We start from the raw sequence: 55964 nt of genomic DNA on the forward strand, positions 1-55964 counted from the left end.
GGCGTTTATTGACCCAGCCACATAAAGTAACTTGTTGCTCTGCGAGTTCTGCGTTTACTTGTCCACAATAATGCGTGCGCATGTACTTTTCCTACTACCGACGAATTCGTTAAAAGTGAAGCGCTACATTATAGCTAACTAGGGCTGAATGTCATCCGTCGGTGCTGGCTAAACGCACATCATTTTTGCCAGCGGCTTTGGCGGCATACATGGCTTTATCGGCGGAACGCAGCAACGTGTCTACATCGTTGCCATGGGTGGGGTACATTGCGACACCAATAGACACACTGACTTCCAGCTGCTGCTTTTTTACTTTGTAAGGCTTGGCCAACTGCACAACTAACTTGCGAGCAACGGCAAGAGCCGAACCGACAGCAATGGCTGTCGGCAAAATAACCACGAACTCATCGCCACCGTGGCGGCAAACAGTATCGGAGCGACGCAGTAGGTTTTTCATACGTTGAGCCGCCTGTATGAGTAACTCGTCGCCATAATTGTGGCCAAAATCGTCATTAATTAGCTTAAAGCCGTCAAGGTCTAAAAACAGCACCGCAAATGGCTTTTGTGTTCTTTCGCTCTGACGTAGCGACTGCTCGAGGCGATCCTGCATTAAATTTCTATTCGGCAACCTCGTCAGCTCGTCATGGGTGGCAATATGACGAATACGACGCTCAGCTGCTTTACGGGCTTTTATTTCTTTACGAAGACGACTGTTCCATATACCAAAGCTAAGAATAACCAAGAGTACAACAGAGCCTATTTTCATTCCCAACTCAAGCAACTCTTCGTCACTCCAACCCTGTTCTAATTCGTACCCATACCATTTGCGCTTTAAGGCATCACGCTGCTGTGGAGTTAGCGAATTAATACCTCGGTTTAGTAAAGTCACCAACGGCTGCCAGTCATCACGCACCGCAAGATATAAGGCGTTCCCCTGAGTCGAATCCAGCACCGACAGCTTCGACCCAGGTAATGGATATTCCTGAAGTTCATCAACTAAAATAGGTAAGCTATCGACATAAGAATCCACCATACGGTTACGCAATCGGTCAATACCTTCATCAATATCGGACACACTGACCACTTCGATTCGTCCCGTATCAACCAGCTGGGACTCAATGCTGTATCCTTTAACAACGGCAACCCGCTGACCGTGTAATGCGCCCATTCTCACGCTACTACCCGAACGCATATCTGAATCCAGCGTCAGCACTGCCCAGGGCATCGACCAGTAACTTTGGGTGAAATCCATGCTTTGGTTACGCTCAACAGAATAGGAAACACTGGTCAGCACATCAATATCTTTATTGGCTATAGCCTCTAAGCATTCCTGCCACTGTCCACACGCTGTCCAAACCAATTCAACATTCATTGATGCGGTAAATTGCTTCAGTAAGTCAACGTCGAGCCCGGCGGCACCATTTTCGGTTTGATAAATAAGCGGTTGCAACTGGTTTGGTACACCAACCCGAATGGTTGGGTGTTGCTCTAACCACGTATCAGGCGCATAGGCATAGGTGGGCGCAGGCATTAGTGTCCCAAGCGACATAGCCAGGCTCATCACGGAACAAAAATACAGTGTTTTATGCCAAATACGGGTCAACAACAGTTTCCTCCAACTAAGACGGCGATATATTAATCAAAACGCGGCTGTCCGTCAGCTCTAATTATCGGTAAAATACACAATATGTTTACTTTATTTATCAAGTTGCCCTATGAGCCAACACGACACTATTTTTTCTAAACCTCTGCCGAGTGTGTCTGACTTTTGCTTTGACCAGCAAGTTGTTGAAGTGTTTCCCGATATGATTAATCGGTCAGTTCCCGGCTATTCAAGTATTTTACAGACCTTGCCGCAGTTGGTTCGCCGTTACGCGCAAAACAATACCCATCTGTACGACTTGGGCTGTTCACTGGGTGCAGCCACACTGGCTATGCGAAAGGGCTGTGAACACCTGGACAACTGTAACATGATTGCGGTTGATAATTCCGAACCAATGATTGAGCGCGCCGGTTTGCATTTAGGTGGCTTTAAAAGTCAGGTTCCCGTTGAGCTGCGCTGCGAAGACATTAACGAAACGCGCATTGAAAACGCATCGGTAGTGGTGTTGAACTTTACCTTGCAGTTTGTCCCACCAGAAAAACGCGAGACCATGATACAACACATTTATGATGGCATGACTGACGGTGGTGTTTTGCTCATCGCGGAGAAGTTCCGCCATACCGACGACACCATGAACGATGTGCTGATTGATTTGCACCACGACTTTAAGCGAGCCAATGGTTACAGCGAGCTGGAAATTAGCCAAAAGCGAGCGGCTATCGAAAATGTCATGAAAGTTGATACTCTGGAAGCGCATGAGCAGCGTTTTCAAAAGGTCGGCTTTGAGCATCACACGGTATGGTTTCAATGTTTCAACTTCGCGGCCATGCTAGCGGTTAAATAAAGGATTACCAATAACCAATGATTGACTTTAGCAACGATCTAAAAGCGCTTATCAGTAGCCCTCACAAGCAGTGGCTGGATACACTGGCACCGCAGCTAACCGCCTTTAATAATAACCCCCACGGCAATTTAAAACGCTGGCAACGCGTGGTTGAACAGCTGCCCCGGCTCAACACGGAAAAGGGGCACTTAAGCGACACAGTAACGGTTGGATCTCCGGAAGAAGCCTCAGATTCCGATCGAGCCCGCATAACAGGGCTATTGCAGCAATTGCAGCCCTGGCGCAAAGGCCCTTTTGATCTGTTTGGTGTCTTCATTGATACCGAGTGGCGTTCGGACTGGAAATGGCAGCGGGTACAACCGCATATCGATGACTTAAGCGGTAAGCAAGTGTTAGATGTTGGCTGCGGCAGTGGCTACCACCTATGGCGTATGTTGGAGGCGGGTGCTGAGCAAGTTTGGGGAATTGACCCGGGCGAGTTGTTTTTAATGCAGTTTCAGGCGATTCGTAACATGATGCCGGCAAAATACCAGAAAAAAGCGCATTTTTTCCCAGTCGGGATTGAACATATGCCAGAGCTTAAAAGCTTCGATACGGTATTCAGCATGGGCGTTTTGTATCATCGCCGCTCGCCATTGGCCTTTTTGCAAGAGCTTAAATCGTTGCTAAAACCCGGTGGTCAGCTCGTGTTAGAAACCATAGTTGTCGAGGGCGACGAAACCACCGTGATGTTACCCGGCGAACGATATGCACAAATGCGCAACGTTTGGTTTTTACCCAGTGCAAAAGCCTTGGCGGTTTGGCTTGAGCGGTTGGGCTTTAAAGATATTTCCGTTGTTGACCACAACACAACGTCACTTGAAGAACAACGTCGTACGGAGTGGATGACCGGTGAGTCTTTAGCAGACTTTTTAGATGCGGAGAACCCAGACTTAACTGTGGAAGGTTATAAAGCGCCTATTCGGGCCGTATTAACGGCCCGTGCTTAGCGTTTTACTGCCATTTAAGCGCCTTTTAGCGACTTAATGTATTGTTTCATGTCGCTGCCCAACTCCGGGTGGCGCATGGCATGCTCAATGAAGGCTTGCGCATAACCAAGTTTATTACCACAGTCATGGCTTTTGCCTTTCATGTAATAAGCATTCACCGACTGCTTTTCAAGCAACATTGCCATTGCGTCCGTTAGCTGTATTTCATTACCTGCACCCACTGGCGTTTTCTCTAATAAAGGCCACAAGTCTGCAGAGAATACATAACGGCCCACTACGGCAAGATCCGATGGTGCTTCTTCTTTAGACGGCTTTTCAACCAGTTGAGTAATGGGCGCTTGCTCACCCGGCTTTAATTCCTCGCCACCAATGTCCGCAATACCATATTTGCTGACGTCTTCGTGAGGTACTTTCTCAACCATCACCTGCGAGTGACCGGTTTCATCAAAGTTTTTCACCATTTCCGCTAAGTTATCGCGGTTTAAACTACAGCTGGCTTCGTCCACTAATACATCTGGCAATACTACGGCGAATGGCTCGTTGCCAACGAGTGGCTGTGCACATAACACGGCGTGACCTAAACCTTTTGCCTGGCCCTGGCGCACATGCATAATGGTGGTGTTTTTCGGACAAATCGCCTGAACTTCGGCTAACAATTGTCGTTTAACGCGCTGTTCGAGCGTGGTTTCCAGCTCAAAACTGGTATCAAAATGGTTCTCAATCGAGTTCTTACTCGAATGTGTGACCAAAATCACATCGGTAAGGCCTGCTGCCGCACACTCTTCGACAATATATTGAATAAGGGGTCTGTCGACCAGTGGTAACATTTCCTTTGGAATGGCTTTGGTTGCCGGTAACATCCGGGTTCCGAGACCGGCGACCGGTATTACAACTTTTCTGACCATAGCAGCTGTCCTTACAATTAATTCATTCGAAAAAGAGGGCAAGTTTATAACCGTTAAGCATGTTATAATGCAAGCCATTCAGTAAAATTCAATGAAACAAATTATGGCGTTATATTTTTCTTCTCGCAGTATCCCACAACTTAAGGCATACAGTTTCACTGAGCGTGCAATGATTCTATCAATCGCTCAGGAGAAAATGCCAGTTCCACGCCGCTTAATTTGCAATTTAGCGAAACTGGTGCCTATCTGTGTCATCTTTTTTTTAGTTGTAGAAGTTGAAGGATGGTGGAAGTTGTTAGCGCTATTGGTGGCCGGTATCGGTTACCCATTATTCACACAGCCCATTAATATCAATATGTCGATGCCTTATATTGATAAAGCCGTTAAGCAGTTTGAGGCTCAGCGCTCACAATAAGCTCTTTGCCATAGCAGCGGCAATGCAAGCGATGCAGCGACTCTAAATGATGCGTGCGATAATTTGCGTGCTTCCAAATACCCAAGGCTAAGTCTGGCTTGGCACTGGGCGATGGCTCTAATTTGTCGCCAGCCTGCGCCCATTGCCAATGACCGGTTTCTGTATCAAGTACACCTACCATGATATCGAAAGCGGTTCTTACCTGAGAGTGGCAGAGTTCAATATTCAGGTGCTCTAACAGCATTCCCGGCTGCACCAAAGTATTGTCCATACCTGATAAGTACTGCCGTATGACCGGGTCTACCAAAGTTTTCAGTACCAACAGCGGTACCAGGTTTTGCTCGGTTGCATTTTGCGCCGCCGCCATAACCACCAGCGCTTTGCCATTTCCTAACGACCGATAATCGACCCAGGCAGGTGTTGTGTCTGCCGGATGAGTTGCACACTCAAAGTTATACGCACCAACTCTCAACGGGCTTTTAGGCAGTAACTCTTCGGTTAGCTTCCCGGCTATCATGTCGTCCTGATAAATGACATCAATGTGCGCATCAAGCTCCCAAATGTCGTGCAAATAGGAAGTTTCGAGTTCATGTCGCTCCAGACAATGTCCGATGGCACTGTCCAACACATCAAGACTTTGTAATGGTTTAACAAGGTAATCCCAGGCACCAAGGCGCACTGCTTCACGAATGTCTGACATTTTCTCAGATGCGGAGATAACTATAATAGGCAAGTGGGCACAAACTTTTAGAAGTCTTTCTATGACTTCCAGACCATTAATGTCCGGTAAGTTTAAGTCACAAAGTACAACATCAGGACACTGTTGCTCGCAAAGGGCAACCCCTTGTTGCCCGGCACCAGCGCAGCACACGTCATAACCATGCTGGCAGAGATACTCTTTCAGCATGGACTGGAATACTAAGTCGTCTTCAATAACCGCAACGTGCGCTTTCGACATGGTTCAATTCTCTTTGCTCACCATGTCTTAAGCATTGTTCAGGAATAGAGATCCGTCAACGTGACTCGTCGTCAAAATCCTCAAAGTCACCGTCGAACTCATCATCAAATTCTTCGAAGTCACCGAAATCATCTTCCGGTAAGGGCGGATTACCATCGTATACCTGATCTTTCCAACGCTGATAATAAACGTCTTTCACAAAAGAATATGGGTCAAGTGAGTTTTCCAGTACCTGCTCCTGGTCACGCAAACGTATGCGCATTTCGAGACCTTTCACCGTGTAGCGAAGCACATCAACCGGCCAGGTCAGTGACGGGTATGGGAAATATTGCCCATCAGCGTAGTCACCACCGCGATCAACAATAACGGTCGGGCCTAGTAATGGGAGCATAACGTACGGTCCCTCAGGTACCCCCCAAACGGCCAGCGTCTGACCAAAGCTTTCTTCTTTTTTCTCAAGCCCTATCGGTGTTGCCACGTCAAACAGACCGACCAGCCCTACTGTAGAATTAATTAAAAAGCGCCCCAGTGATATGCCCGCATCACCCAGTTTCCACTGCAGGATGTTATTCACAAAAGACGACGGCTCTTCTAAGTTCTCAACGGCGTTATACAGTGACGTGCGGATAGGCTGAGGTACGTCATCATAAACATTTGCTGCCGGTTGAATAACCACTTCGTCAACATCGCGGTTAAACTCCCACATGCCGCGGTTAAAATCCTCAAATGGGTCACGAGGGTCGGCATAAGGATCTTCCGGAGTGGAAGAGCACCCAACTAACAATACTGAGAAAAGTAACAATCCGTATTTTTTCATTCTTGAATCCGTGTTGATAAAGTCACTGTCGCTGTTTGACTCGCCTTAGCTTTAATAGTCACTGTCGACGCTTCCAGATCACCCGACTCGGCTTCAATATTCTCATCTTGTGAAACACGAGCACGAACTGTCCATTCATCTAAATCAGACAATTTATGGTCCGGTAACATGGCGTTGTCGTTTGATAAGGTATAGGTCACAGGAAAGCCTTTGACCGGCTCGCGAACCACAGCCGCCGGCATAGGCGTGTCGTTCCCGGTGACATAGACAAACAGCGTTGCGTTTTCAGGGAGAAACTCGCGAACGGCAGAATCAATATTCACCTTAACGGTTAATGTAATTCCTGCACTTGCTTGCTGTTGCTTCGCGTCTGCTAACGCATTCTGAACAGCCACGTAACGCTCTGAGCCGGGCGATAATTGTTCCTGCAGCAGCTCCCAGGCTTGAATCGCCTGCTCCCAATCCTGTTGTTCATACGCCACGAAGCCCAGTAGCGACAATGCTTCTATATTCGCGGGATTCAACTTTAAGGCGCGTGCCAGTAAGTTAGCTGCTTTCGCTTTATTTTGTGCTGAACCGGACATAAGTAAGAAGCGACTATAACTCACCAGCGTGTTGAGTCGTTCAGGCTCTAAATCCAATGACTTTTGAAACGCCTCGTCCGCTTCATCCGGAGCGCCAATATCCACCATTAGACCAGCATATATCCACCAGGCAATAGCATCATCCGGATCGCTCATCAGCTTCTGACGAAGACCCAACGCGAACAGGTTAAGTTCTTCAGGTTCAGCTGCCTGAGCTTGTTCACTTAAAAGCTTTTTGCCCAGTTCAGGCAAGCGTTCGCGTGCCTCTGACGCTTGTTCCTGTAACTGCCAACTACCAAAACTCCAATACAAAACAACCGATATAACAACGACAATGGCAGCGGGCAAAACAACCGGCGCGGGACGCCAATCGACACTTTCTTCAATGTCTTTACTGTCATTCACAAAGGTTTTATCGAGTTCCTGTTTGGAATAGTCGAACTCTTCGTCAGATAAGCCGTGCAAAGAACGCTCTTCTTCTAGCTCAGCTAAACGTTGCTCGTACCAGCGCCTGTTCTCATCCTGTCTTTTTTGAATACGACGCTGCTTCCCTGTCGCCAATAAAACAAAAACGACAGCAACTAACAGCATCAATAACATTACGATGATTAAACTAGTCATTGTCGTTATTCCTTAACCGTTCTAATTGAGCACGTTCTTCTGGGGTCAGGGCGGCTTGCTCTTTTTTCTGGCGAGTTAACACAACCGCAACGCCAATACCGATAATTACAATAACCAAAGGCCCAAACCAAAGCACCGCTGTTGCGGCCGTAAAGGGGGGCTCATAATGCACAAAGTTACCGTAACGCTCGACCATAAAGTCGATAATTTCCTGCTTGGACTTACCTGCCTTCAGCATTTCATAACTTTTATCCCGCATGTCTTCAGCCAGCGGCGCATTAGAGTCAGCAATGTTTTGGTTCTGACACTTCGGACAGCGCAACTCCTTAATTAACTGTTGGTAGATTTCTCGCTGTTGTTCACTGTCAAATGAACGCGATAGGGCATCTTGCGCGCTTGCACTAAAAACAAGAACGCTTAACAGAGTCACCAAAAGGAGTAGTCGGCTCATTGCGCCTCCTGCTTCAGCTGTTCATAAATGGGTTTCAATGTGCTCTGCCAATTACGCGCATTCACATCGCCAACATGGCGATATCGAATAACGCCCTCCTCATCAATAAAGTAGGTTTCGGGAGCGCCATAAACACCAAACTCAAAAGCCACATTCCCTTCTGGGTCAAACAAATTAATGGTGTACGGGTCGCCTAACGTGTTCAGCCAGTTTACCGCTTTCTCACGCGAGTCGTCTTTATAGTTTAAGCCGACAATGGGTATGCCTTCTGACGCCAGCTGATTCAAAAACTCATGCTCTGCACGACACGTCGGGCACCAGGTTGCCCATACATTCAACAACATCGGCTTACCTTTTAGCACAGATTCGTCATAAGCTATGCGAGTGTCGTAAAGGTCGACGCTTTCAAACGCGGGTACCGGCTCGTTAATTAGCGCCGAATCGAGTTTTGTCGGGTCACTCCCCAAGCCCTTTAACAAAAAGGCGGCTAGTGCGATAAATAAAATGAGCGGTGCAAATAATACAACCCAGCGAAGGTTCTTATTCATATAAACCTCCATTCTTACGTTGTCGGTAGCGTTTATCGGCCATCGCAAACACACCACCTACAGCCATGATAATGGCACCCAACCATATCCAGCGCACAAAGGGCTTGACGTAAAAGCGTATTGCCCAGGCTCCATTTTCTAGCGGCTCACCCATAGCAATGTAGATATCTCTTAACAGGCTGGCATCGAGCCCCACCTCTGTCATACTGGTTCGCTGAACGCGGTAAAAACGCTTTTCACTGGTGACTTCGGTGACAAGATCACCATTTTTAGTCACCGTAAACTCTCCGGAGTCAGCGTCGTAGTTCGGCCCCTCTCGGTGGTCTAAGGAATCAAAGCTGACGTTGTAGCCGATAATTTCAACCGACTCTCCCGGCGCCAGAGCAATGTCACGCTCTTGTTCATAATGCGACACTAACGTAATACCAATTAAAGTCACGGCGAAACCAATGTGACCTAGTACCATGCCCCAATGACTCCCCGATAACCGAGTTATGCCGTACAGACCCTGCTTACGTTGCCTGACCGTTTGCTGTACCTCGGTCAACGTGGCAAGGCCGACCCAGAATGCTAGAAATAGTCCAATAACGACCATGGCCGGTAGCTCATCAGCCCATATTTTCGGGAGTGTGTAAGCAAGGACAATGGCAAGGCTAAGCGCCAACGCAATCGGTTTTAATAGCGGCTTAAGTGCCTGTCGACGCCAGCGCAACAGAGGCCCCAGCCCTACCATCAGAGCAAATGGAATGACAAGCCAGCTGTAGACACCATTGAAAAATGGTTCACCAACCGAAATGCTACCCAAACCGATTTCTTTATGAATCAAAGGCAGCATAGTCCCCAAAAAGACAACTGCCATTGCCGCCATCAATAATACGTTGTTACCCAGCAACATGACTTCGCGGGAGAACAGCTCATACCGGCTGTAGCTCTGCATTTGTCCCGCTCGCATGCCGTATAGAATTAGAGAGCCGCCAATAACCAAGGCTAATAGCACCAGAATAAACAAACCGCGGGTTGGATCAGACGCAAAAGCGTGCACTGACACCAAAACGCCGGAGCGAACCAGGAAAGTTCCCAAAAGGCTCAAACTAAAGGCGGCTATTGCCAGTAATACCGTCCATGACTTAAAACTGCCTCGCTTTTCGGTCACAGCCAATGAATGCAACAAAGCGGTGCCGACAAGCCATGGCATAAAGCTGGCGTTTTCAACCGGGTCCCAGAACCACCAACCGCCCCAGCCGAGTTCGTAGTAAGCCCACCAGCTGCCAATGGCAATTCCCAGAGTCAGGAATATCCATGCCGCCAATGTCCAGGGCCGAGACCAACGCGCCCAGGCCGCATCAAGCTTACCCGATATAAGCGCCGCAATGGCAAACGCAAAGGCCACAGAGAAACCGACATATCCCATATACAATAACGGAGGATGAATGATCATGCCCGGGTCTTGTAACAGCGGATTTAAGTCACGTCCATCGACAGGAATCAGCGGTAAGGCGCGATCAAACGGATTCGACACCGTTAGCATAAACAAGTAGAAGCCAATGCTGATTAAGCCAAGAATCGCTAACACCCTCGCCACCATTGGCAAAGGCATAGAACGCGAAAACAGTGCTACCGCCGCAATCCAGCCGGCCTGCATCAGCATCCAGAGGAGAAATGACCCCTCGTGTGAGCCCCATACCGCCGTTACCCGATAAGCAACCGGCAAGTCTGAGTTGGAGTTAGCTGCCACATAAGCAATACTGAAGTCATTGCTGACAAAGCCCCACACTAATAATCCAAACGCCACAGCGGTAAAGAAAAATTGTCCTAGAGCAAAAGGTCTTGCCAGTGACATCATGCCACCATGGCCTTTTATTGCCCCCCACAGCGGGTAAAACGCCAGCAAACAAGAGAATGCCAGCGCGATAGCAATCGCGAGATGGCCTGCTTCCGCTATCATTGCTCACCATCCTCGTAAGGTTTATTTGGGTTTACGTGCTTAATGCCTTTCATTTTTTCAGCCAGCTCTGGTGGCATATACTCTTCGTCGTGCTTTGCTAATACTTCGGACGCTTTTAAAACCGTCGGTTCAACCAGCTCACCTTGCGCAACAATACCCTGCCCTTCGCGAAATAAGTCCGGCAGAATACCTTGATAAAGCACTGTGATCTCAGGGCCTGTATCAGTAATATTAAACGACACTTCCAGGGTTTTCGGGTCGCGCTCAACCGAGCCTTCAACGACCATTCCGCCCACTCGCATGCGTTGCCCGACTTGCGGTTTTTGTTTGCCGTCATCGGCACCTTCAACGATTTCACTCGGCGTATAAAACAAATCAATACTTTGGCTTAGCGCGTATAGCATCAGTCCGGTCGCTATAGACACCCCGAGCACTAAAATCAGCACCCAGGTTAATCGTTGTTTACGTCTTGGATTCATACATCTCTCCTACTGCGACACAGACCGTTGGCGCTTGGCCAAACGCTGCTGACGATTCTGCAATTGCTGGCTCTTTTTCTTCAGGGATTGACGAGCCATAGCGGTTTCCAGTGCGACCAACGCAATAACGACAAAGCTCAAGAAAAAGGACAGCCAAACATACAAGCCGTAGCCACCCATGGTAATAAAGTCCTGAAAACTGTCGAATGCCATCAGTTTTTCTCCAGTTCATTCTGCGCCCAGGGGCGGCCTAATTCGTGTCGTAGTATCTCATTTTTTAACCGCATCATCACCAGTGAAATGGTTAAAAACAGAAAGCCCGCCAGGCATATTAATAACGGAATAAGCATACTGGTCGCTATCGAAGGTCTCTCAAACTTGGTAATGGTCGCTCCCTGGTGCAAGGTGTTCCACCACTCGACGGAGTAATGAATAATAGGCAGGTTAATCACCCCCACAAGTGAGAGTATGGCTGCAGCTTTCGCGCCAGTTCTGACGTCATCAAACGCAAAGTACAGTGCCATAACGCCAATGTATAAAAACAGCAGAATCAGTTCGGAAGTGAGGCGTGCATCCCACACCCACCAAGTGCCCCACATTGGCTTACCCCAAATGGCTCCGGTTAATAATGCGACAATCGTCAACGCAGCGCCAACTGGAGCTATTGCCGGAATTGCCCACTCCGCTGTTTTAATTTGCCATATCAGTGCTATACCACCCATTATCGCCATACCTGAGTAGGCGCCCATCGAAAATATAGCCGCTGGCACATGCAAAAATATAATTCGATAACTGTCACCTTGTTGGTAGTCAGACGGCGCAAAAGCTAGCCCCCAAACCACACCAACAGCCAAAGAGATAAAGGTTAATGCTGCAAACCAGGGCAGTAACTTATCCACCAGTCGGTAGGTCGCTTCAGGCTTTGCATAAGGGTGTAACCATCGCCACATATTAATTCACACTCATTTTTATGCCCGCTGCTATCGCCAGCGGAGACAATGTTATGGTTAAAACAGAAATAGCCGCCAGAATAGCCAACTGGCCGTGGACTGCAAGCCCCATAGAGGCATTTTCAACAGCGGCGGTGGCAAAAATCAAAAGCGGGATAAATAACGGAATAAGGATAAGGCTAATTAGCGAACTGCCTCTTTGCACCTGCAGTGTCAGTGCCGCACCAATTGCTCCAAGCGCGCTCAGCGCTGGCGTGCCTAGCAGCAGGCTGAGCGCTAGCGCCCACCAACCTTGCAATGGCAAACTTAACAACAGCGCCAGCAGGGGTGACAAAATAACGAGAGGTAATCCGGTTAACAACCAGTGTGCCATCACTTTTGCGGTTGCCGTAAACGCTAGCGGCTGTGGCAATAAACACAACTGCTCCAGTGTGCCGTCCTGAAAGTCATCTTTAAATAATCGTTCTAAGCCAAGCAAGCTGGCCAACAGTGCCGCCACCCAAATAATTCCCGGCGCAATACGCGCAAGAATATCAGGCCCAGGCCCGACACCAAGAGGGAACAACGTCACCACCATTAATAAAAAAAGCAGCGGGTTTAAGGCGTCACTGCGTCGACGTGCGGCAATGCGCAAGTCACGCTTGAGTATCGCAAACCAAACTTGCCGCATGGACGGGTTAATCATAAGCCACCTCATTGTCCATTTGCGAAGTTAGGCTTAAATCAATCAGTTTGGGAGACAAGTTCGACAACGTCAGTGACTGATGTGACGTAAAGATAATACAGCCGCCGTCATTCAAGTGCTCTGCAAAGCGCTTTTGCAGTAACCCAACGCCTTGCACATCTAAAGAAGTGAACGGCTCGTCCAGAATCCATAACGTTGCGTTATTCGCCCATAACCGGGTTAAAGCAACCCGGCGTTGCTGCCCCGCCGACAACCGACCAGTAAGCTCGTCTTCCAGAGCAAGCAGCCCCAGCTTTTCCAGTAAGTCCCAGCCATCAGTATTGGGGTTAGCTGTGAGTTGCTGTTGCCAATAGAAGTTTTCCAGTGCGGTCAGCTCGCCTTTTACAGCAGCTTTATGACCAATAAACAGCAATTGCTGACAGTAATCCTGCCAAGCGTCGCGCAAATCAGAGTCGTTAAACTGGATGCGGCCCTCTGTGGGCTCTAAAAGCCCGGCTAGCATTCTCAATAACGTCGACTTGCCCGCGCCATTCGGACCAGTTACCTGCCATAACTCACCAGGGTGTAACTGGAAGCTCAGCTCATCAAACAATACTCGACCACCACGCGTTGAGCTAAGCTGCTCGGCATGCAACAGTGGCACTTTAGCGGTAGTTTCTTGTGTCATGAGGATTTTACTACTGAGCCCTTACTGGTAAGCTGACGCAAATGCCACCGAGTCTACCATAAAATTTGAGTAAAGCGCATGGCTGATATCACGCAACTGTTACAACAAATGCTGAACGCTCCAGAGCGCTCTATGGCTCGTATTGATAAGCAAAACATCGCAACACTTGCACGCATTTTAACAGGCGCGAATACTGCAGGTAGCAATTCAGCTTCAACCGCCAGCAAGCCAACCTTGCAAATACCCGCGTCTATACTCACGCCTCAAACCGGGAATAAAGCCCAGCAAACTTCGCCGCCGCAGATACAAGGCGCGAGCTGGCAATGGCCGAACCCGCCAAAGGCACTGTTAACGCAACTGCCCGCTAAACTGGCAAGCAGCACACAATTGCAATTACAAATATCCATGCCGCAGGGGAACAAGCCGGTTGTACAAATCATCATTAGCCAACAGACACCCACTGAGCCAGCGCAGCCGGGACAACAGAAGCAAGTCACGCAAGCACCTCCAGGCAATACAGTAAACACACAAATTGGCAAAGTTGAAATACCGATTACCCAGCTGCCGCCCAAGCTTGTTAAAGCGTTGGTCGATAGTCCGCAGGCTTCGCAAATACTTAAAATAAATCAAAGTGCCAGAGCACCACAGCCGGCAGACAAGGCGCCGCTCAACGTAGCCCATCCAATTCAGCTTTCGCGTGGTATCGCCATTAAACAGGCGCATCAGTTGAGTCCGCAGCAGTTTCAGCAAGCGCTACAAACACTGATCACTCAAATAAAAGCACAACTTTCTACGCAACCTTCCGTGCCCCCCAGTAATGCGGCAAACGCGTCATTAAAGATTCCTGAATTGTCTGCGCTTATTGCCAAAATAAACACCAGTGTCAATACAGCGACAACGTCAGGCGCTAGTGCAACCAATACGGCGTCTACGACTCAAACAGCACAAGCGGCACAGACCGCCGCAACCTTAACAGCGGCTTTGCGCTCACCCTCTAATGCCATTGAACAGCTCATAAAAATCGTGTTGCAACAACAGCCCTCTGGCGAATCCATGCAGCGCCCGGAAGCGTTACAGCGTTGGATTAACGACTGGTTTGCGGCGCGTCCGGTCAGTGTGCAGTCAAGCCAGCAAATGGGGTCACTTGGTCAAATGCTAATGACGCTGCTGGGGCTGAGCTTACAACAGAACAATCAGCAACAAAGCACCGCACAAACAAGTTTGCAATCTTTGCCGAAGCAATTCACTCAAGCATTGATCCAGCAGGTGTTAAACCCGTCCCCTGACGTTGCAGGCGATGTGCGGGAGCGCATTAATCAACTGTTGCTGCAATTGCCACAGCAGCAATTGCAACGACTGTTACAGTTATTCACTGGCGTACTAAACTCTGCCCAAAGCGCTCAGGCCCGGCTACAAGACTCACCGATGCAGCAGCCTGAGTATTTCATTTTGCTGCCGACTGACCCACAAAAGGCTGGACAAAACGAGTTGCTTATTCGCCCGGAGCGAGAGCCCAATACGCCGGAGCAGGAGGGGCGCACGTTATGGCTTTTTACCTTGCGCTTTGAGTTAGAAGCGACAGGCGCTTTACTGGTTAAAGGCCGGTATCATCCGCAGGGCTCGTCAGTCGACTTTTATGCCGAGTCACCTTCAGCGCAAAGAACTATCGAGAAACACCTGGAGCAACTGGAAAAGCGACTGTCCGATTTAGAGGTTAACAGTGTGAAATTTCGCGTTCAGCAAGGACGAATTCCGGAAACCTTGGCGACACAACAAAGCGGCATTATTCGGGTGAAAGTATGACGGACAAAAAAGAGAAGCAAGCCATTGGGCTGTCGTACGACGGCTTTAACGCGCCCAAAGTTATCGCTCGCGGGTTTGACGAGTTAGCTGAAGAAATTATTGCCGTCGCCAAAGAGCATGGCGTGTTAGTTCATGAAGATCCGCTCTTGTCAGACTCACTTGCCAAACTCAATGTTGGTGATGAAATTCCGCGCGAGCTTTACATTATTATTGCCGAAATTATTGCTTTTGCTTATTTGTTGGACGGTAAGTTTCCGCGACAATGGGAGGAAGGTTAACCTTTACGCTGGTGCAAGGATACCAACAATTCTGCTTCTGCCTGAGGTAGCTCACACTCTTGCATCAGCTCTTCAACCGTTGCGCCACTGGCTACTAACTTACTTGCTCGATGATATAATTTTGAGCCCGGATCCTGCTCAGCCAGCTCCTGAAGCTTTTCCTGTAATCGACGTTGTTCGTCATTAAGTGTGGCAACTTGCTGTTCTAACTGCGCCAGTAACTGCTTTTCGGCGAAGTTAGTCTCTGGTTTCGTCTCATTCAGCTGCTCTTTTAAGGAAAGCACTTCGGTCGCCGTCTCAGTGAGCATTAACAAGCGTTGTTGCTGACGCTCAATAAGCTCGGCCTGGCGACGCGATGTCATAATAACAGCAACCAACGCAATCAGCGCCAGCCCAAGAGCCAGCGCTGATATTGCAATAAGCCAAAGTGTCATGGTTAAACCACCCGCTCGCGATTAACCCAGACGAGAAATTTCATCCCACTCGTCATCAGTCAGCATTTTATCCAGATCAACCAAAATCAGCAGTTCGTCATCCCGGTTGCTGACGCCTTGAATGAAACGAGCACTTTCGTCGGTACCCACATTCGGTGCGCTGTCTATTTCAGAGGTTTTCAGGTAAACCACTTCGGCAACGCTGTCAACCAAAATGCCGATAACCTGCTTTTCAGACTCGATAATAACAATACGTGTGTTATCGGTTACTTCGGTTGGTTGTAGACCAAAACGAAGACGAGTGTCGATAACCGTTACTACATTACCACGCAGATTTATGATGCCCAGTACATAGTTAGGCGCTCCGGGTACTGGCGCTATTTCGCTGTAACGAAGCACTTCCTGAACCTGCATGACATTAATGCCATAAGTTTCATCGTCAAGCTGAAACGTAACCCACTGCAATACTTTATCGTTACTGTCAGCGTCCGTTTCATTTTTGATAGCGCGATTATCTTTACTCATGTTTCACTCCGCCATGCGTTATTTGTCTTGCTGGATATGTCCCAGGCCGTTATCCAGAAGTGTAATCAATGCGTTTACATCGAGCAACGCACACATTCTGTCACGAACCACTCCGGCCAGCCACGGCCGCTTATTAGTGCCTTCTTTACGCCATTGAATGGCTTCGGGTTGCAATGGTTCGCTGGTTACCAATTCTTCACACAACAGTCCCCATGGACTGTCATTTAACGTTATAAGATACTGGTAGTCTAATGATTCTTCCAGCTCTTCCGTGTATTTCTCCGGCATAACCCAACGAGCGGTATCGACAACCTGCAGCTTGTCTTCACGCTCTGTCATTATGCCTTTAAACCATTTTGGCTTACCCATCAGCGGGCTGATTTTCCCAACCTGATGAATGCCACCTAAACTTTTCAGTGGCACCGCCAGTGTTAAACCAGCCACTTTAAAAAACAGCGCCTGGAAATCGTCTTCCATGTACTCAGACATGGCATCTGGCTGCGCGTCTTCCGTTGGCGCCATTTCGTCAATATCTGTATGCGTTGCGACGTCTATCTCATCGTCAACCTCAACGCTCTCTTCAGTTTCTTCGACTTGTTCAGTGACAACATCCGGCTCAACCTGAGTATCCGCTTCTACCTCGACCTCAGTCTTAGCAAGCGCCTCTCTAGTATCAGTATCGTCCGCTTTTACAGAAACTAAAGGCAATAAGTCTTCATCTCTGTTTAAAGTCACCGACTCTTGTTCGGTCACTTGCTGTATTTTCGGCGCGGCCTGCTCGAGCAGTTTCTTCACCGGCTCGTTATCAAACTCAACGACCTCATCCTCAAGCAGTAACGCATCGAGGTACTCGGTCATTGCCTGTTCACTGCTGGAGTGTTTGCTGTTCATAACTTAGCGAAGCTCCATTTGTTGTAAGTGAATAAGCAATGACTGATAGGCCAACACACCTCGTGACTTCGGCGCATATAGTGACGGTGGTGTCTGTTCATTCGACGCATCGCGGAATTTGGTATCGATAGGGATCATGCCGTTCCAAACCGACTTACCGTACCGACCAACAAGCTTCTTATACGTTTGTAATGACGCATTGGTTCGTTTGTCGTACAAGGTGGGGATAATGGTATACGGTCGCTCTTCGCCACGTGACTTCTGAATGAGCATAAGCGTACGCATCATTCTGTCCAAACCTTTCAACGCCAGGAATTCCGTCTGCACCGGTATGAGCACCCGATTACAACAGGCTAATGCGTTAACCATGAGCACACCGAGCACCGGTGGAACATCAATAAGCACGTAGTCGTACTCATCAGCGACAGAGGCTAAGCCTTTTTTTAACACCAGGCCCATTCCACCTTGCGTACCAAGCTTTCGATCCAGTGTCGCTAACGCCATGGTCGCGGGCATAATATTGAGGTTGTCGAAGTCAGTCGGCAAAATGCATTCGCGCATCAATTCACGGTTAACCTCTTTACCGGCGCTGAATACATCAAAAACGCTGTGAGTCAGCTCTTCGGAGTCAAAGCCAAAGTAATAGGTCAGTGAGGCATGAGGGTCAGTGTCAATACATAACACTCGCTTACCTTGTTCAGCCAATAGCCCCGCCAGAGCGACTGTTGTGGTGGTTTTTCCCACGCCACCTTTCTGGTTAGCTACCGTCCAAACAATCATATACGCACCTTATTAAATGCCGCTGTATCCGACTTCTTTCATGATTGAGCGCGCCATATTATCCAAACTAATGCTTTTCGTTGAAATACCCGCTGAGGCAACCGCTTGCGGCATACCATAAACAACACAGCTGTCCTGATCCTGAGCCCAGATAGTCGCGCCTTGTTGTTTCAACATACGTGAACCTTCACGGCCATCGGCCCCCATCCCAGTCAAAATAACGCCCAACACCTTGCCCATATACACTTTTGATAAGCTGGCAAAGGTTAAGTCGACACTGGGTTTATACGTAACGCGGCCACTGGTATCCTCTTTGACTCGCAGCCGGGCACTGCCGGATCGACCTTCTACCACTAATTGCTTGCCACCCGGCGCTAAGTAAGCCGTGCCAGGGGTCAATACATCGCCATCCTCGGCTTCTTTCACGCGTATCTTACACAACCCGTCCAGGCGCTGAGAAAAGGCTTTAGTAAAAGCCGCTGGCATATGTTGCACCATAACAATGGGGTACGGAAAGTTGCCCGGCAATTGCGTTAGTATTTTCTGCAATGCAACGGGCCCACCGGTTGATGTCCCAATCGCCAAAACTTGATACGCACGATTAATGCTCAAAGAGCCGGCGGCATCTGCTAATCGAGACGATGCTTGACGCTGGCTTTGCCGTTCTTCATTACGTTGTCGAATACGATCCAGCGCCGACACGGGCTCTTTCGGTTTCGCCGGCTCAGCGGTTCGACTTGTTGGTGTACGCGTTATTGTCGGCGTTCTGGCTGAGGGTTGCTTGGCAATGGCCAATACGCGATCTTGTAGCGTTTTAACCGCTTCATCACGGTTACGAGCGATATCTTCAAACTTCTTAGGTAAGAAGTCCGCAGCGCCAGCTTCTAACGCATTTAGCGTTGCCGTTGCACCTTCGTGAGTCAGTGACGAGAACATTAAAATGGGGCAAGGGTTGCTGCCCATAATGGTTTTTACCGCATCAATGCCGTTCATCACCGGCATTTCAATGTCCATGGTAATAACGTCAGGCTTTAACGCTTTTGCTTGCGCTACCGCCTCCTCGCCATTATTGGCCGAGCCAATGACTTGAATATTTGAGTGTGCTTCCAGAATCTCGGTTACCCGGCGTCTGAAAAACGCCGAGTCGTCCACTACGAGAACTTTAACTGTCATGAACGGTGTGTCCCGTTATCGTTTAGCGTAATACTTCAGCATGCTTGGTACGTCAATAATCAGCGCAATACCACCATCACTGGTAATGGTTGCACCTGCCATACCTGGCGTGCCCTGTAACAGTTTATCCAATGGTTTAATAACCACTTCTTCCTGACCAATGAGCGCATCGACCACAAAACCAACCTGCTGATTGCCAATCTGTACAACCACAACATGGCCGTTTTCATTGCGGCTTGAGCGGTCTGGGTTTCTCACCAGCCAATGTTCAAGGAAGAACAACGGTATCGCACGGTCACGTACAATCAGTGTTAACTGACCATCGACTGTATTGGTGCGCTTCATATCCAAATCGATAATTTCGCTGACAACCGCCAGTGGCAACGCAAACGTCTGCTCTTTCACTGCCACCATCAGAGTCGGCAAAATAGCTAAGGTTAATGGCACTTTAATCAGTAACTCAGTACCTTTACCCAGCTCTGACTGAATTTTGACACTACCATTTAGCTGGCTTATTTTGGTCTTTACTACGTCCATTCCGACGCCACGGCCCGAAATATCAGACACTTGCTCTTTGGTCGAAAAACCAGCCGCAAAAATCAGGTTGTAAGCGTCTTCGTCGCTTAAGCGTGCTGCTGCGTCGGCATCTAAAATACCTTTATTAATGGCAATGCCTTTAAGCTTTTCAGCGTCCATACCCGCGCCGTCGTCTTTAATCGACAGCATAATATGGTCACCTTCCTGAGAAGCTGACAGCGTCACCGTACCCGCCCTTGGCTTACCGTTGGCCTCACGAACATCCGGCATTTCAATACCGTGGTCAACCGAGTTGCGCACTAAGTGAACCAGCGGATCAGCCAACGCTTCAACGAGGTTTTTATCCAAGTCGGTGTCTTCGCCGAACATTTCTAAGTTAATTTCTTTTTTCAGGCTGCGTGCTAAGTCACGAACTACCCGAGGGAAGCGACCAAAGACTTTCTTAATTGGCTGCATACGGGTTTTCATGACGGCGCCCTGTAAGTCGCCAGTGACAACATCCAGGTTTGAAATGGCTTTGCCCATTTCGTCGTTATCAGAGTCGTCCGAATTGCTCAGACTCAATAAACGGTTGCGCACCAAAACAAGCTCACCAACCATGTTCATAATGTCGTCCAAACGTTTGGTATCGACTCGAACCGTGGTTTCCGCAGCCGGTTGCTGTGGTGCTGCCGGCTTCTTGTCAGCCGGTTTCTCTGCAGCTTTAGGCTTGTCTTCTTTTGCAGCAGGTTTAGCCGCTGGCTTGGCTTTTGGCTCTGGTTTAGGCGCCGCCTTTTTCTCAGGCTTAGGCGTACCTTTTGGCTTTTCTTCTTTTCCGTTATCCACACTCTTCGTCGGTGCCTTGCCAGAACCATGCAGTTCATCTAACAGGGACTCAAACTCATCATCGGTAATTTCATCGCTGTCGGCTGGCTCTTCTTGTTTCTTCTCAGCGCTTTTCGGCGCTTTTCCTGAGCCATGAAGCTCATCTAACAACGACTCAAATTCATCATCGGTAATTTCATCGTTGTCATTATCAGCCGCAGCTTTCGGCGCATCGGCTTTCTTATCTGATTTGCCAACACCTGGGCCTTTGCCCTCACCGTGCAGCTCATCAAGTAAGGCTTCAAATTCATCATCTTGAATTTCGTCTATGCCGCCATCGCCTGAGCTTTTGGTCGCTTCCGCTTTGGGTGCTTCTGGCTCTGGTTCGGGTTCCGGTTCTGGCTCAGCTTCTTTAGACGGCGCTTCAATAGGAGCCTCGTCTTCAGACTCAGGCTGACTGAGTTTGTGCAGTAGCTCGAGTAATTTGTCATCGGCAGGACTGATGTCTTCACGAGCTTGTACCTGTGCAAACTGAGCATTGATAGTGTCCAGCGCTTGAAGAATCACGTCCATTAAGTCTGACGTAACCGTGCGCTGACCATTACGCAAAGTATCAAACACGTTTTCAGCACCATGGCAGGTATCCACTAAGGCAGTTAGCGACAGAAAGCCTGCGCCGCCTTTCACGGTATGAAAGCCACGGAAAATCGCGTTTAATAAATCTTTGTTTTCTGGGTCGTTTTCTAGCTCAACTAACTGCTCAGACAGCTGCTCGAGGATCTCTCCCGCCTCGATCAAAAAGTCCTGCAGTATGTCTTCATCCATATCAAAGCTCATGCGACTGATGCTCCTAGAAACCTAAACTGGACAGTAAGTCGTCCACTTCGTCTTGCCCACCAACAACGTCATCACGTTTATCGGCATCAATAATCGGGCCTTCTGCCTCACTGGCACTTTTCTGCTTTGAAGATTCGGTTTTTTCAGCTTCTCTTCGAGCTTCTTCTTTGCCGAATATTTTTAACAGTTCAATGAGATTCTTCTCGACGTCTTCAACCAGTTGAATAACCCGTCGAATGACCTGCCCAGTAATATCCTGATAATCCTGAGCCATAAGCACTTCGGTCATAAGCCCATGCACTTGCGGCATATTTTCACCGCAGCGCTTAAGTACATCATCGACCTGATGGCACAAAGACTTGAATTCATTTATCTCAATATCGTTGCTCATCAACCGATTCCAGACCGGCATGACACTTTCAACGCGCTGGTGCATGTCGTCAGCCATCGGTAAACAAGCCTCTACCGCATCCATTGTTCGGTTCGCGGCATCTTCTGTTTTTTGAATAACGTACTGTAAACGGTTTTGCGCATCAGGAAGATCATCTTCTGTCATTTGCACAATACGAGGATCCAGTTGGAAGTCCTGCAATGCTTCGTGGAGGTCACGCGTCAGCTGACCCACTGAAGTAAACAGTTTGTCATTGCGACGGTTGTATACGTCTTCCAGAAGTTGATTGGCTTGTTGCTGCTTTCCCTCTTCCAGCAAAGACACGAGTTCTTTAGCCTGCTCGAGGGAAATATCATGGGCTTTATCAGACATGGTCATAGCCCTTTTAGCTAATGCGTTCGAAAATCTTGTCGAGCTTTTCTTTTAACGTCACTGCGGTGAATGGTTTTACGATGTAGCCATTAACACCAGCCTGTGCTGCAGCAATGATTTGTTCGCGTTTTGCTTCCGCCGTTACCATTAGTACCGGCAAGTGCGACAGATTATCGTCTTTACGAATTTCTTTTAGCAGATCGATACCTTGCATGCCCGGCATGTTCCAGTCGGTCACGACAAAGTCAAAATCGCCGTTTTGCAACATAGGCAGAGCCGTGTTGCCGTCATCGGCTTCCTGAATATTCGTAAAACCAAGGTCACGAAGTAAGTTCTTAATGATTCGTCTCATTGTAGAAAAGTCATCTACAACAAGAATTTTCATATTTTTATCCAAAGCACCCTCCACTGAGGCTCTCGATTACCACCAAAATTATTCAACCCAATTCTGCATTCGCGACTTGAGCCGCACCATTGCCTGACTGTGAATTTGACTAACGCGAGACTCGCTCACGCTCAGCACTTCACCTATCTCTTTTAAATTCAATTCTTCATCATAATACAATGAAAGCACTAAAGCTTCACGCTCTGGTAACGAAGAAATTGTCGATACCAGGGCTTTATGAAACGCTGCGTTTTCGACATCACGCTGTGGCTCATACGCCGAACCCGTCACTTGCTCCGGTATAATCGCATCTTCAGAAACGCCTAAGTCTTCAATACCGATGATTCGCCCTGAACTGACATCACGCAAAATAGCGTGGTATTCATCCAGGCCAATGCCCAGCTTGCTAGCGACTTCGGTGTCTTTTGCATCACGTCCGGTGTCATTTTCGACCTGCCGGATGGCTTCTAACACACGACGGTGGTTTCTGTGTACTGAGCGCGGCGCCCAGTCACCACGACGAATCTCATCCAGCATAGCGCCACGAATACGTATTCCGGCAAAGGTTTCAAAACTGGCGCCTTTGCTGTTATCAAAATTCCGTGCCGCTTCTAATAAGCCTATCATGCCCGCTTGAATTAAGTCATCGACTTGCACACTGGCGGGTAGTCTCGCCATCATGTGATGCGCAATTCGCTTAACCAGCCCCGTATGCTGCTCAATAATAGCGTTACGGTTGTCGGCTGTTGCGGTATAAGCGGCGGCTTTATTCATTGGCAACATCCCGCTTACTCCCGTTATCGGCAGAAGTTATCAATTGCTCAAGGAAAAATTCTAAATGCCCTCCTGCCTGAGCAGGAATTGGCCAATCCAGAGCCTTCTTCGCTAATGCTTTAAACGCCAGTGACGCCGGCGATTTGGGATACGCCAACACCATTGGTTGTTGTTTTCTAACGGCCAACCGCAAATTCTCGTCGTGAGGAACTATCGCTGCTAACTCTAATGCCACATCGAGGAAACGATCCGTGACCTTAGTCAACTTATTAAACAATACCTGCCCTTCGCGCATGTTGCGCACCATATTGGCAACAACTTTGAATTTAAACAGTCCTTGTTCACGACTTAATACTTTAATAAGTGCGTAAGCATCGGTGATTGAAGTAGGTTCATCGCAGACAACCACAAGAACATCCTGGGAAGCCCGGGCAAAGCTGACCACGGTGTTTCCAATACCCGCCGCCGTGTCCACAATAAGAACGTCGTAGTTTCCCTGCAGTTGGCTAAACGCCCGAATAAGACCGGCGTGCTCTGACTCGCTCAAGTCAACCATGGAGCGAGTTCCTGAGGTCGCCGGGACGATTTTTATGCCACCCGGCCCTTCAATTAAAATATCTTCCAGTTCGCATTGGCCGCTCAGTACATGAGACAGGTTGCGCTCAACACGCAAGCCCAGCATGACGTCGACATTAGCCAAGCCAAGGTCGGCATCAAGTACCAGTACTCGTTTTCCCTGCTTCGCCATAGCGATGGCCATATTCAGCGAGACGTTGGTTTTACCCACGCCACCTTTACCACCTGTGACGGCTATGACTTTTACTTTTGACTGTTTCATTCTTCGCAGACCGCTTGCTTGATCCATCGGGCGTATCTCTTATTTTACATCTTCGACAACAGCGTCATTGTATAACGGCTCACTCAGCGAGAAAACGCCGCATTCCAGTACGATTTTGGCACGTCTGATACCGAGGAACAAATGCTTTTGTCCATTAACCGCTCGGCTTCAGATACCAGGTAATTTGCATCAGCAACTTTAATGTCTTCCGGTACTTGCTGACCGTTGGTGATATATCCAACCGGCAGGCCGTACTCAATTGCCACACTGATACTTTCTCCTAAACTTAAGCATTCGTCCAGTTTGGTAAAAATGCAACCCGACAAAGGTAGTGTTTTGAATTGTTTAACGGCGTCATTTAACACCTGGCTTTGTGAGGTTGCCGACAATACCAGATAAGGTCGAATTCTCAGGCGGGTATTTTGTATTAATTGGCCAAGTTGCTCGCTTAAGCGCTTGTCGCGCTGACCCATACCTGCCGTATCAATCAAAATTAGGCTTTTGTCACGCAGCGACAGTAATGCATCCGCTAGCTCTTTTGCGTCTTTTGCCACTTTTACCGGACAGCCAATAATACGTCCGTAAGTCTGTAATTGTTCACTGGCACCAATTCGGAAGGTGTCAGTGGTAATTAAAGCAACTTTGTCAGAGCCATGACGCTGAGCGTAACGGGCCGCCAGCTTAGCGATGGTGGTGGTTTTGCCAACGCCGGTAGGACCAACGAGTGCCACTGCACCGCCGCGTGTCAAAATATCGTCATTGGTGGTATTCAGCTGACCTTCCAACAAATGCATGGTTTGTTCCCAGGCATCCTCGTCTGAACTGCTTTCAGGAATAAAACAGGCAATCTGATCCGCGATGCGTTCACTCAAGCCCATCGTCATAAGCCGTTGCATCAACATAGCGCGCACTGGTTCTTCGCGATCCATCTCTTGCTTCATGAGACCGCTTAACTGGTGCTCTAACAACTGACGAATACCGTTCACTTGTGAGCGCAGCTCTGCTATTGCTTCCGAGTCGTTGCTGTCCGGCGTATTAACTTGCTCAGGGAAGATATCCGCTTGTGAAGACTCTTGTTGAGCCGGCGCTGACTGATGCGCCATTTGCTGATAAATATCGTGTTTTGCCGGCGTTTCAGGTTGACCGGTCGTTTGTGCTGTCTCTTGCGGAGACGTTTGCGAAGGCGCGGCATTTTGACGCTGCAGCAATTCAGCCAACGACTGAGCCGGTGCTTCCGACTCTTGCTTTGGTGCCTGAGTATTTGCGGAGGTCTCTGGAGCCGCTTCTGGCGCACGCGCGTCAGGGTCAACAGCAGCCACTAACTCAATACCACCGTTCACCTTTTTATTGGAAAGAATAATCGCATCAGCGCCTAAGGTTTCTTTAACCTGCTGTAAGCCTCGACGCATATCCTCTGCAAAAAAGCGTTTAATTTTCACAAGCGACTCCCGTTGTCTTAGGTAGCGGTTTGTTCACCACTGTTTTGTTGTCCACCAATTGAGCTGACAATGCGAATTTGCTTGTCATCCGGAATTTCCTGATACGACAACACTCGCATACCATCGGTAGCGTGGCGCGCAAATCGCGCCATGGTTGAGCGTAGTAGCCCGGATGTCAGCAACACAGACGGTTCCCCGTTTATTTCCTGCTGCTGATGCGTTTCGCGTAACGACTGTTGCAAGCGTTCGGCTAAACCGGGTTCAATACCGGCGCCTTGCTGATTTCCGTCGTTACCAGCCATCTGTAGTGACTGATGCAACATCTGTTCCAACTCTGGCGCCAAAGTTATGACAGGCAGTTCGGTTTCACCTTCTGAGATATCCTGAACAATCAGACGGCGCAGAGAAATTCGAACGGCAGCCGTTAAGACATCAGGGTCCTGACTGCGTCCTGCGTACTCAACTAACGTTTGTACAATGGTGCGCATATCACGTATCGCAATGCCTTCATCTAGCAAGTTCTGCAGAACTTTGACAAAGTTACCCAGTGACAATAAATCAGGAATAAGTCCTTCCACCAATTTCGGATGCGTGCGACCCAGGCGATCCAACAGCTCCTGTGCTTCTTCATGGCCGAGTAACTGCGATGCGTGGTTAGTGACAATTTGGCTTAAGTGAGTGGCCACTACCGTCGCAGCATCTACTACGGTGTAGCCCAAAGTTTGTGCGTGTTCTTTTTGATCGGGGCGTATCCATACTGCGTCCAGGCCGAAAGCAGGGTCAGTAGTTTTTTCGCCTTCAAGTTCACCAAAGACCTGGCCTGGGTTAATAGCAAGCTCCCAGTCATGGCGAATTTCCGCTTCACCCATGGTCACACCCATTAGGGTAATTCGGTAACTGTTCGGGCCTAAATCCAGATTGTCTCTGATATGAACCGCCGGCACCAGGAAGCCGAATTCCTGCGACTGCTTCTTACGTACCCCTTTAATACGGGATAAGAGCTCGCCACCCTGCTGCTTGTCTACCAGAGGAATAAGGCGATAGCCCACTTCCAGACCAATGGTGTCAACATGGCGAACATCGTCCCAGGACAATTCTTTTTGCTGTGCTTGTTGAACTTGCTGCTCTTGCTCTTTTTCAACCAGTTCGCCCTGTTCAACCTTATTCTTTTTAAGTTTGAAATACGCCGCGCCAGCCAGAACCGCCGACATGCTCAGGAAGGCTAAGTGCGGCATGCCCGGAATAACCCCCATAGCAAACAGCACTGAGCTAGAAATAACCAATACTTTCGGGTTGTCGAGCAACTGCAGAACCACCGCGTCACCCATGTCTTTGCTGTCATTTTCGCGGGTAATGATAATAGCGGTTGCAACAGACAATAACAGCGCGGGAATTTGAGCGACCAAACCGTCACCAATGGTCAGCAAGGTATACACTTCGACCGCTTCACCGAAAGTCAGGCCGTATTGGATCATACCAATCAGCAGACCACCGACAATGTTGATAAGCAGGATAAGAATGCCGGCAATGGCGTCGCCTTTAACGAACTTACTGGCACCATCCATCGAGCCGTAGAAGTCCGCTTCCCGAGTGACGTCACTACGTCGAGCTTTGGCTTCTTCCTGGTTAATAAGGCCGGCGTTCAAGTCAGCATCAATAGCCATTTGCTTACCTGGCATGGCGTCCAACGTAAAGCGAGCGGTTACTTCGGAGATACGCCCCGCACCCTTGGTGATAACCACGAAGTTGATAATGACAAGAATGGCGAAGACGACTAAACCAACGGTGTAGTTACCGCCGATGACAACACTACCAAACGCTTCAATGACGCTACCAGCAGCGCCTGGTCCATTGTGACCCTCTAGTAGAACGATACGTGTCGATGCCACGTTTAAGCTAAGCCGCAATACTGTGGCGATAAGCAGAACGGTCGGAAAGGCAGCGAAATCCAGTGGCCTTTGGGTATAAACCGCTACCAGCATAACCACGAGCGATAGTGTAATAGAGAACGAAAACAGAATATCCAGCACCATAGCCGGAATAGGCAGCACCACCATCGCCAAAATGGCCATAATGGCTAAAGGCGTACCAAAGCCTTTAATTAAATGGGCATTGTTTTGCGTGAAATTTCTTAAACTTACTAACTTTTCGGCACCGCTCGCCATACGTCTTCCTGTTGCGTCAAAAAGTTGAACCTGCGGTGTTTTATTCAAGAATCGAGCCAGCTTTTTAAGTACTTGCTGACAATACGGTACGAGCTAGCTTACAGACATTTTTTGGCCTACGGCTAAACTATCAGCACTTTGAATAACAGGGGGCTATGTGCGCGGTTACTCCTTAATCGAATTACTAATTGCGCTGGCTATAACAGCTGGGCTAGGCGCCTTGTCGATGCCTTTGTTCAAACAGCAGACTGAGAGTTTATTACTGCAGCAGGCAAGTTCTCGCTGGTTGTCGTATTTACATCAGATCAAAGCAAAGGCACAACGAGCAGAGAGCGGCATAACTGCGGAGCTGGTGCCTCTCGAGGGGCGTTCAAAGGTGTTTGAGTTGGCAACAGAGTCGACTTATAGCTCAACAAGACCGTTAATATTCTACGATGATTCTGGTGGTGCGTCGCCCGGTCATATTCGCATTATGAACAATAGCAATACCGTGAAAGTCATTATTAGCAGTAAAGGACGTATTCGCTCCTGTGTCAGTCATGGAGCATCTTTGCCGAGTTTGTCCTTATGCTAGACAGAAACCTTGCTCAAAAAAGTCATGGGTACAGCTTAATTGAAGTGCTTATTGCTGCGTCACTGGGAGCCATTATTGTCATGACCGCACAAAAGCTATTGCAATGGCAGAAAGGCGCTCAACATAGCTCGATATCGAAGGCAGTTTTTATGTTGAACGGGCAAGCGGTTGCAGGGGAGTTTTTTAGCAGTTTAAGCAACGCGGTGGTTGACGGCATGCAACGCCCAGAGCGTGGTTGCTACGTCTTCCCGACACAAGACGGAGGCTCTGTCGGCTTTCGGGTTAGACATTATCAGTTGCAGCATAACCCAATGACACTGGACTGTGCGGGTTATGGTTGGCAGTCATTGACCGACAGAGCTCAGTTTAAGGTTTTGGAGTTATTGGTTGAAACCAGCGCTTCATTAACTCCTGAAGACAGCTCTAAATTATTTATTAACCTGTCGACTTCACGAGACACAAAGGAAGGTATTCAGGAACAGCAATTTAAGCGGACACTTACCGTTTTCTCTCAGTAACAGAAATGGATATTCATTATGAAAGCGAAAGGATTCGCGTTGATACTGACGTTAGTGACACTCATAAGCCTGAGCTCCGCGAGCTTGGCCGCCTTGTTATTTTACGCACAAATGGTGGAGGCTCAACAAGCGCACCAATGGCAAGTGCTTTCTAAACAAATTGAGGCAGACTTTAACCAACAAAAGGCGCTTTATGAGTCAGCGCAGCAGTAAAGGTTTTTCACTGGTTGAGACATTAGTCGCTTCCGCACTTGTGGCGATGTGGGCTGTAAGCAGCCAGCAACTGCTGCAGATTGGGTTGGCTGCTATTAAAAGAGCTGAACGCAAAGCCCTGGCTGTTGAGGTTTTAAATAGTTATATACAGGACTCTCACCGTACTTGGAAAAATGGCTCTCCTCCGGCACCTGAAGCCAAGGTTAACGGATTTCTTATCAACTCCATTATTAACTTAATAGACGAGAACAATGCTTCAGTTGATACCGAAGTAACCTGGGGCGAAGACAACTCTTACTCGTTACAAATCTGGTTATCTCGATAAATTAGCAATAACTTATTTATAATATATAATGAATAAAATAGAATGGACAAAAAGAGCCGCAAAGAGAGATGAACGCACCTACTGACGTACAAATTATTGAGAAAAATGGGCAACCCGAATATGCCGTTATTCCCTACGAAGATTATATCGCCTTGCTCCACTCTCAAAACAGCAATGAATTTATTCCTCACGAGGTAGTAGAGCTCAGCCTATCAACAGGCGGCAATATGGTCGCGGCCTGGAGAAAGTTTAAGAAAACTAGTCAGGCGGAGTTAGCGGGTAAGCTTGGTATTTCACAATCAGCCGTCGCGCAGATGGAGCGCCCGGGGTATAACCCAAGAAGCGATACGTTAAAACGCATCGCTATTGCGTTGGATATTAGTCCGGAACAGTTATTTTAACAGCCACTAAAACTAAGCTGCTGGATGAGGTCTTAATTCTGGTGGAATAGAGAAAGTGATGTTTTCTTCGCGACCACTGAGCTCTACTGCGGTTTTGCCGCCCCAGGACTGCAACTTGGCAATGACTTCCTGCACCAATACTTCAGGTGCTGATGCGCCGGCTGTGACAGCGACTTTCTCTTTGTCTTCAAGCCACGACTTATCGATACAGCTGGCATCATCAATTAAATAAGCCGGTGTGCCCATCTTTTCTGACAGCTCACGCAAACGATTTGAGTTCGAGCTATTGCGCGCACCGACGACCAGCATTATATCCGCGTCACTTGCCAGTTCACGCACAGCATCCTGACGGTTTTGTGTTGCGTAGCAGATGTCGTCTTTGCGAGGACCGTTAATATCAGGAAACTTTTGACGCAGGGCTTCAATAACATCAGCGGTGTCATCAACCGACAACGTTGTTTGGCTCATGTAATGAAGGTTTTTCGGGTCTTTCACTTCCAGCTTTTCAACGTCTTCCGGCGACTCAACCAGATAAATACCGCCGTTTTCATTTTTATACTGGCCCATTGTGCCTTCAACTTCCGGATGGCCGGCATGACCAATGAGCACACACTCGTGGCCTTTTCGGCTGGCACGGGTGACTTCCATATGTACCTTAGTCACTAGCGGACACGTGGCATCAAACACTTTTAAACCCCGCTCTTTGGCTTCCTGACGCACCGCCTGAGAAACACCGTGAGCACTGAAAATCACAATATGATCGTCTGGCACTTCATGCAGCTCTTCAACAAAAATAGCGCCTGCGTCACGTAGTTTATTGACGACGTATTTGTTGTGAACCACCTCATGACGCACATAAATTGGCGGCTCAAAAATCTCTAAAGCACGCTCAACAATGGTTATGGCTCTATCAACACCTGCACAAAAGCCACGTGGGTTCGCCAACAAAATCTGCATATGTCCTCCTGCGTTCAACCGACTCCGTCAGTTACGGCTCAACGCTGATAATTTCTACTTCAAAAATCACCGTCTGGCCTGCCAGCGGGTGATTAAAATCGATAGTCACTGTTGGACCTTCAATTTTTCGAACAATTCCCGGTAAATCCGTTCCATCCGGCTGGGTAAAGGCTAAAATAGCGCCAACCTCAGGCTTAGTGTCATCACTAAACTTAGCCGAATCAACGTAGTAATAGTTGTCCGGGTTCGGCTCTCCAAAAGCGTCCTTAGGCTCCAACGTGAATTCACGCTCAGCGCCTTCACGAAGCCCTACTAAACAGGCTTCAAAATTTTCCGTTAAGCTGCCATCGCCCATACGGAACTTGGCCGGTTTACCCGACATTTTCGTACTGTCTGCAACCGAACCGTCGGTCAGCTTAATGGTAAAGTGCATGACCACTTCGCGGCCATGCTCAATTGGTAAACGACTCAAAACGTACCCCTACGACTTGTCACCGCCGTCTAATTTGTCACGACGGTTATCAAAAAAGGCTTCCAGCAGCATCAAAGCAGCGCCTATCGTTATTGCCATATCAGCAACGTTAAACGCAGGCCAGTGCCACCCTTGATAATGCACATCGAAAAAGTCGATGACATAACCGTACATCAAGCGATCAGCAACGTTGCCTATCGCTCCGGCTAGAATGAGCGCAAAAGCCAGGTTTTGGCGCCACAATCCAACTGGGTTACGGCGCATCCAAATAAGCAAGACCACACTAATGGCAATCGCGATAGCCGTAAACAGCCAACGCTGCCAGCCGCCACTGTCACTTAAAAAGCTAAATGCAGCACCGTAGTTATGGACATAGGTGAAGTTGAACAAGCCCTCTATGACCACGCGACTTTCATACAGCTCGAACTCACCAGCCACCCAAATTTTGGTGACTTGGTCGATCACGAACAGCAACAGCGTCAGCCACAAAAAGCGTAAGCCAGTGGCTCTTTTTGAGTGTGCAAAATCAGGCAAAACGACGCTCCTCACCTTCACCATCAATATTGGTTACACAGCGCTGACACAAATCGTCGTGCTCTGGCAAAGTGCCTACTTCTTCACGATGATGCCAGCAGCGCTCACATTTTTTATAAGCACTCGGCTTCACTTCCACCGCAAGCGCCAGCTTCTCCGCTTTAACCGCGTTAGCTGGAGCGTTATCCAAAGCATCAACACGAGCTTCAGAGGTCAACAATGCAAAACGCAGCTCTTCACCTAAACGGTTCAGAGAGGTCGCCAGCTTATCATCGGCATATAAGGTTACTTCTGCCTGCAGCGAGCCGCCAATCACATCGTCACGACGCGCTTGCTCCAGCGCTTGATTAACGGTGTCTCTGACATCCAACAGCTGCATCCAGAATGCGTTTTCGGTGTCACTCACACCGGCAAACTCGCTAAAGCCTTCATACCAACTTTCGGTAAAGACATACTCGCCACGCTCGCCCGGCAATAAGCCCCAAATTTCCTGAGCCGTAAAGCTACAAATTGGGGCCATCCAACGAACCAACGCTTCGGCGATATGATGCAGTGCGGTCTGACATGAACGACGCGCCAATCCTTCAGATTTAGCCGTATACTGGCGGTCTTTAATGATATCCAGATAGAAACTGCCCAGCTCAATTGAACAGAAGTGCATTAATTTTTGCACTACGCTGTGGAACTGGTAACTGTCATAAGCTTCCAGTAATTGTTTCTGTAAATCTGCAGCACGACCGACAATCCAGCGATCCAGCTCGACCATGTCGTCCATTTCAACGGTATCTTTTTTCGGGTCGAAACCACTTAAATTCGCTAACAAGAAGCGTGACGTATTACGAATACGTCGGTACGCATCGGCAGAGCGCTTCAGAATTTCATCGGATACCGTCATTTCACCTGAATAATCGGCCGAAGCAACCCACAAGCGCAGAATGTCGCCACCCAGCTTATTCATCACATCCTGTGGCGCAACCACGTTACCCACTGACTTCGACATCTTGCGACCTTGTGCGTCAACAGTAAAGCCGTGTGTCAGAACCTGGTGATATGGCGCTTCCTCATACATGGCGACGCCTGTGACCAATGAGCTCTGGAACCAGCCGCGGTGCTGATCCGAGCCTTCCAGGTACAAGTCTGCTGGCCAACGTAAACCATCAAATTCGCGTAATACACAGTGGTGTGTCACGCCCGAGTCGAACCAAACGTCCAGCGTGTCGGTGACTTTACGGTATTTGTTCGCTTCATCGCCCAACAACGTCTCTGGCTCTAAATCGAACCACGCCTGCACACCCTCTTTTTCAATCAGCTGTGCGACTTTTTCCATGAGCTCCAGCGTGTTCGGGTGCAGCTCATCGGTTTCGCGGTTCACGAAAACAGCAATAGGGTTACCCCAGGTACGCTGACGCGAAATACACCAGTCCGGCCGCCCTTCAACCATTGACTCAATGCGACTTTGCCCCCACTCAGGGAACCAGCCCACTTTCTTAATTTGTTCTAAAGCGCCGGCACGCAAGCCTTTCTTGTCCATGCTAATAAACCACTGCGGCGTCGCGCGGAAAATAATCGGCGTCTTATGGCGCCAGCAATGCGGGTACGAGTGGTTATAACTCTCGGCATGCATCAGGTTGCCAACTTCGCGCAGCTTATCCACGATAGGCTCGTTCGCTTTGAAGACATGCTGACCAGCAAATAATGGCGTATCGTCTTTATACACACCGTTATCGCCCACCGGATTGTACACTTCCAGTCCGTATCTCTGCCCCACTAAAAAGTCATCAACACCGTGACCCGGTGCGGTGTGTACACAGCCTGTACCACTTTCCGTTGTAACGTGATCGCCTAAAATCACCGGCACTCGCAGGTCAAATAATGGGTGCTGTAGCTGCAACCCTTCTAAGTCTTTGCCCTTGCAGAAGCCAAGCTTATGATAATGCGCAATGTTCCAGCGCTCCATGCAGTCCGTGACCAGGTCGTCAGCTAAAATGACGCGCTCTGCCGGCTGTTCGCCGTCGGCTTCAATTTGCACTAGCGTGTACTCAAGGCCTTCGGCCAAAGTTACCGCACGATTTGCCGGAATGGTCCACGGAGTGGTGGTCCAGATAACCATGCTGACATCGCCTTCACCCACATGCCCCTCTGGCGTGCTAAAGCGCTCAACGGTTTCAGCTGTTGCCGCAGCTGGCATGCGAACATCAATGGCTGGTGAGTTCTTGTCTTTGTACTCAACTTCCGCTTCAGCCAATGCAGAACCACAATCTGTACACCAATGCACCGGCTTAAAGCCTTGATGCAAGTGGCCTTTATCAATAATTTTGGCCAATGCACGTACACTGTCCGCTTCCTGTTTAAAGTTCATGGTCAGGTACGGCTTGTCCCAGTCACCTAGTACGCCCAGACGTTTGAAGTCAGTACGCTGTTGGTCAATCTGGGTTTGCGCGTATTCACGGCATTTTTCACGAAACTGAGCTAAATCGAGCTTTTTACCCGGTTTACCGTGCTTTTTCTCAACCTGTAGTTCAATAGGTAATCCGTGGCAGTCCCAGCCAGGCACATACGGCGCGTCAAAGTCGCTTAATGTTTTCGCTTTAACAATAACGTCTTTCAGGATTTTGTTTACGGCGTGACCAATGTGAATTTGCCCGTTTGCGTACGGAGGACCATCGTGCAAAATAAATTTCGGCTTGCCACTCTTGGCTTCACGAATTTGACCGTAGAGGTCATCTTCATACCATTGCTCCAGCATTTTAGGCTCGCGTTGAGCCAAGTTGCCGCGCATTGGAAACGCTGTTTCCGGCAAGTTTAGGGTGTGTTTGTAATCACTCATTAGTCACTGTTTCCATTTCCGCATAGTTACTGACTCCGGCACGCTAAAGCATCGCGTGCGCGGGCGGCATCTTTTTCAATTTGTTCTTGTAAGTGCTGTAACGACGCAAAGCGTTGCTCGTTACGCAGTTTAGCCACCGGAGTGACCGTTAAATTCTGACCGTACAGATTGCCTGAAAACTCAAACAAATGCACCTCTAGCTGCACTTCGTCGCCATTTAATGTGGGGCGTGTGCCTAAATTGGCAACACCGGAATAAGTTTGTCCACTCTGTTCGTGCGACGCCGTTACCGCAAACACGCCATGAAGCGGGCTTTTAAGACGTTTTAATGGCACATTGGCGGTAGGGAAGCCAATCGTCCGGCCGTTCTTGCGACCATGAACCACTTTCCCCATCATTTGGTACGGTCGGCCCAGCATTTGTTCGGCAAGCTCAAAATCACCGTTATCCAGCGCCTGGCGAATGGCGGTGCTGCTGACACGCTGCTGTTGTTGACGATAGCTGCGCGTATCGACCACTTCAAAGCCCAGCTTGTCGCCTTCTTTTTTCAGCAGCTCAAAGTCACCCTCTCGCTTATAGCCAAAGCGAAAGTCGTCTCCCACCACCAGGAATTTTACGCCCAGCTTTTTAACCAGGGTCTGTTCAATGAATTCCTGAGCCGGCTGGCTAGCAAACTTTTTATTAAATTCAATAACGATATGACGGTCGATATTCTGCGCTTTTAACGCCGTATACTTCTCGCGCCAATTGGTCAGGCGTGCCGGTGCTTGTCCGGGCTGAAACAACTCTTGCGGCTGCGGCTCAAAGGTCATAACAGCTGACGGAACACCAAGCTGTTTTGCTTTCTCACGAACCTGAGCCAATACCGCCTGATGGCCCAAATGCACGCCATCGAAATTACCGATGGTCAGCACACAGCCATTGTGTTCATCTCGTAAGTTATGAGTACCGCGAATCAGTTCCATACCCGAACAGTCTTAAGGTCGTTTGAGAAAGTCGCGATTATAACCGATAACCGCGTGATAATCAGTACTCGCGAGCACGGAAATGTCGCGGTCGCATACCCGTGACAAGCAAGGTCACTAAATAGGCGACCACACCGGCGCCGATCATTTGTGCCAAGAGCCACGGCCGTTCAACCAAACTGCTTTGCTGCCATGCGCCAGCATCTGGGTTCAACCATAAAATAACGCCTATCATGACTGCCGTTGCCAAAATAACCTGAACAATGAAACGCCATGTGCCTGGCTGCGCTTTTAAAACGCCTTCTTTATATAGAGTAAAGCCTAACAGGCCAGCGTTAATAGCTGCCGACGCCGCCGTTGCCATTGCCAAGCCTACATAGCTAAAGGGAATAGCCAGTGCGACGTTAAACACCATATTCGAAACCATGGCAATAATGCCAAATTTTACCGGGCGCTTGGTGTCTTGCCGCGAGTAAAAGCCGGTTGCCAGTACTTTTACCAACATAAAGCTGACCAGGCCGGTTGCATACGCCATTAAGCTATAAGACGCCATGCGCGCATCTTCCGGGCCAAATGCACCGTGCATGAAAAGCACCATCAGCATAGGCTCGGCAAGCACAAACAGTCCCGCCATAGCAGGTACACCTAATAGCAGCACCATTCGCACGCCCCAGTCTAAAGTGGCGCTGAAGTTTTGTGTGGACTTATCAACATGACGTGACGACAACGCTGGCAGTATAACCGTCGCTATGGCAATACCGAAAAGCCCAAGCGGGAATTCGAGTAGACGATCAGAGTAATAGAGCCAACTGATAGAGCCGGTCATTAAGAAACTGGCTATGAGCGTATCGAGTAACAGATTAATTTGGCTGACCGAAACCCCAAAAATAGCCGGCAGCATCAGTTTGCGAATTTTCGTGACGCCAGGGTCTTTCCAGCCCCACTTAGGCTTCACCAACAAGCCCGCCTTTTTAAGGAACGGAATTTGGAACAACAACTGGATTAAACCACCGAAGAATACACCCCACGCAAGTCCGTATTCCGGTTGCTCCATATTGGGTGCTAGCCAGATGGCGGCAGAGATAATCGCGATGTTTAAAAACACCGGGGTAAATGCCGCTACCGCAAACTTGCCCAATGTATTGAGAATGGCGCCCGCCATAGCAGTAAAAGTAATGAACCATAAATAAGGGAAGGTAATGCGCAGCAAATCGCTGGCCAGCACAAACTTATGACCCTGCGGCCCGTCGTGCCACCAATCCAGGAACCACCCCATACCAAACAACGCCGTGACAATGGGCGAAGCTATAACGCCGAATAACGTGACCACGGTAATAATAGTGCCCAGCGTACCCGACACCCTCGCTATTAAGAGTTGTTGCTCTGGCAGCTCTTTGCCCTGCTTGTATTCTGTAAGTACCGGCACAAAGGCTTGCGCAAACGCGCCTTCGGCAAATAAACGCCGGAGGAAATTAGGGATTTTATTGGCAAAGAAGAAGACATCCGCCGCTGCACCTGCTCCCATTAGGTTGGCAATGACCACATCGCGCACTAAGCCCAAAACCCGCGAAATGAGGGTCATGAAACTTACGATGAAACCGGATTTAAGTAACGACTTAGACACAGGTAGTCCTTTAATTCCCTAAACGTGCTGTAATTATTATTTTGCGACTTTTTCTAGTGCTTCTTTCACTTGCTCATGCATTGTTGGAAGCTCACGCTCTATGGTACGCCATACCAATTCGTAATCAATTTTAAAGTAGCCATGAGCAATCGCGTTTCGCATTTGGTATGCAGAAGTTAAGGGGATATCAGGAAACTTAGAGACAGTAATCGGACAATTTTTTAATAAGTTATTGGACGCTTCACCTACAACTTCTAAGTTGCGTATAACGGCGTCTTGAACCAACTCATCACTGAGAAAGGTATTTTCATCTAGCTCAGAAGTGTATGACTCTATGCGCTCTATCGCGTCACGAATATGATTTAAGTAATCTACAGCCCTGCTTTCTTTGCTGGTCATATCAAACGAGCTTCCTGCTCAACTTTTTCTTTAAAATGCATAGGCAAGCTATTAGGTGTCAGCACATCCACTTCAACGCCCAGTAGCTCATTCAGCTCAAACTTGATAGCTCCAATATCAAACATTGTTGTTTCTGGCGTTGTCTCAATAAGTAAGTCTAGATCGCTATCTAAAGAGTCATCTTGTCGCACAGCAGAGCCGAACACCTTCACGTTTTTCGCATGGTGCTTTTCTACAATTTGCTGAATTTCCTGACGGTGCTTTTTCAACAGCGATGATAAACGAGACATATTTCCTCCAACAGTGTTACCCGAAATATAACCTATCAACATTGTTTTCGCCATGCGAAATAGTAAAACCTAAAGGTCAATTATCTCTTATTTTTATCGCTCTAGCTGTTGACTTTTGCGGCAAAAACGGCATAATCGCCAACCTTTATAAGAGAAGCGTTCTGTTAATGAATTTAGGAGTTCACCTTGGCTAACATTAAGTCTGCTAAAAAGCGTGCGATTCAGGCCGAGAAAAATCGCCGCCACAATGCAAGCCGTCGTTCAATGATGCGTACATACCTTAAACGTGTAAACGCAGCCATTGAAAGCAAAGATAAAGAAGCAGCAAACGCTGCAATGAAAGACGTAACCCCAATGCTGGACCGTTACGCGACTAAAGGTCTTATCAGCAAAAACAAAGCGGCACGCCATAAGAGCCGTTTGAACGCTAAGATCCAAGCACTGTAAAGAAATTTACTGACCTAGGCTTTTAGCGTAGGGAAAGAAAAGCCGACCATGATTCGTTCATTGGTCGGTTTTTTATTTGGTATAAGCTCGAACGCCTTTTTTACTTTTACCTATTTTGGTAATCGCTGCGCCGGTTTCTTCTAGGACTTGTTCTAGCTCTGGTTGTACTTCATTTAAGTAGTTATCAACTTCGGCAACAACAGTCACCCATTCGCGGGACTCTGTCCAGTCGTCAGGTAACAGCTCTAGAAAGGAGAGTATTTTAGGGAGAGTATCAGCAGCAGACTCATACTCTGAGTCTGCTACTTGTTGTTTTAGCTGCTCGTGGAGCTCATTTAATTGTTCAGGTGAGCGCGTCTCTTCAGACACGTTAAGCTCCGGCTGCTTGCTGCATTCGGTTCATAGCAACATCACGCTGTTCGGCAGGAATTTGGTCCCATGCACCTTTAATATCCAGCATTAAACGCGCTACCTCATCAATCGCCTCAATATCCATGTCGATGGACGCATCTGCAATACGCGTACTCATGTACATATACAGCTCGCGTAAGTTGCCAGTTGCTTGCGCTCCAGCGGAGTCATCCAGGCTATAACGCAGCGAGTCAACAATAGCTTGCGCTTTACTTAAGTAATGGCTCTTTTTCTCAAGGTCTTTACGCTGAATCGCTCCTTTGGCGTAATTCAGGTTCTCTAACACACCCGCCATCAGCATTTGTACTAGCTGATAGGGGTCTGCACCCGCAACACGAGTTTCTAGTGAGCCTTTAGTGTAGCCTTTAAGCTTCATATTCATACGTAATTACCTCGAATTAATCATTGTCCCGAGTAAAACCCGGAAGGTTTGCAAGCTGGGCACTGACGGCATTGCCACGACTTTGTAGTTGACCGACTAAAGAGTCCAGTGCTTGATATTTTGAGTTCAATGTTTCGCGCAGTGATTCCATGCGCAGCTCCAGTGACTCACGACTCTCAGCAACACGATCCAAGCTTTCATTGATAGAGTCTCGGCGCATTTGCAGTGAACCGCCAGCACTAACATAGCCGTCTAGTAAAGTTTCCATGCGTGCTGCCATACCGTTTTCGCCGCCAATCAGATTTTGTAATGCCGATGGTTCAGCCGCCAGAACATCCTTAACGTTAGTGACCGGGTTTTCCTGTTGTAAGCGCCCGTCGTTGTCTAAACCGAAACCTAAATCAAACAAGGTCTGCCCTTCACCAAAGGTACTTGTCAGCACATTGTTCAATTGGCTTTTTAAAGTGCGAACTGTGGCATCGCCCTGCATCATGCTGTTTTCACCGCCAATTTCACTGAGCAAATCAACCGTGCTGTTATAGGCTTTTACAAAACTATCTATGGACTTTTGAACGCCCGCATCGTCTCGTGCTATCGACAACTGCGCCTTTTCAGTGCCTTCCGATTCTTTCAGCGCCGTAATGGTCGAGCCTTGAATAACATCGGTAAAGGTATTGGTGTCGTTGGTAGCCTGAATGCCGTCAATCTCAATAATGGCATCAGTCGCCTGATCATTGGCCGCTATGGTCATGCCGCCAGCACCACCTGCATTGGCTTGAGTTGAAATAGCGTCAAATTCCGCATTGTCATTAGTAACGGTTAAGTCATTACCCGCGCCACTGACACTTGAACGAAAGACTAACTTTGCTTCGGTACCAGTATTAATAATATCCGCTGTAACGCCAAAGTTATCTTCAGATGAGTTAACTGCATTGCGAATATCTTCCAGCGTTGAGCCCGCTTCAATATTTAGCGTAAAGCTCTCCCCTCCAGCGCCAAAGGTTAGGGAACCCGCGTTGGTATTAACCTCGTCATCCGCACTGGCAAAAGCGCCATCCGCAGACACTGCTCGGCTACCTTTTGCAAGCTGTTGAACAAAGAGTTCAAAATCACCCGCGCTGGCATCCTCAGAGCTTTCTACACTGACAACATCGCCTGAATCGGGTTGAGTGACTGACGCTTTCATAGCACTAAACAAACTGCCGTCGGTCAGCTTCTCAGCACTCTCCTGAAGCTTTGATAATGCCGAACGCATTTCACCAACAGCCGATAGCTCCACTGTTAGGCGGCCTTCCTGTTGGTCCAGGCGGTTTTTCTTAGGAACACGCTCGGCCTGTAATGTCGCATCGATGATGCCCTGCAGGTCTAAGCCTGAGCGCGCACCTGTTGATGAAATTAATGGCATCTCAACACCTCACTTAAATCTGGTTGTCGAATAAAAATCCCATCCGACTGTTCTCGTTATCGGCCATTTCTTCAATAGCTTTAGATAACTTCACAACCAATTCTGACGGAATTTGACGAATCATTTCACCGTTGTCGGTATCTATCACCTTAACCACCGGCGGCTCGTCTCTTTCATCGAAAACAAACTGCAAACTGGTATTACGAATAGTCGACGACTGATTCATTTCCTCTACCGTGTCTGCAATACTCTCGCTACTTGCCTGCTTTTCCACTTTATCAGCGGTGCGCTCCTGAACTTGACTGACCGCGTCCATAACCTTTTGGTCCTGCGGTCGCTCCGCCTTGTTCGGTGAACCACCCGCTGCACTACTTAAGGGACTTAACGCGCGGCTTTCAACTGACATGTCTGCCATAATACTCACCTTTACCTTAGTTATTGTGCAGTTTAGCACTAAAACAATTATCCATGTATGTTATCGGTGAGACCTGCTGAAAACTTTAGCGTTTAATTGAAGTTTTTTTAATCGGCATCGGTTTTGTTGTTAAGCCTTTGAATTACAAGCATAAAAAAACCGGAGCAAGAGCTCCGGTTTTTAGTAACGGTTGAGTTAGTTGAGCAATTAGCCCAGTAACTGCAGTGCCGCCTGTGGACGCTGGTTCGCCTGCGCCAGGATAGTCTGAGACGCCTGCTGCAGGATCTGAGCCTGAGTCAGTTTCGCAGTTTCAGCCGCAAAGTCAGCATCTTTGATTCGAGACTTCGCACCTTCCAGGTTCTCAGCAATGTTCGATTGGTTACGAATAGTCGCTTGGAAACGGTTCTGAACCGCACCTAAGTCTGCTCGCTCCGAGTCAATTTGGCCAATTGCAGCGTCAATGACTGAAATCGCACTCTGCGCACCATCCGCAGAGCTGATATCCACGCCACCAACAGACTCTAAAGTCGAAGTTGTAGCACCGAATATCTCTCCAACACTAGAGTTGGTAGTGTTGTCGGTAATGCTGAACGAATCACTAGATTCTAACTCTAGTTTTGAGTTTACTACAACGTCACCATTGGTAGTGTCAGCTGTTGTACCACCTAAAGAAAGTGATGTGCCGTCTTGTTGCCCTGTGACTTTAACACCATCGACATTCTCTGCAGTAATTTCAATGTCTCCGCTCTCGTTTACAGAAGCATTGTATCCAGCCTTACCGATAGCATTAGCAAGCTCTTTGGCTGAGCCATTATACTCCGCAAGCGTAAATGTTTCATCACCAATACTGAGAGTACCTTGGTCTGATGAAGACAGTCCTGCCAAAGTAGTAGTCACGGAGGTTTTGGCCGACACGCCAATGTTCGCGTCATTAACTTGAGTAGCCAAATCAGTCACTGACTGGCCTGTAGCCAAATCTAGATCAAAGTCCCCGTCCTTACCGGCGATATTTACTGTATCTCCAGTATCAGTTAACGATGCTGTATCGAAATAGTCAGCTCCGGCATTACCGGTAGTTGCTTGAGTAGATGCACCTACCGAGCTTCCAGCAGTATCGATTCTATTACTGCCAATGTTATTTGAAGAAATATCGCCAATCGTAATATTGATTGTCTGGTTTGCGTCAGCACCCACTTGGAAAGACTTACCGGCAAAATCACCATTCAGCAATTTTTCACCACCGAAAGTAGAGGTCTCTGCAATTCTAGTCAGCTCTAATTGAAGGTTAGATACTTCCTTTTGAAGTGCAGCCCGGTCATCCGCTGAATTCGAGTCATTTGCTGATTGAATAGCAAGCGTACGCATCCGCTGCAAGATATTGGTCGATTCATCCATTGCACCTTCAGCAGTTTGCGCAACTGAAATACCATCGTTTGCGTTACGGTTACCTTGGTTCAAGCCGTTGATTTGTGAACTCAAACGGTTTGATATTTGTAAGCCTGCTGCGTCATCTGCAGCGCTGTTAATACGGAAGCCTGACGACAAACGTTGAAATGCTTGGTCAAGCTGGTTTCCTGAGCCCATCAGCTGACGCTGTGCGTTCAGTGAGCTGACGTTAGTGTTTACATAAAGTGCCATAATAATGCTCCTCAGTTTCTAGCCTAAGCTTGGATTCAATCGTTGTTGCCAAGCTGGAGGAATGTTTCGGCTTCGTGTTTCGCCTGGTTAAATTTTCCTCTCACAAAGGGTATCGGCAGGGGTTTGGGGAGCTTTAGTCTTTTTTTGAAAAAATTTGAAGTTTTTTAAGTAGAGTGACGTTTATGTCAGGCGGGGAAAGATATAAAGAACGGTCAGTTAATCATTTAAGCATCGCACCTGCCGTAATAACGGCAGGCTACATCACTTTATAAATAGTCGAACAAGCTTAGGCGACTTACTCGGGTGAACACTTGTTGAGCGGCAGAATAAATAGTTTCGTTTTTGACTAAATCAGTTACCGCTTCTGAGTAGTCAACGTCGGAAATATCTGCACGCGCCTTTTTATTTACGATTTCAATATCAGCATTGCTGAGCTTAGCGTTGTCCATAACATTTAAGCGAGCACCGACAGACGCTTGCGTATCGGTTAAGTCGCTAATGACAGTATTAAAATCATCTAGCGCAAAAGCAATTTCGCTCTCATGAAAGCCTTTGCTTTCAGGACCCGACTCTTCCAGTGCGGTGGCTAAGTCTCGAATTTGCGTTAACAAGTTACGCGATACTGGTTCACCGATAGAATAACTGAATGAGTTACCAGCGACCGGCATGTTGTCTGGGTTTAATTCCAATGTCATGCCGTTATATTCAACTTTGCCGTCCGTTACCGTTCCGGCCACTACTGGGTTAACACCATCATCAATTTCATAAGTGTCCGGTCCGGTAAAGTTAACCGTGAAATCAGTCGGGTCACCCGCGTCAATACGCGTTTCTGTATCAGCAATAAGTGCGTCGCGATCGTTGACTTCTACTTTCTCAATAAAGTTATTGCCACCGGTTAGCTCAAAGTCGACACGCTTAGACACGTTAGAAAAGGCGCGGCTGCCAGGATCATTTGCCGGTAGATACAACGTCGGTGACAACTGAATCATACGCTGGCCCTGATCACCGACATACTCATAAGCTTGATTTGCGTCATTAAACTCCATAGGCTGGGTACGATTTTGATAACCCGCAAATATATATTCGCCCGACTCATCTTGCGCGTTGGTTAAATCAAAAATGGAGGTTTCCAAGTTACGCAGTTCCGAAGCTAAAGCCTTTCGGTTAGTTTGATCATAGCTACCGTTACCCGCTTGCACAGCTAAAGCCCGCGCGCGTTGAACTGCATCTGTAATACTACTAATGACACTCTCCTCACGGCGCAGGTTATTCTCTAGTGTGACCGAGTTACGCTCGAACTGTTCGTTCTGGCCAATTTTTTCATTCAACGCCAGTACCTGCGAATTACCAATAGGGTCATCCGCCGGACTTAAAATTTTTGTCTGCTTAGTCAGCATCAACTGAATTTTATCCAGCCGACTCTGTGAGGTTTGTAAGCTATCCAGCCCACGCTGGAAAAATAAGTTAGTACTTAGTCGCATAATTCTTACCTCAATGACGTCAGCAAGGTGTCAAAAATAGTCTGTGATGTCGTAATAATTCGGGCAGACGCTGTGTAGGCTTGCTGATACTGAATTAGATTCGCTGCTTCTTCTTCTAGGTTCACGCCGGCTTGCGAGTCATACAACGTTTCTGTCTGTGACTTAATGGCTTCAGCAGAATCTCGTAATACCCGATTTTGACTCACACGGCTGCCCACGTCCGATACCAAACGACCGTAACTTTCGTTAAAGGTCATAGTCGGCTCGGCTTCTTCGCCGCCAGAGCGGCGGACGAGTTGTTGACGTTGCAAGTCAGCCATTGCCTGACCATTGCTGTTATCATCAAAACCATTGGTGTTGTATTCAATAGTGTATTCATCACCAACGGCAGGCTCACCATTAATGTCTATTTCGTAATCAGGATCGGCTAAGCCGGCTTGGTCTAAAATACCGTTTAGATCAGTTGTCCCCGTAATGGTACCTAAACTGGTGCCATCTTTAGCAAAAACTTCCAGATCATAAGCGTTGCCCGTCTGCCCTGTGATTTCAATACGGGCTGGAGCCCCGGGCAGTAGAGTATTGTTTGCAGTATCGAAATAATCATCCGGTGTATTAATGGCCGCTATTTCAATACCAGCTGCCCCCTGGTTATCCATACCGTCTTTAACCCGAATAGGGTTCGCTAACGCAATGTCTTCCGGGCGCCGAATGGCTAAGCTTATTTCTGATGCTGCGCGGTCAGCTGGCTTTGCAAGGAACTGGTCACCTGCGTTCGCTGTGCCAGTTAAGTCTAACGAAATACCCAGCTCACTAATATCAATAGTTCCCGGCGACGCCTGCGTCACGGTAATTGTATCCGCACCGCTTACAACCGAACCATCTTCATTAACCGGTACTATTTCGTATTCGTCCGGGTTAGCCGTTTTAGTAATACGTAAGTTTTCCGACGGAAACGATTTACTGTCTCCTTCCAAAATACGCACGGTCATTTCGCCGGTGCCGGTATTGTCTGAGTACTGTAACGCTTGTGACTCAGTTTGTGACAAATCGAATATTTTGCGACCCAGTTGATTATCTAAGTCCATACCTTTCTGGTTTTGCGTATTCATGGAATCTGCAATACGCACCGCAAGTTGTCCTAACCTTTTCTGGGTTGGCACTAGCACTTCATCGCGATACTCAAGATAACCACCGACAGACCCGCCTAGTTCGTTTGTCGGCACATAGAACTCGCTGACACTACCACCGCTGTGCTCTTTTTTTAGCACCATTTCCAACCGCTCAGTATCCGGGTTACTTTTCATAGCAACGGCGTTGAAGCGACCATTCTCAAGCACAATGGGCTGGCCGTTTTTCAAGTTAACGCTTACTGCGCCGCTTTTTTGCTCTACGGTACTGAATTCGACTAACTCAGCCAACTCTCTTAATTGCTCATCGCGCTTATTCAATAATGCGTTCAAGTCGCCATTATCGTTATTTTTTCCCGCAGAGTTTTGGATTTTTGAGTTCAACTCAGCCAGGTTCTTTGAAATTGAGTTAATTCTGTCTGTTGATAACGTCAGACGGTCGTTGATGATGCCTTTTTGGTCATTTAAATACTGCGAGAAGTCATTGAACTTAGTGACCATTGCATCCGCTTCTGCCAACACCAGCTGGCGAGCGGTGACCGACCCTGGGTCGTTATTCGCGTCTTGCAGTGTGTTGAAAAAGCTCTCTACTGACGAAGCTACGTTTGTGGTGCTATCGCCCAGCAGAGTGTCTAACTGCTCTGCCTGCTCTAAATTCGCTTCGTAGTAACTGACGTTTGAAATATCGTTTCGTAATTGGCGATTGGCAAATTCATCGATCATGCGCTGCACACGCAGGCGCTCCAAGCCGCCGTACTCGCTTTCCATATACTCGGTGCGTTCACGAACGTAGCTCGGAGTGTTTGTATTATTAATGTTTTTACCGGTAATTTGCAGGCTCTGCTGATGAGCTAATATGCCGTTTTTACCGATATTTAATAAGTCAAAACTCATCGATGTCTCTCCAATAACTCTGTGCCCTATATCGGCACTGAGTAAATAATGTTTAGTTCAGGCGGCAATTTTTTGCCGCCCGTTGCAGACGCTTTAAATTGCTTTGTCCGCAAATGCCGGGTTATTTAACACCGACTGAATTTTCTGTGCGTATTTAGGATCTGTCGCATAGCCCGCTGATTGTAGGGCTTCTGCGTATTGCGCCGGATCATCAGCGACCTCTAACGCCTGCTGGTAACGCGGGTGCCCTTTTATAAAATCAACATAGTCCTGCAAGCTCTGTTCCACGTTAGAGTATGAGCGAAAAGCCGCACGCTCTTTGCGGGCCACGTCGCCGTCAAACTCTAATGTACTGACGTGGGATTTATCCCCTGCCCAGCGCTGGTCGGCTTTTATATTGAATAAGTTATTACTTGAGCCGCCATGCCGCCCCGGTACTAATCGCTGACCCCATCCGGTTTCCAAAGCAGCTTGAGCAATCAGTGCATTCGGGTTCAGTCCTTCTTGTTTCGCTATTTTCTCAGCATGCGGCTTTAGCGCTGCGACAAAGCTTTCCGGACTGGTAAACTTCGCTTCACCATCGCTTAACTTAGCGGTATTAACGCGCTTATTGCCGTAATAAAGCCCTGCATCGACGCCACCATGCTCACTCAGGCGCTCCGCTCTGTTTTTCATACGTGGGTCATCTAAGTTCGCACCAGAGCGGTTCTGATGTCCATGCTGGTAGCTGTCGTCACCGCCGAGCTGCTTAACCATAAGCTCAGCCAAGCCTAACGAGCCTTGACTGGACAACTCCGACGTCAGCTGCTGGTCGTACATATCGCGGTACATCTTGGTGTAGCGACTGTCCAGCATGTTACCTTCTTCGAACACGGCGTTGGCTTTACGCATGCTGCCCATTACCATATTCAGGAAAATAGCTTCAAACTGCTGCGCCGCCTCCATTAAGGCTTGCTTGTCATCCGGGTTAAACGCACGCTCACGCAAGCCGTTCAGGCTGTGCGTGTCCATGGCTAATTCAGCTTGTTTGAATTGTGCGTTTGAGCTTGTCATATCAGCCTCGGCTTAAATAACAATGAGTTCGCCGCTGAGCGCGCCAGCTTGTTTCAACGCTTCTAGCACGGCAATAATGTCACTCGGTGCAGCTCCAATCTGATTCACTGCACGAACCAGGTCATTCAGCGTTGTACCCGGCTGAAACACAAACATACGAGCGTCGTCTTGATTCACGTCGATAATCGACTGCGGTGTCACTACCGTTTCACCGTCACCAAACGGATTCGGTTGGTCGACGTTGACGTTTTCAGAAATCGTCACCTGCATATTGCCATGCGCAACGGCCGCTGGTCTTAACTCGACGTTTTGACCGACGACAATAGTGCCGGTTCGCGAGTTCACGATGACTTTCGCAGCGGTCTCTGCCGGCTCCACCTCTAAATTCTCAAGTGTGGACATATAACTAACACGCTGGTTTAAATCCCGCGGTGCGCGAACACGAACCGAAGTCGCATCGACAGCTTGTGCCGCTCCCTGGCCCACCAGACTGTTAATGGTCTGTGCCATACGCTTAGCGGTTGTAAAATCGGACTCATGTAAATTAAAGGTAAAGTAATCTGACGAGCCAAAAGACGTACGCACTTCTCGCTCAACAATACCGCCGCCGGGAATGCGGCCAACCGTTGGTGTGTTTATCACAATGCGCGAGCCGTCATTACCTTCAGCCCCCAGGCCACCGACAATAAGGTTACCCTGAGCGACGGCGTAGACTTCACCATTCGCGCCTTTTAAGAAGGTTTGCAGCAAAGTACCACCCGTTAGGCTGTCGGCACTGCCCACTGAGGACACTGTCACGTCAATTTTCTGACCCGGCTTTGCGAACGCCGGCAAGTCAGCGTGCACAGCAACCGCTGCCACATTATCGATTTTTGGGCGCTCACCTGCCGGAATGTTAATACCAAAGTTACCTAACATGGTCCGGAAGGTTTGGTCAGTAAACGGCGTTTGCTCACCCGTTCCAGGTAAGCCTACGACTAAACCGTAGCCAATTAACTGGTTAGAACGAATGCCCTGAACCGATGCAATGTCTTTAATACGCGATGCCTGCACAGGCGCTACCAGCATCGAGACTAAAAACAGAGTTAAAGTAATCAGTCGTGTCATTTTCATGTCCAACTCCTTAGAACGGCCAAATTGGACTGTTAAAGAAACGCGTTAACCAACCTTGCTCCTGCACTTGCGCAAGGCTACCCGTACCTGAGTATTCAATGCGCGCATTGGCAACACGAGTCGATGGAATTTGATTAGCAGCTGTGATGTCTTGCGGGCGAATCATGCCGGTTAAACGAATGTACTCGTCGCCGGTATTAATACGCATCCATTTCTCACCACGCACAATTAAGTTACCATTCGGCAGTACTTTTATAACCGTCACGGTAATTTCACCGGTAAGTTGATTGCTTTGGTCCGAACTGGCGTCTCCATTAAAGTCCCGCGTTCCGTTAATGCCGGCAGACAACGGGTTGCCTCCAACGGTAATATCCCGTCCGAACATGGTGGGCGCACCAAGTTCTGCCGTACTTTCTTTCGAGGTTTCGGTGGTCGCGGTTTTACTGGCGGTTGTCCTTTCCTGCAAGGTCACCGTAATAATATCGCCAAGCCGACGCGCTTTGATATCCGAATACAGGTTGTCAGCGTAAGCGTCCTGAAATAGTGACCCAGTTGGCACGACCGGCTGTGCACGTTCTTCCGGCAATACCGGGGCGTAATACGGGTCGTCCGGCATTGGCTTATGCGGTGAACTTGCACAGCCTGTCACCGCTAAAATTGCTAAAGTTGCTAAAAAGTAACGCATCACAGCCACCTGCTATTCATTCTTAATTAAAGTTGCTGAGTAACAAAGCTCAGCATTTGGTCAACTGAAGAAATGACTTTCGAATTCATCTCGTAACCGCGCTGACTTTCTATCAAGTTCACCAGCTCTTCGGTCACGTTCACGTTGGAGGTTTCCAGAGCCCCCTGAATGGTATTACCCATGCCATCAACGCCTGGTACCGCTTCTAAAGGCGCACCGCTAACCGCTGTTTCGCGGTATAGGTTCTGACCCATCGGCTCTAAGCCCGCCGGGTTAATAAAGTTCACTAAATTAATTTGGCCAACGGCAACGTTGTCCGGGTTTCCGGGTTGGGTGACTGTCACTTCACCTTCTTGTGAAATGCTAATAGACATTGCATCTTCGGGAATTTGAATCGCCGGTTCTAAAGTGTAACCGTTACCTGAGGTCACCATTTCCCCGTCTTCGTTCAGTGAAAACTGACCGTTACGCGTGTAGGAAATAGTCCCGTCCGGCATCAGAATTTGGAAGAATCCTTTGCCGTCGATCATCACATCCAACGAATTGTCGGTGGTCTGCACGTTACCCTGAGTATGCGCCTTTTGTGTAGCGACAACTTTGGTACCCGCGCCCACCATAAGACCATTCGGCAACTCCGTGTCCTGGGCTGACTGACCGCCAGGCTGGTTAATGTTCTGGTACAGCAAGTCTTCAAACACCGCGCGGCTTTTCTTGAAGCCGATGGTACTGGAGTTCGCCAAGTTATTGGAAATTACCGAGATATCGCGCTGTTGCGCATCCAGTCCGGTTTTACTTATCCATAGTGCTGGGTTCATGTTATGTCTCCTCTATACGCCGTTAACGCAATATTGGTTAACTGATGCGCATCAGCGATTCTGAGCGCTGCGCGTTTTCATCGGCGGTTTTCATTAATTTGACGTTCATTTCGTACTGACGCTGCAAGGCAATCATGTTGGTCATTTCTTCGACACTGTTCACGTTGCTGGTCTCAAGCGCACCAATCTGTAATTTGACATTGGCATCGGCAAAGGCAACCTGGTCGTCTTTCAGTTTGAATAAGCCATCTGTGCCTTTTTCAATATTGCCGTTTGGCGGGTTCACCAGTTTAATACGGCCAATTACTTCACTGACGTTTTCTGGCGCGCCCATAGGACGAATGGTCACATTGCCATTAGAACCAATACTTAACTTGTCGACTGGCTGGGGTACAAAAATAGGTCCGTTATCACCAATCAGTGTATGACCCTGCGAGTTCTGTAACAGCCCGTCAGTACCCACTTGCAAACTGCCATTGCGGGTATAACGCTCATTGCCGTTTTGATCCTGCACGGCAATCCAGCCCTGATCTTTTATCGCAACATCCATATTCCGGCCTGTGGTCTGCAAACCGCCTGCGGCAAAGTTCTGCCCTGGGCTTTCTGTCATGGAAAATACCCGTGTCGGCAAACCTTCACCAAACGCCTGCATGGCACGCGCTTGTTGCAAGTCGGCTTTAAACCCAGTGGTATTAGCGTTAGCAAGGTTATTTGCCCGCACCGCCACTGCGTTCATGTTTTCTTTGGCGCCGCTCATGGCAACCCAGAGCATTTTGTCCATAGCTGACCTCCAGCCAAAATTTTGTCGTTTTCGATCGTTACCCTATGCAATGCAGATTCCGTGCCAAAAATGAAAAAAGACGCCCGAAGGCGTCTTTTGTTTTTTATTTTCCAGCGAATTCAGTTATCGAATCTGCAAGATAGTCTGGTTAATGGTGTTATTCACTTCCAACGAACGCGAGTTCGCCTGGAAGTTACGCTGTGCGGTAATCAAGTCCACCAGCTCTTTCGTCAGGTTCACGTTTGAGTTTTCAAGCGCGGACGCTTCTATACCACCAAAAGTCCCGGTATTGGCTTCGCCTGACAGCGGCTCACCCGAGTCAATACTTTCACGCCACTTGGTACCACCAATTTGCGTTAACCCCTGCTCATTCGCAAAGCGAACAATGGCAACCTGGCCTAAGTATTGAACGTCACCGTTTGAGTAGGTCGCAGCAATAAGACCTGACTTGTCGATATCAACGTTAGTCAGACGGCCTACGGTGCTGCCATCCTGATCGAGGTTGGTCACTTCGAAGTCTGACGCGAACTGTGTAGGTGTGGTTGTTCCACTTAAGTCCTGGAAGTTAAATTGGATTGTTTGAGCCGTCGCGCCATTATCAAGATATGGGCCGTCGGGGCCAGCTCCACTTAAATCCAAACTTGCAGGATCAAAGTTCGTCTGTCCTGGAACACCGGTATTAGGTTCACCATTCCCCTGGAACGCAATTTGAACACCAGAATAGCCGTTTACTGATGCCGTCGCAGATGGTGTACCTGAACCTGTTGGATTCATAGTAATTTCTTGACCATCAAATGTCGCATATACATCCCACTGATTTGTGGCGTTGTCTCGTTTCACATAATAAGTAGAAAGGGTATGCGACTCACCTAAAGAGTCATAGACGGTTGCCGAGGTGGAGCTATGGTACGTGCTCGGTGTTTCCGGATCAAACGGATTTGCTGTACCGTCAATCGGTGAGCGACGCGCATCGACGTTAAATGCGGTAAATACATTATCAGTGCTTTGCGGCGCGCCGGCGACATCCGGAATACGAATAGGCTGCGTTGTTGCCAACGCTACGGAGGAATTAACCCCACTGTTACGATCCACTTGGTAACCCTGCAAATAGTTACCTTGGTTATCTACAATGAACTTATCGTCGTTTAACTTAAACGCTCCTGAACGCGTGTAAGTCATATCTCGAGAGCCTAGATCATCTGTCGTCGCAAAGAAGCCATTACCCGAAATCGCCATATCCAATGAGTTTTCAGTGAGTTCTAGCGCGCCTTGACTAAACTGCTGAGCTACCGATGAGGTCAAAACGCCGTCCCCAACTTTGGTATTACCGGCATTAAAGATGCTTGTCGCATAAACGTCAGCGAATTCAGCTCTAGATTGTTTAAAACCCGACGTCTTGACGTTTGAAATATTATTAGCAGTTACATCTAAATCTTTTTGAGATGCATTGATACCGCTGAGTGCAATACTAAATGACATAAGTCACCTCACTTGTTAACTAATTTCAGAGACATCAGAAAGCTTGATGCCACCTAATCCTTTAAGGTTCAAAACAACGCCTCGCTCACCGCCCGTACTGACGCTCTGGACACGCGCATGCATTTGTAACGGAAGCTCCTCGGCTTGACCTCCAACGGTCGCGTTCACCGAAAATGAGTAATTGCCCGCCGGTGCCTGCTCGCCAGTCGTCATGGTTCCGTCCCACTCAAACTCTTTAGTACCCTCTGGCATGTCACCCAAATTCAGGGTTTTCACCACCGCACCGGTCGAGTCTTTAATACTAATCTTTACATTCTGAGCGGTTTGCGGCGTGGCTATCATGCCCGACACACCAGCCCCCTCTTCCAAGTTAGCTTGCTCAGTTGGTACTAACACTTTGCGCCCAACCATAGTCGAAGCCTGCAATGCCTGGTTTGATGTCATGTCTTCCGCAAACTGGTCAAAACGCTCAGACATTCCGGTAATACCTTCCGCCATGGTGAAGCTGGTCATTTGAGCAATCATCTGATCATTCTCAACCGGCTTGGACGGATCCTGCATATTTAACTGCTGCGTCAACAACTTGAAGAAGTCTTCCTGCTGGAGCTTCTGCTGCTCGTCAGGGTCAGCGTATTTCGCGCCTTCGTCCTTCTTCCATTTCATGCTGTCGATGTAGGAGTTATTGCTTACGCCTTCCATTTGTTATCTCCTGCTTACCCTTGACCCAAGCGTAGTAAACGCTGCGTCATTGTTTTAGCTGTATCCGCCACCTGAACATTGGTCTGGTATGAGCGGGATGCCGAAATCATATTGGCCATTTCTTCCATGGTGTTAACGTTCGGCTTATAGATGTAGCCGTTTTCGTCCGCCATGGGATGGTTTGGTGCGTACTCAATTTGCAGTGGGTCGTCACTTTCGACTATGCCCAAAACTTTTACGCCCGCCGCTTGTCCGGTTTGTGTCTGATTCGTCAGACTGTTGCCACGATAATCGCCTTTAGCGTCTGCTAATGCGGTCGCAAAGACCGGATTACGCGCTTTGTAGGTTTCATCGATACTGCTGCTGACCGAGTTCGCGTTCGCCAAGTTACTTGCAGTTGTATTCAGCCGTACTGACTGAGCACTCATTGCCGAACCAGTTACATTGAAAATATTAAATAGGCTCATTGTTTTTCACCTCACCTACTGTCCGCCGCCAAGGGCTTTCTTAACGCCACTAATTTTCCCATCGAGGAAATTCATGGTCATTTCGTATTCCAGTGCATTCTGTGCATACAAGTTTTGTTCCAACTGCACATCGACGGTATTGCCGTCACCTGTGTCAGGCTGGTTTGGCACACGGAACTTCTCTGTGCCCTGAGGCTTAACCTCAACATTGAAATGTTTTTCGTGGGTGCGCGCCATTTTGTGCGTTTCAATGCCGCGCTGAGCCTGTTGCAGCGCTTGCTGAAAATCCAGCCCTTTGGCCTTGTAGCCGGGGGTGTCTGCGTTAGCAATATTATTGGCAATAAGCTCCGCACGTTGGGTGCGTATACCCAACGTGTGTTGCTGTATTCCCATAATTTTATCCATGGAAAGTGCCATTTTTTTGTCTCCACAGTGTTCGATTGTGAAGACAATGCAGGTATCGTGCCAGAAGTCCTGACACTTATTTTTGAAGAGGAAATTACGGGACGTCGTTATTTACGACGGTAGATAATACCGGGGTTGCAGCGAATCATCTCGAAGTCATCGGTTAAGCCTGAAATAGACTCCGATGCGCCAAGAATGAGATAGCCGCCTGGATTAAGTGATTGCCGGAATTGGGCAATTATTTTCCGCTTTACTTCCGGGGAGAAGTAAATAAGCACATTGCGGCAAAAAATAACATCGAATTTGCCGAGTAATGAATAACTGTCCAGTAAATTCAGGTGCCGGAAATGAATGTGCGTCTTTAAGTTATCCCTTACTTTCATCGATCCTGGCTTGCTACCATCGGTAAAGTACTTCTGCCTACGTTCTGCCGATAACCCCCGTGCTAATGCCAGGCTGTCGTATTCGCCAATACCACACTGTTCGAGCACTTTGTTGGAGATATCGGTTGCCGTTATTTTGATGCCACTTCTGAGAGCGCCGGGATTTTTGGCTTTGAATTCATCATAAGTAATGGCAATGGAGTACGGCTCTTGCCCAGAGGAGCATGCTGCTGACCATATTTTTAACGGTCCCGTATGGTTTTTGTATTCAGCAAAAATACGGTCATGCAAAATTTGGAAGGGATAAGTATCACGAAACCATAAGGTTTCATTCGTTGTCATGGCGTCAATAACTGCCGCCCGTAGGGCACGTTCACTGATTTTCATAGAACGCTTTACCAACTCTGACAACGAGTCAATATTAAAGCGCCCCATTAACGGGCTGAGCCGACTTTTGACCAAGTACAGTTTGCTTTCACCCAGCACAATACCGCACTGGTGCTCCAGAAACTGACGAAACTCTTGGTATTCCGATAAACTTAATTCGCGATTCGACACGTTATATTAACTGCTTCCGTTTCAATTTGTTCTTTTGCTATGCCGTAGCCTGATGCTATTACGTCAGGAGCATCTCACCTGATGCAATAGCATCAGGCTACAGTTTATTTCTCTCAGGCTACGACGGTATTAAGCCATTTTTGAACGGCTGTCGCCAGCTCATCGGGATGAAATTTTGCAATGAAATCATCAGCGCCGACTTTCTTCACCATAGCTTGATTAAAGACACCACTCAATGATGTGTGCAAAATAACATGAATATCACGTAAATCGGGATCGGCTTTTACCTCTGCAGTCAGTGTATAACCATCCATGACCGGCATTTCTACATCGGAAACAATAACTGGCACATGCGTGTGTGCGCTACCACCAAGTTCTTTTGCTTTATCTTTCAGATATTCGAGTGCTTCCTTTCCGTTCTTCCTGACTTCAAGGTGAATGCCTAAAGATTGCAAAGCGCGCTTTATTTGATTACGCGCCACAGACGAATCGTCAGTGATGAGAATGGTCAAATCTTCTTTAGCGACATTGATCTCTGCGTTAGCGACTTCTTCACTCACATCGGAGTTAATGGGTACGATATCAGCTAAAATACGCTCGACGTCAATAATCTCAACTAACTCGTTCTCAATTTCTGTCACTGCGGTCAGGTAAGCGTCGCGCCCGGCCCCTTTCGGCGGTGGCATAACATCTTCCCAATTAATATTCATAATGCGGTCTACACCACCAACCAGAAATCCCTGAACAGTTCTGTTGTATTCAGAAATAATGACGAAGCGGTTTTCAATGTCGGTAATAGCCGGACCACCGGTTGCCATACTCAAATCAATAATGGAGATAGCCTGACCTCGAATATGTGCGATACCTCTTACAAGCGGGTTTCGATTTGGCATTGCCGTTAACTTAGGACAAGGTAAAACTTCTCTGACCTTAAACACATTAATTCCGAAGCGTTGTTTCCCTGTTAACCTGAACAACAATAACTCCAGTCGGTTTTGTCCGACCATTTGTGTGCGCTGATTCACTGAATCGAGAATACTGGCCATGCTTCACTCCTGTAATATGGCAGGCTACCTTACTTCGGCACGGTATTTGCTTAAACCACTACCAGCAAATATGTATTGGTCGAGCCGCCGAACTTTTGACGTTATACCGTTTTTTTCGGCAGGCAGCCAGATAACCTTAGTAGATAACGTCAGGATATTTTTATGATAGTACGTAAATCGCTGTTGATCAGTTCGCTTTTTGCAATAACGATTTTGCTCTTGGGCTTTACCCCAAATAATGCGCTGGCACAAAGTAATGACGTACGCCTCGATTATAAGGCATTACAGACTCTG

General features: G+C 48.2%; 64 protein-coding genes (2 of these 64 only partly in view). 12 read left to right on the plus strand and 52 right to left on the minus strand.

The annotated features are described in order from the left end of the window. On the minus strand, positions 1 to 82 hold the beginning of the coding sequence (gene aspS / locus CWC33_RS01725) for an aspartate--tRNA ligase (RefSeq protein WP_100690538.1). It extends 1688 nt beyond the left edge of the window; the window shows 82 of its 1770 coding nt (coding positions 1-82); it begins with the start codon at positions 80 to 82; its stop codon lies beyond the left edge, outside the window. Positions 83 to 151: 69 nt separating this feature from the next. Next, the gene (locus CWC33_RS01730; protein ID WP_232709815.1) at positions 152 to 1549 is read right to left on the minus strand and encodes a diguanylate cyclase domain-containing protein; all 1398 of its coding nucleotides are present in this window, start codon (positions 1547 to 1549) and stop codon (positions 152 to 154) included. A gap of 166 nt (positions 1550 to 1715) precedes the next feature. Here CWC33_RS01730 and cmoA point away from each other — a divergent pair, with 166 nt between their 5' ends. Continuing rightward, positions 1716 to 2447: a carboxy-S-adenosyl-L-methionine synthase CmoA gene (gene cmoA / locus CWC33_RS01735; RefSeq protein WP_100690539.1), complete on the plus strand. Its 732-nt coding sequence runs from the start codon at positions 1716 to 1718 to the stop codon at positions 2445 to 2447. A 17-nt stretch (positions 2448 to 2464) separates the two neighbouring features. Continuing rightward, positions 2465 to 3436 (plus strand): tRNA 5-methoxyuridine(34)/uridine 5-oxyacetic acid(34) synthase CmoB, encoded by a 972-nt coding sequence (gene cmoB, locus CWC33_RS01740; protein ID WP_100690540.1) that lies wholly within the window; start codon positions 2465 to 2467, stop codon positions 3434 to 3436. 14 nt (positions 3437 to 3450) lie between these two features. Here cmoB and galU read toward each other — a convergent pair whose 3' ends face one another. Next, on the minus strand, positions 3451 to 4341 hold the full coding sequence (galU, locus tag CWC33_RS01745) for a UTP--glucose-1-phosphate uridylyltransferase GalU (protein ID WP_100690541.1): 891 nt from the start codon (positions 4339 to 4341) through the stop codon (positions 3451 to 3453). A gap of 103 nt (positions 4342 to 4444) precedes the next feature. On the opposite strand from galU, the gene CWC33_RS01750 reads away from it, so the two are divergent. Continuing rightward, complete coding sequence (locus CWC33_RS01750) at positions 4445 to 4756, plus strand: DUF6170 family protein (RefSeq protein ID WP_100692249.1); 312 nt, start codon at positions 4445 to 4447, stop codon at positions 4754 to 4756. On the opposite strand, the gene CWC33_RS01755 is transcribed toward CWC33_RS01750, so the two are convergent. Genes CWC33_RS01755 through ccmA form a run of 11 tightly spaced genes read right to left on the minus strand, consistent with a single transcriptional unit; the run spans position 4725 to position 13461 of the window. Further along, positions 4725 to 5714 carry a response regulator gene (locus tag CWC33_RS01755; RefSeq protein ID WP_100690542.1) on the minus strand — a complete coding sequence of 330 codons (990 nt, stop codon included), beginning with the start codon at positions 5712 to 5714 and terminating at the stop codon, positions 4725 to 4727. The two genes, CWC33_RS01750 and CWC33_RS01755, sit on opposite strands and share 32 nt — an antisense overlap. Positions 5715 to 5769: 55 nt before the next feature. Next, positions 5770 to 6531 carry an MlaA family lipoprotein gene (locus CWC33_RS01760; protein WP_100690543.1) on the minus strand — a complete coding sequence of 254 codons (762 nt, stop codon included), beginning with the start codon at positions 6529 to 6531 and terminating at the stop codon, positions 5770 to 5772. Further along, positions 6528 to 7736, minus strand: a complete 1209-nt coding sequence (ccmI, locus tag CWC33_RS01765; RefSeq protein ID WP_100690544.1) for a c-type cytochrome biogenesis protein CcmI — start codon at positions 7734 to 7736, stop codon at positions 6528 to 6530. The genes CWC33_RS01760 and ccmI overlap by 4 nt, the downstream gene beginning before the upstream one ends. Then, complete coding sequence (locus tag CWC33_RS01770) at positions 7729 to 8187, minus strand: cytochrome c-type biogenesis protein (RefSeq protein WP_100690545.1); 459 nt, start codon at positions 8185 to 8187, stop codon at positions 7729 to 7731. Before CWC33_RS01770 ends, ccmI begins: the two co-directional genes overlap by 8 nt. Next, positions 8184 to 8735 carry a DsbE family thiol:disulfide interchange protein gene (locus CWC33_RS01775; protein WP_100690546.1) on the minus strand — a complete coding sequence of 184 codons (552 nt, stop codon included), beginning with the start codon at positions 8733 to 8735 and terminating at the stop codon, positions 8184 to 8186. The genes CWC33_RS01770 and CWC33_RS01775 overlap by 4 nt, the downstream gene beginning before the upstream one ends. Further along, positions 8728 to 10680 carry a heme lyase CcmF/NrfE family subunit gene (locus CWC33_RS01780; protein ID WP_100690547.1) on the minus strand — a complete coding sequence of 651 codons (1953 nt, stop codon included), beginning with the start codon at positions 10678 to 10680 and terminating at the stop codon, positions 8728 to 8730. Before CWC33_RS01780 ends, CWC33_RS01775 begins: the two co-directional genes overlap by 8 nt. Next, positions 10677 to 11159: a cytochrome c maturation protein CcmE gene (gene ccmE / locus CWC33_RS01785; protein WP_100690548.1), complete on the minus strand. Its 483-nt coding sequence runs from the start codon at positions 11157 to 11159 to the stop codon at positions 10677 to 10679. The genes CWC33_RS01780 and ccmE overlap by 4 nt, the downstream gene beginning before the upstream one ends. Positions 11160 to 11168: 9 nt before the next feature. After that, positions 11169 to 11372 (minus strand): heme exporter protein CcmD, encoded by a 204-nt coding sequence (gene ccmD, locus CWC33_RS01790; protein ID WP_232709816.1) that lies wholly within the window; start codon positions 11370 to 11372, stop codon positions 11169 to 11171. After that, entirely contained in the window at positions 11372 to 12109 is a 738-nt protein-coding gene (locus tag CWC33_RS01795; protein WP_100690549.1) for a heme ABC transporter permease, read from the minus strand. Before CWC33_RS01795 ends, ccmD begins: the two co-directional genes overlap by 1 nt. Position 12110: 1 nt before the next feature. Beyond that, on the minus strand, positions 12111 to 12794 hold the full coding sequence (ccmB, locus tag CWC33_RS01800) for a heme exporter protein CcmB (RefSeq protein ID WP_100690550.1): 684 nt from the start codon (positions 12792 to 12794) through the stop codon (positions 12111 to 12113). Continuing rightward, a complete protein-coding gene (gene ccmA, locus CWC33_RS01805; protein WP_100690551.1) occupies positions 12787 to 13461 on the minus strand; it encodes a cytochrome c biogenesis heme-transporting ATPase CcmA in 675 nt (224 codons plus the stop codon). The genes ccmB and ccmA overlap by 8 nt, the downstream gene beginning before the upstream one ends. 78 nt (positions 13462 to 13539) lie before the next feature. Between ccmA and CWC33_RS01810 the strand changes: the two genes are divergently transcribed. Continuing rightward, the gene (locus CWC33_RS01810) at positions 13540 to 15264 is read left to right on the plus strand and encodes a flagellar hook-length control protein FliK (protein WP_100690552.1); all 1725 of its coding nucleotides are present in this window, start codon (positions 13540 to 13542) and stop codon (positions 15262 to 15264) included. Then, positions 15261 to 15542 carry an EscU/YscU/HrcU family type III secretion system export apparatus switch protein gene (locus CWC33_RS01815; protein WP_053952938.1) on the plus strand — a complete coding sequence of 94 codons (282 nt, stop codon included), beginning with the start codon at positions 15261 to 15263 and terminating at the stop codon, positions 15540 to 15542. Before CWC33_RS01810 ends, CWC33_RS01815 begins: the two co-directional genes overlap by 4 nt. On the opposite strand, the gene CWC33_RS01820 is transcribed toward CWC33_RS01815, so the two are convergent. From CWC33_RS01820 to flhA, 12 genes are read right to left on the minus strand one after another with little or no spacing between them, the layout of a single operon-like run. After that, on the minus strand, positions 15539 to 15976 hold the full coding sequence (locus CWC33_RS01820) for a DUF2802 domain-containing protein (RefSeq protein ID WP_100690553.1): 438 nt from the start codon (positions 15974 to 15976) through the stop codon (positions 15539 to 15541). The two genes, CWC33_RS01815 and CWC33_RS01820, sit on opposite strands and share 4 nt — an antisense overlap. A 21-nt stretch (positions 15977 to 15997) precedes the next feature. Further along, on the minus strand, positions 15998 to 16501 hold the full coding sequence (locus CWC33_RS01825; RefSeq protein ID WP_088768635.1) for a chemotaxis protein CheW: 504 nt from the start codon (positions 16499 to 16501) through the stop codon (positions 15998 to 16000). An 18-nt stretch (positions 16502 to 16519) separates the two neighbouring features. Continuing rightward, complete coding sequence (locus CWC33_RS01830) at positions 16520 to 17392, minus strand: chemotaxis protein CheW (protein ID WP_100690554.1); 873 nt, start codon at positions 17390 to 17392, stop codon at positions 16520 to 16522. A 3-nt stretch (positions 17393 to 17395) separates the two neighbouring features. Beyond that, positions 17396 to 18172, minus strand: a complete 777-nt coding sequence (locus CWC33_RS01835; protein WP_100690555.1) for a ParA family protein — start codon at positions 18170 to 18172, stop codon at positions 17396 to 17398. 12 nt (positions 18173 to 18184) lie between these two features. Beyond that, the gene (locus CWC33_RS01840; RefSeq protein ID WP_100690556.1) at positions 18185 to 19345 is read right to left on the minus strand and encodes a protein-glutamate methylesterase/protein-glutamine glutaminase; all 1161 of its coding nucleotides are present in this window, start codon (positions 19343 to 19345) and stop codon (positions 18185 to 18187) included. A 15-nt stretch (positions 19346 to 19360) separates the two neighbouring features. After that, positions 19361 to 21523, minus strand: coding sequence for a chemotaxis protein CheA (locus tag CWC33_RS01845; RefSeq protein WP_100690557.1), 2163 nt, complete (start codon positions 21521 to 21523; stop codon positions 19361 to 19363). 13 nt (positions 21524 to 21536) lie between these two features. Then, positions 21537 to 22286 (minus strand): protein phosphatase CheZ, encoded by a 750-nt coding sequence (locus tag CWC33_RS01850; protein ID WP_100690558.1) that lies wholly within the window; start codon positions 22284 to 22286, stop codon positions 21537 to 21539. A 13-nt stretch (positions 22287 to 22299) separates the two neighbouring features. Beyond that, a complete protein-coding gene (gene cheY, locus CWC33_RS01855; RefSeq protein ID WP_053953012.1) occupies positions 22300 to 22683 on the minus strand; it encodes a chemotaxis response regulator CheY in 384 nt (127 codons plus the stop codon). A 36-nt stretch (positions 22684 to 22719) separates the two neighbouring features. Beyond that, a complete protein-coding gene (locus CWC33_RS01860; RefSeq protein WP_100692250.1) occupies positions 22720 to 23445 on the minus strand; it encodes an RNA polymerase sigma factor FliA in 726 nt (241 codons plus the stop codon). After that, positions 23438 to 24310, minus strand: a complete 873-nt coding sequence (locus CWC33_RS01865; protein ID WP_053952947.1) for a MinD/ParA family protein — start codon at positions 24308 to 24310, stop codon at positions 23438 to 23440. Before CWC33_RS01865 ends, CWC33_RS01860 begins: the two co-directional genes overlap by 8 nt. Before the next feature lie 56 nt (positions 24311 to 24366). Then, the gene (flhF, locus tag CWC33_RS01870; protein WP_100690559.1) at positions 24367 to 25722 is read right to left on the minus strand and encodes a flagellar biosynthesis protein FlhF; all 1356 of its coding nucleotides are present in this window, start codon (positions 25720 to 25722) and stop codon (positions 24367 to 24369) included. Positions 25723 to 25739: 17 nt separating this feature from the next. After that, positions 25740 to 27887, minus strand: coding sequence for a flagellar biosynthesis protein FlhA (gene flhA / locus CWC33_RS01875; protein WP_100690560.1), 2148 nt, complete (start codon positions 27885 to 27887; stop codon positions 25740 to 25742). Positions 27888 to 28113: 226 nt separating this feature from the next. On the opposite strand from flhA, the gene CWC33_RS01880 reads away from it, so the two are divergent. From CWC33_RS01880 to CWC33_RS01900, 5 genes are all read left to right on the plus strand, one after another. Next, positions 28114 to 28461, plus strand: a complete 348-nt coding sequence (locus CWC33_RS01880) for a prepilin peptidase dependent protein A-like protein (protein WP_232709817.1) — start codon at positions 28114 to 28116, stop codon at positions 28459 to 28461. After that, positions 28455 to 28979, plus strand: a complete 525-nt coding sequence (locus CWC33_RS01885; RefSeq protein ID WP_100690562.1) for a prepilin-type N-terminal cleavage/methylation domain-containing protein — start codon at positions 28455 to 28457, stop codon at positions 28977 to 28979. Before CWC33_RS01880 ends, CWC33_RS01885 begins: the two co-directional genes overlap by 7 nt. 18 nt (positions 28980 to 28997) lie before the next feature. Beyond that, complete coding sequence (locus tag CWC33_RS01890) at positions 28998 to 29192, plus strand: Type II secretion pathway-like protein (RefSeq protein ID WP_100690563.1); 195 nt, start codon at positions 28998 to 29000, stop codon at positions 29190 to 29192. Next, complete coding sequence (locus CWC33_RS01895) at positions 29173 to 29517, plus strand: PulJ/GspJ family protein (protein ID WP_100690564.1); 345 nt, start codon at positions 29173 to 29175, stop codon at positions 29515 to 29517. The genes CWC33_RS01890 and CWC33_RS01895 overlap by 20 nt, the downstream gene beginning before the upstream one ends. Before the next feature lie 68 nt (positions 29518 to 29585). After that, on the plus strand, positions 29586 to 29918 hold the full coding sequence (locus CWC33_RS01900) for a helix-turn-helix domain-containing protein (RefSeq protein ID WP_100690565.1): 333 nt from the start codon (positions 29586 to 29588) through the stop codon (positions 29916 to 29918). Between the two features lie 12 nt (positions 29919 to 29930). On the opposite strand, the gene ispH is transcribed toward CWC33_RS01900, so the two are convergent. From ispH to CWC33_RS01940, 8 genes are all read right to left on the minus strand, one after another. After that, positions 29931 to 30875: a 4-hydroxy-3-methylbut-2-enyl diphosphate reductase gene (ispH, locus tag CWC33_RS01905; protein WP_100690566.1), complete on the minus strand. Its 945-nt coding sequence runs from the start codon at positions 30873 to 30875 to the stop codon at positions 29931 to 29933. Between the two features lie 31 nt (positions 30876 to 30906). Continuing rightward, positions 30907 to 31347, minus strand: coding sequence for an FKBP-type peptidyl-prolyl cis-trans isomerase (gene fkpB / locus CWC33_RS01910; protein ID WP_058579513.1), 441 nt, complete (start codon positions 31345 to 31347; stop codon positions 30907 to 30909). Between the two features lie 9 nt (positions 31348 to 31356). Beyond that, positions 31357 to 31881, minus strand: a complete 525-nt coding sequence (gene lspA / locus CWC33_RS01915; protein ID WP_088768648.1) for a signal peptidase II — start codon at positions 31879 to 31881, stop codon at positions 31357 to 31359. Continuing rightward, complete coding sequence (gene ileS, locus CWC33_RS01920) at positions 31874 to 34708, minus strand: isoleucine--tRNA ligase (RefSeq protein ID WP_100690567.1); 2835 nt, start codon at positions 34706 to 34708, stop codon at positions 31874 to 31876. The genes lspA and ileS overlap by 8 nt, the downstream gene beginning before the upstream one ends. A gap of 26 nt (positions 34709 to 34734) precedes the next feature. Further along, a complete protein-coding gene (ribF, locus tag CWC33_RS01925) occupies positions 34735 to 35673 on the minus strand; it encodes a bifunctional riboflavin kinase/FAD synthetase (RefSeq protein WP_100690568.1) in 939 nt (312 codons plus the stop codon). Positions 35674 to 35734: 61 nt separating this feature from the next. Continuing rightward, a complete protein-coding gene (gene murJ, locus CWC33_RS01930; protein WP_100690569.1) occupies positions 35735 to 37297 on the minus strand; it encodes a murein biosynthesis integral membrane protein MurJ in 1563 nt (520 codons plus the stop codon). 36 nt (positions 37298 to 37333) lie between these two features. Continuing rightward, entirely contained in the window at positions 37334 to 37696 is a 363-nt protein-coding gene (locus CWC33_RS01935; protein WP_100690570.1) for a HepT-like ribonuclease domain-containing protein, read from the minus strand. After that, positions 37693 to 37986, minus strand: a complete 294-nt coding sequence (locus CWC33_RS01940) for a nucleotidyltransferase family protein (protein ID WP_100692251.1) — start codon at positions 37984 to 37986, stop codon at positions 37693 to 37695. The genes CWC33_RS01935 and CWC33_RS01940 overlap by 4 nt, the downstream gene beginning before the upstream one ends. A gap of 186 nt (positions 37987 to 38172) precedes the next feature. Here CWC33_RS01940 and rpsT point away from each other — a divergent pair, with 186 nt between their 5' ends. Next, positions 38173 to 38433: a 30S ribosomal protein S20 gene (rpsT, locus tag CWC33_RS01945; RefSeq protein WP_053952959.1), complete on the plus strand. Its 261-nt coding sequence runs from the start codon at positions 38173 to 38175 to the stop codon at positions 38431 to 38433. A 72-nt stretch (positions 38434 to 38505) separates the two neighbouring features. Here rpsT and CWC33_RS01950 read toward each other — a convergent pair whose 3' ends face one another. The 18 genes from CWC33_RS01950 to CWC33_RS02035 all read right to left on the minus strand — a co-directional run bounded on the left by CWC33_RS01950 (position 38506) and on the right by CWC33_RS02035 (position 55670). Beyond that, positions 38506 to 38802, minus strand: coding sequence for a hypothetical protein (locus tag CWC33_RS01950; protein ID WP_100690571.1), 297 nt, complete (start codon positions 38800 to 38802; stop codon positions 38506 to 38508). Between the two features lies 1 nt (position 38803). After that, a complete protein-coding gene (gene fliS, locus CWC33_RS01955; protein ID WP_100690572.1) occupies positions 38804 to 39226 on the minus strand; it encodes a flagellar export chaperone FliS in 423 nt (140 codons plus the stop codon). 16 nt (positions 39227 to 39242) lie between these two features. Then, entirely contained in the window at positions 39243 to 40631 is a 1389-nt protein-coding gene (gene fliD, locus CWC33_RS01960; RefSeq protein ID WP_100690573.1) for a flagellar filament capping protein FliD, read from the minus strand. Between the two features lie 13 nt (positions 40632 to 40644). Further along, entirely contained in the window at positions 40645 to 41046 is a 402-nt protein-coding gene (locus CWC33_RS01965) for a flagellar protein FlaG (protein ID WP_053952963.1), read from the minus strand. A gap of 207 nt (positions 41047 to 41253) precedes the next feature. Next, the gene (locus CWC33_RS01970) at positions 41254 to 42684 is read right to left on the minus strand and encodes a flagellin (protein ID WP_100690574.1); all 1431 of its coding nucleotides are present in this window, start codon (positions 42682 to 42684) and stop codon (positions 41254 to 41256) included. A gap of 266 nt (positions 42685 to 42950) precedes the next feature. Next, entirely contained in the window at positions 42951 to 44165 is a 1215-nt protein-coding gene (gene flgL / locus CWC33_RS01975) for a flagellar hook-associated protein FlgL (RefSeq protein WP_100690575.1), read from the minus strand. Between the two features lie 5 nt (positions 44166 to 44170). Then, on the minus strand, positions 44171 to 46186 hold the full coding sequence (flgK, locus tag CWC33_RS01980; RefSeq protein WP_100690576.1) for a flagellar hook-associated protein FlgK: 2016 nt from the start codon (positions 46184 to 46186) through the stop codon (positions 44171 to 44173). Positions 46187 to 46279: 93 nt separating this feature from the next. Continuing rightward, a complete protein-coding gene (flgJ, locus tag CWC33_RS01985) occupies positions 46280 to 47239 on the minus strand; it encodes a flagellar assembly peptidoglycan hydrolase FlgJ (protein WP_100690577.1) in 960 nt (319 codons plus the stop codon). Positions 47240 to 47251: 12 nt separating this feature from the next. After that, entirely contained in the window at positions 47252 to 48346 is a 1095-nt protein-coding gene (locus tag CWC33_RS01990; protein ID WP_442906204.1) for a flagellar basal body P-ring protein FlgI, read from the minus strand. Positions 48347 to 48362: 16 nt separating this feature from the next. After that, complete coding sequence (gene flgH, locus CWC33_RS01995) at positions 48363 to 49037, minus strand: flagellar basal body L-ring protein FlgH (RefSeq protein ID WP_100690579.1); 675 nt, start codon at positions 49035 to 49037, stop codon at positions 48363 to 48365. A gap of 26 nt (positions 49038 to 49063) precedes the next feature. Further along, on the minus strand, positions 49064 to 49852 hold the full coding sequence (gene flgG, locus CWC33_RS02000) for a flagellar basal-body rod protein FlgG (RefSeq protein WP_100690580.1): 789 nt from the start codon (positions 49850 to 49852) through the stop codon (positions 49064 to 49066). Positions 49853 to 49889: 37 nt separating this feature from the next. Then, the gene (gene flgF / locus CWC33_RS02005; protein WP_088768674.1) at positions 49890 to 50633 is read right to left on the minus strand and encodes a flagellar basal-body rod protein FlgF; all 744 of its coding nucleotides are present in this window, start codon (positions 50631 to 50633) and stop codon (positions 49890 to 49892) included. Positions 50634 to 50756: 123 nt separating this feature from the next. Then, a complete protein-coding gene (gene flgE, locus CWC33_RS02010) occupies positions 50757 to 52112 on the minus strand; it encodes a flagellar hook protein FlgE (protein WP_100690581.1) in 1356 nt (451 codons plus the stop codon). Positions 52113 to 52127: 15 nt separating this feature from the next. Next, on the minus strand, positions 52128 to 52811 hold the full coding sequence (locus tag CWC33_RS02015) for a flagellar hook assembly protein FlgD (RefSeq protein ID WP_100690582.1): 684 nt from the start codon (positions 52809 to 52811) through the stop codon (positions 52128 to 52130). A 14-nt stretch (positions 52812 to 52825) separates the two neighbouring features. Continuing rightward, a complete protein-coding gene (gene flgC, locus CWC33_RS02020) occupies positions 52826 to 53278 on the minus strand; it encodes a flagellar basal body rod protein FlgC (protein ID WP_100690583.1) in 453 nt (150 codons plus the stop codon). Between the two features lie 15 nt (positions 53279 to 53293). Beyond that, positions 53294 to 53695 (minus strand): flagellar basal body rod protein FlgB, encoded by a 402-nt coding sequence (flgB, locus tag CWC33_RS02025; RefSeq protein ID WP_100690584.1) that lies wholly within the window; start codon positions 53693 to 53695, stop codon positions 53294 to 53296. A gap of 95 nt (positions 53696 to 53790) precedes the next feature. Beyond that, complete coding sequence (locus CWC33_RS02030) at positions 53791 to 54624, minus strand: CheR family methyltransferase (protein WP_100690585.1); 834 nt, start codon at positions 54622 to 54624, stop codon at positions 53791 to 53793. Between the two features lie 113 nt (positions 54625 to 54737). Next, positions 54738 to 55670 (minus strand): chemotaxis protein CheV, encoded by a 933-nt coding sequence (locus CWC33_RS02035; protein ID WP_088768679.1) that lies wholly within the window; start codon positions 55668 to 55670, stop codon positions 54738 to 54740. A gap of 162 nt (positions 55671 to 55832) precedes the next feature. Here CWC33_RS02035 and flgA point away from each other — a divergent pair, with 162 nt between their 5' ends. Beyond that, a protein-coding gene (gene flgA / locus CWC33_RS02040) for a flagellar basal body P-ring formation chaperone FlgA (RefSeq protein WP_100690586.1) crosses the window boundary here: on the plus strand, positions 55833 to 55964 show its start. It continues 594 nt past the right edge of the window; only the first 132 of its 726 coding nucleotides appear in the window; its start codon is at positions 55833 to 55835; its stop codon lies beyond the right edge, outside the window.

Origin of the sequence: Idiomarina sp. X4 (genome assembly GCF_002808045.1) — a bacterium.
Taxonomy (GTDB): domain Bacteria; phylum Pseudomonadota; class Gammaproteobacteria; order Enterobacterales; family Alteromonadaceae; genus Idiomarina.

Excerpts from the sequence above, each read along its gene's own strand:
- CWC33_RS01730 (WP_232709815.1), bottom strand. The coding sequence starts at position 1,549 with ATGTCGCTTGGGACACTAATGCCTGCGCCCACCTATGCCTATGCGCCT.
- cmoA (WP_100690539.1), top strand. The coding sequence starts at position 1,716 with ATGAGCCAACACGACACTATTTTTTCTAAACCTCTGCCGAGTGTGTCT.
- cmoB (WP_100690540.1), top strand. The coding sequence starts at position 2,465 with ATGATTGACTTTAGCAACGATCTAAAAGCGCTTATCAGTAGCCCTCAC.
- galU (WP_100690541.1), bottom strand. The coding sequence starts at position 4,341 with ATGGTCAGAAAAGTTGTAATACCGGTCGCCGGTCTCGGAACCCGGATG.
- CWC33_RS01750 (WP_100692249.1), top strand. The coding sequence starts at position 4,445 with ATGGCGTTATATTTTTCTTCTCGCAGTATCCCACAACTTAAGGCATAC.
- CWC33_RS01755 (WP_100690542.1), bottom strand. The coding sequence starts at position 5,714 with ATGTCGAAAGCGCACGTTGCGGTTATTGAAGACGACTTAGTATTCCAG.
- CWC33_RS01760 (WP_100690543.1), bottom strand. The coding sequence starts at position 6,531 with ATGAAAAAATACGGATTGTTACTTTTCTCAGTATTGTTAGTTGGGTGC.
- ccmI (WP_100690544.1), bottom strand. The coding sequence starts at position 7,736 with ATGACTAGTTTAATCATCGTAATGTTATTGATGCTGTTAGTTGCTGTC.
- CWC33_RS01770 (WP_100690545.1), bottom strand. The coding sequence starts at position 8,187 with ATGAGCCGACTACTCCTTTTGGTGACTCTGTTAAGCGTTCTTGTTTTT.
- CWC33_RS01775 (WP_100690546.1), bottom strand. The coding sequence starts at position 8,735 with ATGAATAAGAACCTTCGCTGGGTTGTATTATTTGCACCGCTCATTTTA.
- CWC33_RS01780 (WP_100690547.1), bottom strand. The coding sequence starts at position 10,680 with ATGATAGCGGAAGCAGGCCATCTCGCGATTGCTATCGCGCTGGCATTC.
- ccmE (WP_100690548.1), bottom strand. The coding sequence starts at position 11,159 with ATGAATCCAAGACGTAAACAACGATTAACCTGGGTGCTGATTTTAGTG.
- ccmD (WP_232709816.1), bottom strand. The coding sequence starts at position 11,372 with ATGGCATTCGACAGTTTTCAGGACTTTATTACCATGGGTGGCTACGGC.
- CWC33_RS01795 (WP_100690549.1), bottom strand. The coding sequence starts at position 12,109 with ATGTGGCGATGGTTACACCCTTATGCAAAGCCTGAAGCGACCTACCGA.
- ccmB (WP_100690550.1), bottom strand. The coding sequence starts at position 12,794 with ATGATTAACCCGTCCATGCGGCAAGTTTGGTTTGCGATACTCAAGCGT.
- ccmA (WP_100690551.1), bottom strand. The coding sequence starts at position 13,461 with ATGACACAAGAAACTACCGCTAAAGTGCCACTGTTGCATGCCGAGCAG.
- CWC33_RS01810 (WP_100690552.1), top strand. The coding sequence starts at position 13,540 with ATGGCTGATATCACGCAACTGTTACAACAAATGCTGAACGCTCCAGAG.
- CWC33_RS01815 (WP_053952938.1), top strand. The coding sequence starts at position 15,261 with ATGACGGACAAAAAAGAGAAGCAAGCCATTGGGCTGTCGTACGACGGC.
- CWC33_RS01820 (WP_100690553.1), bottom strand. The coding sequence starts at position 15,976 with ATGACACTTTGGCTTATTGCAATATCAGCGCTGGCTCTTGGGCTGGCG.
- CWC33_RS01825 (WP_088768635.1), bottom strand. The coding sequence starts at position 16,501 with ATGAGTAAAGATAATCGCGCTATCAAAAATGAAACGGACGCTGACAGT.
- CWC33_RS01830 (WP_100690554.1), bottom strand. The coding sequence starts at position 17,392 with ATGAACAGCAAACACTCCAGCAGTGAACAGGCAATGACCGAGTACCTC.
- CWC33_RS01835 (WP_100690555.1), bottom strand. The coding sequence starts at position 18,172 with ATGATTGTTTGGACGGTAGCTAACCAGAAAGGTGGCGTGGGAAAAACC.
- CWC33_RS01840 (WP_100690556.1), bottom strand. The coding sequence starts at position 19,345 with ATGACAGTTAAAGTTCTCGTAGTGGACGACTCGGCGTTTTTCAGACGC.
- CWC33_RS01845 (WP_100690557.1), bottom strand. The coding sequence starts at position 21,523 with ATGAGCTTTGATATGGATGAAGACATACTGCAGGACTTTTTGATCGAG.
- CWC33_RS01850 (WP_100690558.1), bottom strand. The coding sequence starts at position 22,286 with ATGTCTGATAAAGCCCATGATATTTCCCTCGAGCAGGCTAAAGAACTC.
- CWC33_RS01860 (WP_100692250.1), bottom strand. The coding sequence starts at position 23,445 with ATGAATAAAGCCGCCGCTTATACCGCAACAGCCGACAACCGTAACGCT.
- CWC33_RS01865 (WP_053952947.1), bottom strand. The coding sequence starts at position 24,310 with ATGGATCAAGCAAGCGGTCTGCGAAGAATGAAACAGTCAAAAGTAAAA.
- flhA (WP_100690560.1), bottom strand. The coding sequence starts at position 27,887 with ATGGCGAGCGGTGCCGAAAAGTTAGTAAGTTTAAGAAATTTCACGCAA.
- CWC33_RS01880 (WP_232709817.1), top strand. The coding sequence starts at position 28,114 with ATGCCTTTGTTCAAACAGCAGACTGAGAGTTTATTACTGCAGCAGGCA.
- CWC33_RS01885 (WP_100690562.1), top strand. The coding sequence starts at position 28,455 with ATGCTAGACAGAAACCTTGCTCAAAAAAGTCATGGGTACAGCTTAATT.
- CWC33_RS01890 (WP_100690563.1), top strand. The coding sequence starts at position 28,998 with ATGAAAGCGAAAGGATTCGCGTTGATACTGACGTTAGTGACACTCATA.
- CWC33_RS01895 (WP_100690564.1), top strand. The coding sequence starts at position 29,173 with ATGAGTCAGCGCAGCAGTAAAGGTTTTTCACTGGTTGAGACATTAGTC.
- CWC33_RS01900 (WP_100690565.1), top strand. The coding sequence starts at position 29,586 with ATGAACGCACCTACTGACGTACAAATTATTGAGAAAAATGGGCAACCC.
- ispH (WP_100690566.1), bottom strand. The coding sequence starts at position 30,875 with ATGCAGATTTTGTTGGCGAACCCACGTGGCTTTTGTGCAGGTGTTGAT.
- ileS (WP_100690567.1), bottom strand. The coding sequence starts at position 34,708 with ATGAGTGATTACAAACACACCCTAAACTTGCCGGAAACAGCGTTTCCA.
- ribF (WP_100690568.1), bottom strand. The coding sequence starts at position 35,673 with ATGGAACTGATTCGCGGTACTCATAACTTACGAGATGAACACAATGGC.
- CWC33_RS01935 (WP_100690570.1), bottom strand. The coding sequence starts at position 37,696 with ATGACCAGCAAAGAAAGCAGGGCTGTAGATTACTTAAATCATATTCGT.
- CWC33_RS01940 (WP_100692251.1), bottom strand. The coding sequence starts at position 37,986 with ATGTCTCGTTTATCATCGCTGTTGAAAAAGCACCGTCAGGAAATTCAG.
- fliS (WP_100690572.1), bottom strand. The coding sequence starts at position 39,226 with ATGAATATGAAGCTTAAAGGCTACACTAAAGGCTCACTAGAAACTCGT.
- fliD (WP_100690573.1), bottom strand. The coding sequence starts at position 40,631 with ATGCCATTAATTTCATCAACAGGTGCGCGCTCAGGCTTAGACCTGCAG.
- CWC33_RS01965 (WP_053952963.1), bottom strand. The coding sequence starts at position 41,046 with ATGGCAGACATGTCAGTTGAAAGCCGCGCGTTAAGTCCCTTAAGTAGT.
- CWC33_RS01970 (WP_100690574.1), bottom strand. The coding sequence starts at position 42,684 with ATGGCACTTTATGTAAACACTAACGTCAGCTCACTGAACGCACAGCGT.
- flgL (WP_100690575.1), bottom strand. The coding sequence starts at position 44,165 with ATGCGACTAAGTACTAACTTATTTTTCCAGCGTGGGCTGGATAGCTTA.
- flgK (WP_100690576.1), bottom strand. The coding sequence starts at position 46,186 with ATGAGTTTTGACTTATTAAATATCGGTAAAAACGGCATATTAGCTCAT.
- flgJ (WP_100690577.1), bottom strand. The coding sequence starts at position 47,239 with ATGACAAGCTCAAACGCACAATTCAAACAAGCTGAATTAGCCATGGAC.
- CWC33_RS01990 (WP_442906204.1), bottom strand. The coding sequence starts at position 48,346 with ATGACACGACTGATTACTTTAACTCTGTTTTTAGTCTCGATGCTGGTA.
- flgH (WP_100690579.1), bottom strand. The coding sequence starts at position 49,037 with ATGCGTTACTTTTTAGCAACTTTAGCAATTTTAGCGGTGACAGGCTGT.
- flgG (WP_100690580.1), bottom strand. The coding sequence starts at position 49,852 with ATGAACCCAGCACTATGGATAAGTAAAACCGGACTGGATGCGCAACAG.
- flgF (WP_088768674.1), bottom strand. The coding sequence starts at position 50,633 with ATGGACAAAATGCTCTGGGTTGCCATGAGCGGCGCCAAAGAAAACATG.
- flgE (WP_100690581.1), bottom strand. The coding sequence starts at position 52,112 with ATGTCATTTAGTATTGCACTCAGCGGTATCAATGCATCTCAAAAAGAT.
- CWC33_RS02015 (WP_100690582.1), bottom strand. The coding sequence starts at position 52,811 with ATGGAAGGCGTAAGCAATAACTCCTACATCGACAGCATGAAATGGAAG.
- flgC (WP_100690583.1), bottom strand. The coding sequence starts at position 53,278 with ATGAGCCTATTTAATATTTTCAATGTAACTGGTTCGGCAATGAGTGCT.
- flgB (WP_100690584.1), bottom strand. The coding sequence starts at position 53,695 with ATGGCACTTTCCATGGATAAAATTATGGGAATACAGCAACACACGTTG.
- CWC33_RS02035 (WP_088768679.1), bottom strand. The coding sequence starts at position 55,670 with ATGGCCAGTATTCTCGATTCAGTGAATCAGCGCACACAAATGGTCGGA.